Here is a 56,806-nt window from a genome sequence, read left to right as displayed (position 1 = left end):
CACCCGGGCGGAGCGGATCCGGCGCGACGAGGACGGCTTCACCGTCACCGATCAGCACGGTCACGAACACCGTGCGCGTCGGCTGATCGTGGCCACCGGACTGACCCGGCCCAACACCCCCGGCATCCCCGGCATCGAGACGGCCGAGGACTACTCCGTAGTCTCTGTGGACCCCGAGGACTTCACCGACCGGCGCGTCCTGATCATCGGCAAGGGCAACTCCGCCCTGGAGACCGCTGACAACCTTGTCGAGACGGCCGCGGTCATCCATGTCGCCGGCCCGCACTCCATCCGCATGGCCTGGAACAGCCACTACGTCGGCCATCTCCGCGCGGTCAACAACAACTTCCTCGACACCTACCAACTCAAGTCCCAGAACGCCCTGTTGGACGGAGACGTGCTGTCCGTCGAGAAGGACCCCGACGGCATGTACCGCGTCCGCTTCAGCTTCTCCCGGGCCGACGAGGTCGTGAAGGAACTGCGCTACGACCGGGTGATCGCCTGCACCGGATTCCGCTTCGACGCCTCGGTGTTCGACCCGGCGTGCAGCCCCACCCTGGTCATCGACGACCGGTTCGCCGCCCTCTCCCCGGCTTACGAGTCGGTGAACGTGCCCGGCCTCTACTTCGCCGGAACGCTCATGCAGCAGCGCGACTTCAAGAAGTCCACCGGCGGCTTCATCCACGGCTTCCGGTACGCCGTACGCGCCCTGAGCCGCATCCTCGACGAACGCCATCACGAACAGCCCTGGCCGCACCGGCAGTTGGAGAGCGACCCGGCCGCGCTGGCGGACGCCGTGGTGGCCCGGGTCAACCGCAGTTCGGCACTGTGGCAGCAGTTCGGCGTCATCGGGGACCTGATCGTCACACCACCCGGCGAACCGGCCGGGTACCACGAGGAGGTGCCGGTCGCGTACGCCCACGAACGCCAACTCCCCGACAACGGCGACTACTTCACCGTCACCCTGGAGTACGGCCCCGACCACGACAAGGTCGACCCCTTCGACATCACCGTGCGCCGCACCGCCCAGAACTCGGTCGACGACGCCTTCGACGCGGCGTACCTCCACCCGGTGATCCGCCACCACGGCGGCGGTGAACTCCTCGGCACGCATCACATGGCCGAGAACCTGGAGAACCACTGGGACGACCCGGAGGTCCACCACGCCCCGCTGGCCGCGTTCTTCGCCCGCGAGCTGGACCGTCGGCCGACTCCGGCGGGGCGGTGAGCGGCGTGCAGTACACCGTCCGCGACTTCGAGACCGCGGCGCGCGCCGAACTGGACCCCGTGTACGCCGACTTCATCGCCGGCGGGGCACGTGACGAGATCACCGTACGGGCCAACGAGGCGGCGTTCGGGCGGCTGCAGCTGCTGCCCCGGGTGCTGCGGGGAAGTGCAGAACGGGAGTTGGGCATCAGCCTGCTCGGCAGCCGGGCCAGCCTGCCGGTTCTGATCTCCCCGACCGCCTTCCACAAACTGGTCGACCCTGAAGGGGAGTTGGCGACCGCTCGGGCCGCGGCTGCCGCCGGCGCGATCATGATCGTGGCCATGGCCTCCACGGTGGCGGTGGGCGAGATCGCCGACGCGGCCCGCGCGGCCGGCGACGACGTATCCCTGTGGTTTCAGCTCTACATCCAGCCCGACCTGGACATCACCGAGACGCTGGTGCGGCGGGCCACCGACGCGGGGTGCACCGCGCTCGTGGTCACCGTGGACTCCCCGGTGCTGGGCGCGGGCGAACGCAACCGGCGCAACGGCTTCCACGACCTGCCGCCGGGCCTGCGCTGCGAGAACCTGGTGGACCTGCGCGACGGCGAGCGCGGCCACGTACGCCAGATCGCCATGTCCCCGGAGCTGAACTGGGAGCACGTCGACTGGCTGCGCGGCATCACTTCCCTGCCCATCCTGCTCAAGGGTGTCCTGCACCCCGAGGACGCCCGGCTCGCGGTCCGGCACGGCGTCGACGGGCTGTTGCTGTCCAACCACGGCGGACGCCAACTCGACACCGTCCCCGCCACGTTGGAGCTGTTGCCCGAGATCCTCGCCGCCGTCGAGGGCCGCATCCCCGTCGTGCTCGACGGAGGCGTACGGCGCGGCACCGACGCGGTCAAGGCGCTGGCACTCGGTGCGTCCGCCGTGGGCATCGGCCGGCCCGTGATGTGGGCGCTCGCCGAGGGCGGCGAGAAAGGCGTACGGCGTCTCCTCGAACTGCTGAGGGACGAACTCGACGACACCCTGGCCCTGTGCGGGGCCTCCGGACTCGCCGACCTGACTCCCGATCTGGTCCGGGTGCCCGCGTGGGGGCCCGTCCCCGGTCCCGCCGTGACGCCGGGGGCGGACCGACGATTCGGCGGGGTGGTCGCGTGAGCCCCACCGGCTGGCTCGTCCTGGGTCTGGCCGTGATCCTGGTGGCCGGTCTGCCGTACTGGCTGCCCAGGGCCGTGATCGCGCTGCGGGTGCGGATCTTCGCCTGGGTGGGCGGCGAGGAAGGGGTCCGGGCTCCGGGCAAGGAGGTGCCCGCCGAGGAGTTCAAGAGGGTGTACGGGCATCCGGCGGCCAACGGCCGCAGCCGGGGCGCCGCACTCTCCGACCTGTTCTGGTACTGGCTCTCGCCGGGCCCGGAGGTGCACCAGGAGCACCTGGAGCCAGGACCGCGCTACGACGACGTGGCCCGGACCACCCGGCAGATCCTGGCCGGGCTGTCCAGGGAGCAGTGGACGGAGTTGGTCGGCCGCTGCACCCGCCGGGTGCTCGACGAACTCGACGGCCACGCGCGCGTGCACCGGGTCAGACTGCGCGACCTGATGATGCCCGTCTGGGCCGAGGTCTACTACGAAGTGGTCTTCCGCGCCCCCTGCCCGCGCCACGTCCGGGACCTGATCACCGGCAACGCGGACGACGTGGTCAGCGCCCTGAAGTGCACCGGTCTGCGCCACATGGACCGCCGGGCCCGGCTCACCGCCCTTCTGCGGGACCGGCTCGCGCACGACCCGCCGCCCGTGCCGCTACCGGCCACGCTCACCCCGCGGGAGCAGGCGTACTACCTCCAGGGCACGTTCTTCAACACCGCGGTCGTGCAGATGTCGGAGGCGATGGCCCATCTGCTGCTGGCCCTCGCCACCCACCGGCCGGTCCAGGACCGTCTGGCGTCCGGAGAGGAGGACCCGGACCTCCTGGACCGGGTGATCAACGAGACGCTGCAGCACTTCCCGCTCTTCGGAGTGGCCCACCGGATCACCTCGGGGGAGATCCCCCGGGACGGGCGCGACCCCATCCCGGCCGGTTCGGTCCTGCTGTTCAACTACCCCGAGTACCAGGGGTCCGGAGGCGACCCGTTCGACCCGGACCGGTGGCTGGACCCGGACACCAGGCCCTCGGCCTTCATCCCGTTCGGGGTGACCGCCAACCGTCCCTGCCCGGCACGCGGTTTCGCCGTCCTCACCATGCGGGTCGCGGCGGAGGAGGTCCTGCGCCGCTTCCGGCTCGACTCCTCGGTGGAACACACCCGTTCGCTGCCCAGCCGCGGTCCCTGCCTGCTGATCCCGCGCACCGGGGCCGCGGTCCGCAGCCGGACCCGGCTCGCGGTGATGCGTCTCGCCGACAGCTGGGAGGGCGTCTGGCGCAGCCTCGTCCAACTCGTCCTCGGCAGCTACATGGTGTGGGACGCCCGGCGCCAGGGACTGTGCCGGAACTATTTCGCCGCCTCGTCCGGCGGCTCCGCCACCTCCGTCCCAGCCGGCCGTTGAGAGGACCGAGACCGTGACTCCCGTGGAGCTCGCTCCCGTCTTCTTCCTGGCCGTCGTCGTGATTCTGCTGACCTGCCGGCTGGTCGTCCTGCTGGCGGGCCGCTTCGGGCAGCCGCCCGTGGTCGGCGAGATGATCGCCGGGGTACTGCTCGGCCCCTCCCTGTTCGGGCTGGTCGCCCCGGGGGCCTCCGCCCACGTCTTCCCGCCCGAGCTGAAGCCGGTGCTGTACGTGGCCGGCCAGATCGGTCTGGTGGCCCTGATGTTCGGTGCCGGTTACGAGTTCCGGGCGCACGCGGGACGCGGCCTGGCCGGCACCGCCGTCGCCGTCTCCTCGGCCGGGGTGGGGATCCCGCTGGTGCTGGGCGTGGGACTGACCCTCGTGGCCCACGGCCATGTCGGCATCTTCGTCGACGGGGTCTCGGTCTGGGTGACGGCGGCGTTCGTCGGCGTCGCGCTGGCGATCACCGCCTTCCCGATGCTGGCCCGGATCATCACCGAACGCGGGCTGGCCGGATCGCGGTTCGGCTCACTCGCCCTGGCCTCCGGGGCAACGGACGACGCCGTCGCCTGGATCATGCTGGCGGGCGTGCTGAGCGTGGCCTCGGGCAAGGTGAGGCCCATCCTGGAGGCCGTCGGCGGCACCGTGCTGTTCGTCGCCGTACTGCTCCTGCTGGGGCGCCGCCTGCTGGCCTGGATCGTGAACCGCCCGGGCCTCGGCGACGACACCCGCCTCCTCTTCACGGTCGCCCTGCTGTTCTGCGCGGCCTGGTTCACCGACATCAGCGGCCTGTACTCCGTGTTCGGGGCGTTCTGCGTGGGGATGACCATGCCACGCGGCGAGGCGTCCGAACGGCTGGTGCGGACCACCCAGTCCGTGACCCAGGTGGTGTTCGTGCCGATGTTCTTCACCTACTCCGGACTGAACACCCGCTTCGACGTCTTCTCCGACCCGCCCGTGCTGCTGTTCGGGGCGGCCGCGGTCGTCGTGGCGGTGGCCGGAAAGTTCGGCGGCTGCTGGGCCGCCGCCCGGCTGCGCGGCGAGCCCGGCCCGGTGGCCGTCCGGGTCGGCGCACTGATGAACGCCCGTGGCCTCATGCAGCTGATCGCGCTCAACATCGGGCTGACGGCCGGCATCGTCAGCGAGGAACTGTTCACCGCGCTCGTCCTCGTCGCCCTGGTCACCACGGTCATGACGGTTCCGGTGCTGAACCTGCTGGACCGCCGCGACGCCAGGTCCCGGGCGGCGGAGGAGGCACCCGAGGGCGAGGAGGTGGCGGCGGCGTCGAGCTGAGCGGGCGCCCGCGGGGTGACGGACGGCGTGGCGCATCGCGTACGTGTTCGGCGCCGAGAGCGTCACGACGCGCGCGGCGCCGAAGTGTTGAACGACCGCGCGGCGCCGAGGAGTTCGATGATCGCGCGGCCCCGAAGGGGCGCCGGCCGACCGGCCGTCGCCCCGGCCGGGCAGGTCGCCGGCACGGCCGTACGCCTTCCGCGACGAACGGGTCTGCGGGGGTGCCTCGGTTGCGCCGGCTCAGCCTCGTCGCCGCAGCGCCGGATGCTCCGCTACGACGGTCGCCGAGCCCGGCGCGATCTCCGTGAAGCCCGCGTCCCTGACCAACGGCAGCCCGCTGCTGGTGAGTTCGGCCCACCGGGCCGGGTCGGCGGTGCGGACGGAGAGCGGGAAACCCGCCTGGCGCCAGGCGGTCCGGTCCTCGTCCGACAGTTCCCACCAGGCGAGTTGGGCGCCGTGGCCGGTCTGGGCCATGGTCTTGCCGGCGGACATGCCGAGGTCCGGGTTCAGCCAGAGCACCGGTGCCGTGGAGTCCGCGTCGGCCGGCGGTTCGGGGTCGTCGAGGTCGGTGCCGGACACCTGGAGCCGGGCCAGGTCCTTGGGCCAGCCGTCGAGCGGGACGGGCGGGAAGACTCGTACCTCCGCGGACTTGCCGGTCACCGTGATGCCCGGCAGCGCCTCGGCCCGCCGCCACTCGGCCCCGCGCGCCCGCCGGACCACCTTCCGGATGCGCGCGTCCTGCCAGTCCCGCATGACCTGCGCCCACTCCCCGTCATCGACGGCCCGCTCATCACTCAGGATCGTCAGCACAGCCCGGGCGGCCGTCTCCAACGCGTCGGTTCGGGCCGGCGGAGCATCCCGCTCGATCCGCACAACCAGGGGCAACACGAACTGCGGAGCCTCATCACGAGAGGTGGGCTCGTTGACGAAGGGGTCGACGTTGTCGCCGGAAACGGTGGAATCACTGGTCACGTCCTCCAGTCTGCCAGGCGGAAGATCGACCCTTAAAGGCACCACTGAGAGGATCCCCCTAGGGGCGCGGGGCTGTATCGATGTGCGGCTCCGCCGCGTGAGCGCGACCAGCCCAAACGCACAGGCACCCGCCAAACGACCCACTCCCCACGGCGCTCCCGCGAGACGACTCCCCAATGCGACGCGATCTACAGCTGCACAACGTCGGCCGCCAACGCCCTCACCCCCCCCGCCGTTCACCCCGAGCAGGCGGTGCGCTGCGCCTCCTGCCACTCGCAGACGGGGCACAGCGTGATCCCCTTGTACGACTCCGGGTACTCGGTAGGTTCCTGGCACAGCACACACTCCGCGTACGCCGGCGCCGGCTCTTCGTCGCTCATGCGACCAGCGTACGAGGGGTGCGCGATCCTCAGTCCACCTCAGCGGTGCCGGTCCGTGGCCCCGATCAGCTCGGAGACCTTCACGAACCGGTACCCCTTCTTCCGCAGCTCGGGCACGATCATGCGGACGGCCCGCTCGGTCGCCGGGGCGGCGCTGCGCGTGCAGTGCATGACGACGACAGAGCCGGGCTTCACGCCCTCCAGCACCTGCTGGGCCACGGCGTCCGAGTCCGTCGCGAACGCGTCGCCGCTCACCACGTCCCACTGCACCGCCGTGACACCGACCGCGCTCAGCGTCTTCAGCGCCTGCCGGTCGTAACACCCGCCGGGGAAGCGGAAGTACGGCATCGCGTTCGGCACGCCCGCCTTCTTGAACGCCGTGTACGCCCGCTCCACATCCGCCTTCATCCTGTCCGGGGAGACGGTCGGCAGGCCGTAGCAGTCATTGGTGAAGGCGTAGTGGCTGTAGGAGTGGTTGGCGATCTCGAACTGCGGGTCCCGGCCGATGGCGCGGGCCTCGGCCGGGTACTCGTCGGCCCACCGCCCTGTCATGAACACGGTCGTCGGCACCTTCAGCGTGCGGAGCGTGGAGATGAGCTGCGGATTGTCGAAGTGCTCGCCCTTCGCCGCACGCGGCCCCTCGTCGGCGGTCATGTCGGCGTCGAAGGTCAGCGCGACGGTCTTGCCGTCCGCCCGCGGACCGTTTTTGAAGACCGGGGTCAGACCGGCGGGGCCGGGCGCGAGCGTGGGCGGCCGCGAGATGGCGGCGGAAGGCGCGCTGGGCGCCGGACGGCTGGCGTGGGGCGCCGAGGGGGCCCCGCAGGCGGTGAGCGCGGCGCCGAGTGCACAGGCGGCGGCGACTTGGCGTACTCGAATGGTCACCGTAGGAACATAAGAGGATAAGCGGAACTATTCGGTCATCGACACGAGGGTGAGGTCAGTCCGAACCCAGCAGCCGCTCCCGGCACGCCTCCACGTCGAAGTCCGCTTTCGGGTACTGCGGATCCAGTGCCGTCAGGTGTTCCAGGAGGAGGCGGCTGATCGCCCAGTTGCGGTACCACTTGCGGTCGGCCGGGATCAGGTGCCAGGGGGCGTCCGGGGTGGAGCAGCGGTCGAGGGCGATCTCGTACGCGTGCTGGTACGCGGGCCACAGGGCGCGTTCCGCGATGTCGCCGGGGTTGAACTTCCAGTGCTTGTCCGGGTTGTCGAGGCGTTCCAGCAGGCGGCGCTTCTGCTGGCCGTAGGAGATGTGGAGGAAGCACTTGACGACGGTCACGCCGTCGTCGGTGAGGGATTTCTCGAAGCGGTTGATCTGGGTGTAGCGGTCGTTGATCTCGCGGTGCGGGGCGAGTTCGCGGACGCGGGCGATGAGGACGTCCTCGTAGTGGGAGCGGTCGAAGATGCCGATCTCGCCGGGGTGGGGGAGGGCGCGCTTGATGCGCCAGAGGAAGTCGTGTTTCTGTTCCTCCGGCGTGGGTGCCTTGAAGGCGCGGATCCGGCAGCCGGAGGGGTTGAACGGGCCGATGACGTGCTTGACGGTGCCGCCCTTGCCGCTGGTGTCCATGCCCTGGAGCACCAGGAGCAGGCGTCGGCCGTCGCCGGCCGTGCTCGCCGCCCACAGGCGTTCTTGCAGGTCGGCCAGGTGCTCGCCCATCCGGGCGGTGTCCTTGAGGCCGGCGGCCTTGTCGGCGGGGCCGCCGGGGGTGGCTGCGGCGTCGTAGGAGGAGAGGTCGACCGGGCGGCCGGCGGTGACGCGCAGCAGTTCGGCGAGGGGGACCGCCTCGCCCTTCTTCCCGCTCTTGCGCTTCGCGCCCTTCTCGGCCATGGGGCACCCCTTCCGGTCGGCTCCCTCGATCCTGCGGCGCGGGGGCCGTGCCCGCCAGTCAGCGGGCGGGACTACGGGTCCACGGCGGGCGGTGGCGGCGCGGGAGGCTGCTGTTGCGGCTGCGCCCGCTCCAAGAAGCGCAGCAGCTCCACCGGGAAGGGGAGTACGAGCGTCGAGTTCTTCTCGGCAGCGACCGCCACCACCGTTTGCAGCAGGCGGAGTTGGAGTGCGGCGGGCTGTTCGGACATCTGCTCGGCGGCCTCGGCGAGTTTCTTGGAGGCCTGCAACTCGGCGTCCGCGTTGATGATCCGGGCCCGGCGTTCGCGGTCGGCCTCGGCCTGGCGGGCCATCGAGCGTTTCATTGTTTCGGGGAGCGATACGTCCTTGATCTCGACGCGGTCGATCTGCACGCCCCAGCCGATGGACGGGCTGTCGATCATCAACTCCAGGCCCTGGTTGAGCTTTTCGCGGTTGGAGAGCAGATCGTCGAGGTCGCTCTTGCCGATGATGGAACGCAGGGACGTCTGGGCCATCTGCGAGACGGCGAAGCGGTAGTCCTCGACCTTGACGATCGCGTCGGCCGCGTCGACGACCTTGAAATAGACGACCGCGTCCACGCGCACGGTGACGTTGTCGCGGGTGATGCCCTCCTGCGCGGGCACGGGCATCGTCACGATCTGCATGTTGACCTTGCGGAGCTTGTCCACGAACGGGACGACCGTGGTGAAGCCGGGCCCCCGCACCTCACCGACCACCCGCCCGAGGCGGAAGACCACCCCGCGCTCGTACTGCTTGACGACCCTGGCCGCCGCAGCGACGTAGACCACGCACGCGGAACCGGCCGCCGCGCCCGCCACCAGCAGTTCCTGGAGCATCCTGACCCCCTCGTCGAGAGGCCGTTCTGTCTGCTCCTGCAAGGGTATGCCCGGTGCCTGCTCCGGGGCCACGATCGCCCCGGAGCGGGCACCGGCGCCGCTACTTCACGGCCGTGGCCCCGACCGCCGTGACCTTCACCGGCTCGGTGCCGGCCGCGCTGTGCCGCTCGGCCCAGTTCTCCAGGGCCGTACGGCAGGCGTGGTCGAGGTGGTGCAGGCCGGAGAGGTGCAGTTCGACCGGGCGGTCCTGGGGGAGCGCCTCCAGGCTGTCGAGGATCTTCGGCAGCCGCAGGAAGGTCGCGTTGCCCGACAGGTACGCCTGGACCGGGCCCGCGCCCTTGTCGACGACCTCCAGCTTGATGTGCGAGGCCTCCCACGCCGTCTTCGCGACGGCCAGCGCGAGGCCGATGAGGACGCCCTCGAACATGCTGACCGCGACGATCGACAGCGCCGTGACGACCAGGATCAGCGCCTCGCCCCGGTGCTCGCGCCACAGCGACACGATCTCCCGGACGGGGATGAGCTTGGCGCCGGCGTGCACCAGGATGCCCGCCAGGGCCGGGATCGGGATGTACGCGAGGACGTCCGGCAGCAGCGCCGCGAACAGCAGCAGCCATACGCCGTGCATGACCCGGGACGCCTTCGTCCGCGCGCCCGCCTGCACGTTCGCCGCGCTGCGCACGATCACCGCGGTCATCGGCAGCGCGCCGAGCATCCCGCACAGCGCGTTGCCCGCGCCCTGCGCCACCAACTCCTTGTCGTACTCGGTGCGTCGACCGGAGTGCAGCCGGTCGACTGCCGCCGCGCTGAACAGCGACTCCGCGGACGCGATCAACGTGAACGCGACGATCGTGCCCAGCACCCCGACCTGCGCCAGCTCACCGAACGCACTCAGCGGCGGCGGCTGCAACGAGCCGAGCAGCCCCTGCACCTCGACGGTCGCCACCGGCAGCCCGAACGCGAGCGCCGCGAGCGTCGCCAGCCCTACGGCGGCCAACGGACCCGGCACCGTACGGACCTTGGCGGGCATCCGCTTCCACAGCACCAGCACGGCGATGGTGGCGGCACCCAGCGCGAGCGAGGCCAGTGCCTCCGTGTTCCCGACGGCGTCGATGAGCGCGCCGGGCAGCTGGGCTATCTTGTCCACCCCCGAGGCGGGGGCCTTCGCCCCCGCCACCGAGTACAACTGCCCGGCGATCAGCACCAGTCCGATGCCGGCCAGCATGCCCTCGACGACCGAGACCGAGATGGCCCGGAAGTAGCGCCCCAACTTCAGGACGCCCATGGCGATTTGAAGCACACCGGTGGTGAGCACGATGACTCCGAGGGCGGGCAGCCCGTACTCCCGCACCGCCTCGAAGACCAGCACGGTCAGCCCGGCGGCGGGCCCGGACACCTGGAGGCTGCTGCCCCGCATGAATCCGGTGACGATCCCGCCCACGATGCCGGTGACCAGGCCGAGTTCGGCCGACACACCGGAGGCTACGGCCACGCCCACGCAGAGCGGGAGCGCGACCAGGAACACCACGAGCGAGGCCGCGAAGTCCTGCCGTAGATAAGGGAACTTGGCCTTTTCGTTGTTCTTCTTCAGGTCCATGGCGCTACTCACAGGGCCTCGAACTGGTCGGTGTCCGCGCTGTGTTCGAGCACGGCACCGGTGTGCACCTCGTAGTACCAGCCGTGCACCCGCAGCCGTCCGTCCGCCAACCGCCGCTCCACACAAGGGTAGGAGCGCAGTCGCAGCAACTGGGCGAGTACGTGGTTCTGCACGGCTCCGGCGACCGTCGGGTCGGCGGTGTCGCTCGGGGCGGGTTCGTCGGCGGCGTGCGCGAGCCAGTCGCGTACGGCCGGGACGGCGGCGAGGTCGTCGCCGCGCACCAGGGCGCCGACGGCACCGCAGTGGGAGTGGCCGCAGACGACGACGTCCTGGACGCCGAGCACCTCCACGGCGTACTCGATGGTGGCCTCCTCGCTGGTGGGGTTGCCGGAGGCGTACGGCGGGACGATGTTGCCGGCGGTGCGCAGCTCGAAGAGCTGGCCGGGGCGGGCGCCCGTGATCAGGGCCGGGACGACCCTGGAGTCGGAGCAGGTGATGAACAGCACCTGTGGGGACTGGCCTTCAGCGAGTTTGGCGAACTCCTCAGGGCGTTGTCCGAACGTACGGGCGTTGTCGATGAGGGGCTGCATGGCGTGTTGGTTCCTCCTGGCGCGCCCTCTGGGCGCGTCGGGCTTGCATGACAGTGTGCGTGGGGGATGTGACTGCCTTCAGCTCTCAGCAGCGGAAGACCTGAAGTGCCGCCGGAGTGTGTGCTGTCGAGGATCTCGATGTGCGGTGCAGCGGCGTGCCGGGCGCCACCGATGTGCGTACGGCCGCCGGGTCCTCGGTGAGGAGCGGGCGCTCGGGTGTCTCGGGTCCGCAGTCCGCGGAGCGGTAACGGTCGCGCAGGCGCAGCGGGACGGTGGGAGTGCCGGCGGCGCCGCAGTCGCGGAAGGTGATGGTCTCGGCGCGCAGGGCCTTGCCGCTGAGCTTGAACCCGGGCTGTGCCTTGGCCTCCGCATGACGCGCTGTGTGCGCGGGTGCGAAGGATTCCATGGATGCGAAGAACTGGAGGGCGAACAGGACGGCAGTGAGGAGCGTCACGACGGTCCGAGCCGTCTTACCTCGGAACATGCGCCCCCCTTCAGCCCGTTCGTGTTCCTAGTACAGACCAAGGCCAGGTCAACGGCTGGTCAAGTAACACGGTAACCCGGTGAAGTTGTTTGCAGGGTTAACGCGGCGTTTCCGATGCAAGAGAGCGTGAAAAGCGCGCTTGGGCTGGCGTGAACTAAGCGGTTTTGACGAGGTCCTCGGCGTCCCGGGCCAGCGCGGTGAGGCGGGAGATCGCGCGGAAGTACTTCTTGCGGTAGCCGCCGTTCAGCATCTCCTCGCTGAACAGCTGGTCGAATGGCAACCCCGAGGCCAGGACGGGCACTTCACGGTCGTAGAGCCGGTCCGCGAGGACGACGAGCCGCAGCGCGGTCGACTGGTCGGGTATCGGCCGGACGTCGGTGAGGCAGACGGCCTTGAGGTCGTCGGTGAGGGCGCCGTAGCGGCTGGGGTGGACCTTGGCGAGGTGGGCGAGGAGGTGCGGGAAGTCGTCGAGGGAGGCGCCCGGGGTGGCGTACGCCGCCTTCGTCACCTGCTCGTCGGAGAACGGGGCCGGGGCCTGTGGCAGGCCGCGGTGGCGGTAGTCGTCGCCGTCGATGCGCAGCGAGCGGAAGTGCGCGGACAGGCCCTGGATCTCGCGCAGGAAGTCGACGGACGCGAACCGGCCCTCGCCGAGCTTGCCCGGCAGGGTGTTGGAGGTGGCGGCCAGCGCCACGCCCGCGTCGACCAGCTTGCCGAGCAGGGTCGACACGAGGACGGTGTCGCCCGGGTCGTCCAGCTCGAACTCGTCGATGCACAGCAGGCGGTGGCCGGAGAGCGTCTGCACCGTCTTCTGGAAGCCGAGCGCGCCCACCAGGTTCGTCAGCTCGACGAAGGTGCCGAAGGCCTTGAGCGCGGGCTCGGCCGGGGTCGCGTGCCAGAGGGAGGCCAGGAGGTGGGTCTTGCCGACGCCGTAGCCGCCGTCGAGGTAGACGCCACGGGGGCCGGCCGGGGCCTTGGCCGCCTTGCCCTTGCCGAAGCCGAGGAAGCCGCGCTTGGCGGTGCCTGCGGAGTGCGCCCCGCCGAGCCCGGCGGCGAAGGCCTCCAGGACGCCGACCGCCTCGGTCTGGCTGGGCTGGTTCGGGTCCGGGATGTACGTGGCGAAGCGCACCGAGTCGAAGCGCGGCGGCGGCACCATCTCGGCGACCAGCCGGTCCGCGGGGACGTACGGCTCACGGGCGCACAGGGACAGCGGGGCCGCGTCTGCTATCGGGCTGATCCCGGAGGCGGCGGAAGAGGATGACACGGTTCATCAGTCTAGGGCCTGTCTGATAATTCCCTTCGTCGCCCGGAAGGCGGCCTGGCGTCGTGAGGACGGGGGCACCACCCACGCCCTTGAGGCGGTGGGGGAGGGGATTATCAGACAGGCCCTGGGGGGCGTGCCACACTGCACGACATGCGACGCCTGTTCCCTGTGACCGACGAAACAGCAGCCCAGGCCTCGAACGGGGCCCCCGATGCGCGTGGGGCGGACCGGGAGTGGGGGCTCGCGGAGCTGGCGGAGGCGTACGCCTACCCCGCCGGGAGCGCTCCCTGGCTGCGCGCCAACATGGTGTCCACGCTCGACGGGGCCGGTCAGCACGAGGGCCGCTCGCAGCCCATCTCCGGTGACGCCGACATGCGGATCTTCGGCACGCTGAGGGCGCTGGCCGATGTCGTGGTCGTCGGTGCGGAAACGGTACGCCAGGAGGGCTATCGGCCTGCGCGCGCGCGTGAGGAGTTCGCGGCGGCACGCACGCGTGCCGGGCAGACGCCCGCCCCCGTGATCGCGGTCGTCACCGCGAGCCTCGATCTCGACTTCTCGCTTCCGCTTTTCACCTCACCCCTGGTGCCGACGCTGATCCTGACGGGCGCCCAGGCGCCGCAGGACCGGGTCGCGGCCGCCGAGAAGGCGGGCGCCCGGGTGGTGGTCGCCGGTGACGGCGCGGGGGTGGACCCCGAGCGGGCCGTAGAGGCGCTGGCGGCCCTGGGGCACACCCGGTTGCTGACCGAGGGCGGGCCGCGGCTGCTGGGGCAGTTCGTGGCCGCCGGGGTGCTCGACGAGCTGTGTCTGACCCTCTCGCCGATGCTCGTGGCGGGGGACGCGCAGCGGATCTCCGACGGGCCGTCGGCTACGGTTCCCCAGCGCTTCGAACTGGTGTCCCTGCTGGAAGAGGCCGGGTTCCTGTTCGGTCGCTACCGTCGGTCCTGAGTGCGGTCGGAATGATCCGTTCCGTTTGTCTTTCGACGGGCACACTAAATCCGGCAGTACCCGTGCGATCGCGGGGCAGGATGGTTTCCGCAGGGCCTGGACGGCCTACGGAGGAGAGAGGGCCCGAGGGTCCTCGAAGGAGAAGGGGCGCCTGGTGTTCACAAGCGTACTGATGATCGAGAAGGCCCTTACGTCCGCCGACGTGGAGTTCGTCACCACCTTGCACGGTGACGAGACCGTCTCCTTCCACGTGTTGCTCCAGCCCCGCGGCGACCAGGCGGACCGCCTGCTGCGGGCCATCGACGACGTCGCCCTCGGCGAACTCGACGAAGCGGCACACGAGCGGGAGACCCCCGAGGGCAAGGACGCGGCGGCACTCGGCACGCAGGCTCTGGAGGTGTCCCTGACGGCCCTGCACGCGGCCGGCAGCGAGGCGCAGGGGCGGCTCATCGAGGACCACCCGCTGGACGCGCTGAAGACCCTCGTGGACGAGATCGGCGCGGACGAGGTGATCGTGCTGACCGATCCCCACTACGTGGAGGAGTTCTTCCACCGGGACTGGGCCTCGCGCGCCCGTCACAAGGTCGGCGTACCGGTGCTGAAGCTGTTCTCGCACAGCAAGGAGTAGCGGTCGGCGGACGGCCGGCGGGTGTCCGTGATTGTCAGTGGCACCGCATAGGCTTGCCGCTGAACGTCCGCCGCATCAGCCGTGATCAGTCGGTCGTCGTCAGTCGTACGAACACGCACGCACAGGGAGACACGCATGGCACCCGGCCTTCCCACCGCCATGGACCGACCGCACTTCATCGGCATCGGCGGGGCCGGGATGTCGGGGATCGCCAAGATCCTCGCGCAGCGCGGGGCGAAGGTCGCGGGCAGCGACGCCAAGGACTCCCCGACCGCCGACGCCCTTCGCTCCCTGGGCGCGACCGTGCACATCGGGCACGCCGCGGAGCACCTCGCCGACGACGCCACCTGCGTGGTCGTGTCGTCGGCGATCCGCAAGGACAACCCCGAGCTGGCCCGCGCGGCCGAGCTGGACATCCCGGTCGTCCACCGCTCGGACGCGCTGGCCCGCCTGATGGACGGCCTGCGCCCGATCGCCGTAGCGGGCACGCACGGCAAGACCACCACGACGTCGATGCTCGCGGTGTCGCTGACCGAGCTGGGCCTCGACCCGTCGTACGCGATCGGCGGCGACCTGGACGCCCCGGGTTCGAACGCGCTGCACGGCGACGGCGAGATCTTCGTCGCCGAGGCCGACGAATCGGACCGCAGCTTCCACAAGTACGCCCCCGAGGTCGCGATCGTCCTCAACGTGGAACTCGACCACCACGCCAACTACGCGTCCATGGAAGAGATCTACGAGTCCTTCCAGACCTTCGCGGACCGGATCGTGCCGGACGGCACCCTGGTGATCTCGGCGGACCACGAGGGCGCGCGGGAGCTGACGCGGCGAATCTCCGACTCCGTGAAGACGGTGACGTACGGAGAGGCGGAGGACGCCGACGTCCGCATCCTCTCCGTCGTCGCGGAGGGACTGAAGAGCGAGGTGACCGTCCTCCTGGGCGGTGAGGAACTCACCTTCACCGTCTCGGTCCCCGGCCGCCACTACGCGAGCAACGCGGTCGCGGCCCTCGCCGCGGGCGTCGCGCTCGGCATCCCCGCCGCGGAACTGGCGCCCGCGCTCGCCGCGTACACGGGCGTGAAGCGGCGCCTCCAGCTCAAGGGCGAGGCGGCCGGCGTCCAGGTGATCGACTCCTACGCCCACCACCCCACGGAGATGACGGCCGACCTGGAGGCGATGCGCGCGGCGGCCTCCTCCGCGCGGCTGCTGGTCGTCTTCCAGCCCCACCTCTTCTCCCGCACCCAGGAACTCGGCAAGGAGATGGGCCAGGCCCTCGCCCTTGCGGACGCGTCGCTGGTCCTGGACATCTACCCGGCCCGCGAGGACCCGATCCCCGGCATCACCAGCGACCTGATCATCGAGGCCGCGCGCGCCGCGGGCGCCGACGTGACCCCGGTGCACGACAAGGCGGACGTACCCGAGGCCGTCGCGGGAATGGCGAAGCCCGGTGATCTGGTTCTCACCATGGGAGCGGGCGATGTGACAGACCTCGGCCCGCGGATCCTGGACCGTCTCGCGAAGTAAGGGGCTGAGCTGCATGTCGTACGACGTCGAAAAGCCGGACGAGGAATGGCGCACGGAGCTGAACCCGGCCGAGTACGCGGTGCTGCGGCAGGCCGGCACGGAGCCCGCCTTCGTCGGTGAGTACACCGACACCAAGACGAAGGGCGTCTACTCCTGCCGGGCCTGTGGCGCCGAACTCTTCACCTCCACCGAGAAGTTCGAGTCCCACTGCGGCTGGCCGAGCTTCTACGACCCGAAGGACACCGACGCGGTCGAGCTGATCCAGGATCGCTCGCACGGGATGGTGCGCACCGAGGTGCGGTGTGCGCGGTGCGGGTCGCACCTCGGTCACGTCTTCGAGGGCGAGGGGTACGCGACGCCTACCGATCAGCGGTACTGCATCAACTCCATCTCGCTGCGGCTGACGCCTGAAGAGGGCTGACGCGGGCAAGTCGCCTGGTAGCGGGATGGGTTTGTACTTACCGGATTGCCAGAGCGCTCTAGGTCAGTGAGCCGGGCCCCCCCCCCGGCGCGGGGGCCGCGCGTGGGGGTAGTACGGCGGGGCCGTGGCCCCCGGGCGGGGCCATACCCCGGGCGGGCCCCCCCCCCCCCGGGGCCCGGGGGGGGCCCCCCCTTCCGGGGGGCGCCCGGGGCCCTGGCCGGTGGGCGGGTGTGGGTTTTTCAATCCCGTTTGCCCCCGCCCCCTAGCGCACTCGCCCCCCCCCCCCCCGCCGGGCCCGCCCCCGGCTCTTGGCGTTAGTACGGCGTTCCGTTGCCCGCTGGTCGATCACTTCGCCTGGGCGAGCCAGACCGCGTCGGGGCCGGCCGGGAAGCGCAGCTGGCCGGTCGTGTCGTGCGCGGCGCGCCACACCGTCTCGGCGACGTCGCTCTCCTTGGTGAACAGGTCCTGGCTGGTGAAGGAGTCCATGGTCTTCGTCGCCCACTGTGCGTAGGGCGCCGGGACCAGCTCGTCCACCGAGGAGCCGTTCGTCGCGGTGGCGGCGAAGTTGGTCGTCAGGCAGGCACCCGGCTCGACCGTCTTCGCCCGCACACCGAAGGGCGCGAGTTCGAGCGAGAGGGATGCGGTGAACCCCTCGATCGCCATCTTGCTCGCCTTGTAGACGGCCGAGAGGGGCATGTGGCCCAGCACCACGCTGGAGGTCACGTTGATCACGACGCCGGAGCCCCGCTCGCGGAACTGGGGGAGAACGGCCTGTGTCGTCGCCATCACGCCGAACGTGTTGGTCTCGAAGACATCCCGCACCCGGTCCATGGGGGTGCCCTCGAACACGCCGATCGACGGGACGCCCGCGTTGTTGACCAGGACGTCGATGGGCCCCGCCGCCTCGAACGCGGCGGTGATGGTCTCGGGCTTCGTCACGTCGAGCTCGACGACGCGCAGCCGGTCCGACTCGGGCAGGACACCCGAACGCGGGGTGCGCATCGTGGCGATGACGTTCCACCCCTGCGAGTGGAAGTGGAGGGCGGTCGCCCGCCCGTATCCGGATGAGGCACCAGTGATCAGAACTGTCTTCATTGCTGTGTTCCTCGCGATGTGATGGGATCCGCGACGAGCAGGCATTTTCCTACTCGGCGGAAGAACTTCTGATCCCAGTACATCGCTCTTACCTGCGGAGATAGTAGAAGCATTCTCCCCATTGCTTGCACGATCCTCTTCCGTGCTTCGGTTCCGCTCAGGGCAGGATGCCTGCGGGGGTGCGCGCGATGTCCCGCAGGCGGGCCGCGTCCCGGCTCGGGGGTTCGCCGAACTGGCGGCGGTACTCGCGGCTGAACTGCGACGGGTTGTCGTAGCCGACGCGCTGCCCGACCCCCGTGACGTCCCCGGGGTGGGTGGCCAGCAGCAGCCGGGCCTCCTGGAGGCGGATCTGTTTCTGGAACTGGATGGGGCTCATCGCGGTCACCGCCTGGAAGTTGCGGTAGAAGGCGGAGACGCTCATGCCGGACAGCCGTGCCACGTCCTCGACCCGGAACGGCTGCGCGTAGTGCTCGCGGATCCAGCGCACGGCCCGGGAGACATGGCTGAGGCCGCTGTCGGCCAGGCCGAGTTGGCGTACCGTCGCGCCCTGCTCGCCGGTGATCAGCCGCCACAGGATCTCGCGCTTGGCCAGCGGCGCAAGGACGGCCCGGTCGCGGGGCTGGTCGAGCAGGCGCAGCAGCCGGACCACCGTGTCGAGCAGGGCGGCCGGTGCGTCGCTGACGGCGATCCCCGACGGTGTGCCTCCACCGGTGCGGGGGAGGTCACCGGGACCGGCCTGCAGCAGGAGCTCGGCGACGGCGGACGGTTCCAGGGTGAGGCCGAAACCGAGGGCCGGCCGTTCGGGGTCGGCCTGGGTGAACTGCCCGGTGACAGGCAGGTCGACGGATGCGACCAAGTACTGCCCGGGACCGTACTCGTAGACCCGCTCGCCCAGCGCGAGGCGTTTGGCGCCCTGGGCGATGACGGCGACCACCGTGCCGGACATGGAGGGCGCCGGCGGATCCGGCCGGTCGACCTTCGAGATCAGGACGCCGTCGATGGCGGTGGTCCAGTCGGGCCGGGCGTGCCGGTCCAGCAGGGTGCGGAACTCTTCCAGGGACATGAGTCCATTGCAGCACCCCGCCGCCACTCTGTTCCCGGAGCGGCGAGGATCGTGCAAGTGTCTGCGAGCATCGTTCTAACGTTTTCGCAGGTCAGTGGCCTTGAATGGAATCAGTTCACTCCATTCAGTCCATCACTGCGAAGGGGAAACTCATGCTTGCCGACTACGGATTCAACGCCACCCTGACCGCCAAGCCCGGGATGGGCAGTCGGCTGGTCGACCTGCTGCTGACCGGCCTGGACGAGGGCAGCCCCGGTGCGAGCGAGCACTGCGTCGTCTACCTCGTCTCCCGTTCCGCGTCCGACCCAGACGTCGTCCATGTCACCGAGGGCTGGACCAGTGAGGAGGACCACCACCGGATCTTCGCCGGCGAGGCCGCCCAGGCCATCGTGGCGCGGATCGCCGGGCTGCTGGCCAAGGAGTCCGAGTACACCGACTACGTCCCCGTCCTCGGCAAGGCCGCTTTCTGAGCCCCGGAGCGATCTGCCGATCCGTCACCTGGCTGCCTGGCCACCTGAACGCCTGGCCGCCTGCCCCAGACACCTCCATCTTCGTTCGTCCGGCACCATCCCACGAAAGGCCCATGCCATGACCCCGGCACGTCCCGCTCTGGATTCCGAACTGCAAGAGCTGTTGGCCGACATGCCCCTCATGTCCCAGCTCACCCCGGAACTTCTCGCGCAACTACGACAGCTCCCCTCGGCGCCCGTCGACTCGCTCCTGGCACACCGGCAGGTCGACCGGCGCGAGGCCAGCGTGCCGGCCGAGGACGGTGCCCGGATCCGCCTGTCCGTCTTCAGCCCCGCGAACGCCGATCGCACCGCCGCCGCCCCTTGCGTCTACTGGATCCACGGTGGCGGGATGGTCATGGGCGATCGCTTCTCGCAGATCGACATCCCGCTGGAATGGCTCGACGAGTTCGGCGCGGTCGTGGTCTCCGTGGACTACCGGCTCGCACCGGAAGTCACCGGCACCACCCTCGTCGACGACTGCTACCAAGGTCTGCTCTGGACCGTCGAACACTCCGAGGAACTGGGCATCGACCCCACCCGGATCATCGTCGCGGGCGCCAGCGCCGGTGGCGGCCTCGCTGCCGGTCTCACCCTGCTGGCACGCGACCTCGGCGCCCCGGCGATCGCCGCGCAGATGCTGATCTGCCCCATGCTCGACCACCGCAACACCACCACCTCCAGCCGCCAGTACTCCGGCGTGCCCGGTGTCTGGACCGGCGAGATGAACGAGTTCGGCTGGCGAGCCGTACTCGGCGACCTCACCGGCGACGAGGTGTCCGCGTACGTCTCACCCGCCCGGGCCGAGGACCTCTCCGGCCTGCCGACCACCTACATCGACGCCGGCTCCGCCGAAGTCTTCCGCGACGAGGACACCGACTACGCCACCCGCATCTGGGCGGCCAGCGGCTAGGCCGAACTCCACGTCTGGGCAGGCGGGTTCCACGGCTTCGACGCGCTGTATCCGCAGGCGGACGTCTCGGCCACGGCCCGCCGAACCCGCACCGACTGGCTCAGCCGCCTCCTGCGCGCGAACGGCTCCGCCTGACGGGCAAGCACAGTTGGCCGCTGCTCGCCGAGGGAACTGCCGGCCACGGGCGACGGCCACGGCTGCCCGCTACGGATGCGTGATCTCCGCGATCACTGTCGCCGCCGGGGGAAGCTTGGCGATATCGGCCGCGATTTCCTGGACGGGAGCTGACACTCCGTCGAGGGCGCCGCGTCAGGCCTTGGCTCCGGACATGCCGCTGGTCACCACGATCGCCGCCACCGCGCCGGCCCCGGTGCGGCCCAGCCAGACCACGCCGCCCGACTCCGCGGTGAAGGTGACCAGGTCGGCGTGTCGTGTCTCGTCGCTCAACCGCTCGCAGTTGTCGGGCAGTTGCTCGGACTCGCGCTCCACCGGGCTGCCGTCCACGAACGTGCGGAACGGCGCGACCAGGGTCGTCCACGCCTCGGCGTCGGCGAAGCAGCCGACGTTGGCGTCGGAGGAGAACCCGACCTGCTCACCCGGCTGAAGGAGGTCGAGGTCGTCGTGGATCCCCAGGCCCATCTCCCACCCGGTCACGGGGTCGTCGCTCAGGCGTATCCGGGTCGCGGCGCACGCGATGCCGTCGAAGTGTTCACCGAAGAACTCGTACGGCCCCGCCGTCCAGGCGATCTCCACCGGGTAGGTGCCCGGCGGAATCCGTGCGGCCAGCTCGCGCGGGGGCTTCGTCGGCGACCCGTCCTCGTAGTCGCCGATCTCGTCGTCGTGCCACGGCGCGTCCACGATCAGGCGGCCGCTCGGTATGCGGATGGTGGTCATCCGCTCAACACCCGTGACCACGACCGGCGTCGACGGATCGTCGTACACCGTCCCGAGCTGTGCGCCGGGCGTGAACGCCGTCTCCAGATACCAGGCGGCCTCCGGTCCGGCTGCCAGCCGGGCGTCCCCGAACCACTCCATGTCCCGTCCCTCCCCTCCCCTGCCGTCCGCCTGGACGGTCAAAGGAAAAGGTACGTGGGGCCACTGACATCGAGCCGGTGCACCGACATCGCACCGAGTGCACCGACATCGAACCGAGTGCTACGACCCGGTCGTCCCGAAGGTGACCTTGTAGTAGCAGGCCCCCTTGCACGGCATCGTCGCCCCGTCGTCGAAGGCGTACGAATAGGCGTACGGGGCGGCCCGCTTGAAGACCTGGGTGTAGTCGACCGGCCACTTCGAGGGGACGCAGTTGTCGCGGCCCGCCCAGGCGCCGCGGCAGCAGTACGTGTCGCCGCCGAACGCCGCGCAGGGCGGCTTGCAGCCGACGACCTGGCCGCCCGACACCGCCCGCATCGCGGTGGGGCAGTCGACGTCCGACGTGCAGACGCCCTTGTAGCAGCCCGAGGAACTGACCGGGTCGACCGTCGTGGTGTGCGAGATGTTGATGTACATCGGCAGGTTCGAGCCGTCGACCATGCTCACGTCGTAGAAGTCCATCCCGGCGTACGCGTCGAACGTGAACTCCCCCAGTGTGGTGGGCGGGTTGGCGCCCTCGCACACGCTGGTGCAGTCGCCGGTCGCGCAGTGGCCGGCGGCCGTGGAGGTGCAGCCCGTGCGTCCCCAGATACGGCCGCCCCAGTTGTTCGCCACGGTCACCGACAGGCTCTGGCCCGGGGCGAGTTGGCGTCCCGCGGGGTAGACGGACGTGTTGGTGACGATCGCCCAGACCGTCTTCGGGGTGCGGTTGACGACCGTGATCAGGCGTTTGCCGGCGGGGGCCGTCGAGGCGTGATGTGTCGGCTCAACTGCCTTGGTGGTGGGTTTGCTTGTGCTCTTCTTCGAGACGGCGGCCTTGGGGGAGGGGGAAGCCGAGGCGCTGTGGCTCGGGGAAGGCGACGGCGCGGGCGAGGCGCTCGGGGACACGGCCGGACGCGCGGCCGTGTCCTGGTGGGCCGTCGTGCGGGTGCCGCCCGTTCCGGACGGCGTCCACACGCTGTAGGCGATCAGCACGGTGGCGGCCGTGGCGAGGGCGGCCGCCACGACGTACCACCAGCGTCGGCGGTGCCGCCGTGGGCTCGCGCCGAGTCTTCTGCGTCCTCGTGCCATGGTCCTCGCGCCTTCCTGATGCTCTTCGGATGCGGTCCAGTCGCGGTCCAGATGCGGTCCGCCTATCGGTGACCTGTTCGGCGACGGCCCGACAACATAAATTCGGACGCGACCGGCTGATTTCTTTTGTTGTCCTGTTTTCTGTAGTCCTTGCGCGCGTCGGCGGTCTCCGAAGCAGAGAGATGCCACGGCCGGACCACACGCGGAGGAACGAACGCAGATGACCGAGAAGCCCAGGAGTGGACCCGACGCGGGCGTGGTGAGCGCCGCGTGCGCGGGTGACCGGCAGGCCCTGGATCACCTGCTGACGCAGTGCCTGCCGCTGGTCTACAACATCGTCGGCCGGGCCCTGAACGGTCACGCCGATGTCGATGACGTCGTACAGGAGACGCTGTTGCGCATGGTGCGGGGGCTGCCGAAGCTGCGGGATCCCGCCGCGTTCCGGTCGTGGCTGGTGGCCATCACGATCCGACAGGTACGGGACCGTGAGCAGACACGGGCCGCCGATCGCGACCGCAGGGCGCACCTGGAGGACGCGGAGGCGATCACCGACCCCGCGCTCGACTTCGCCGGACTGACCATCCTGCGGCTGGGGTTGACCGAGCAGCGCCGTGAAGTCGTCGAGGCCACGCGCTGGTTGGACCCGGACGACCAGGAACTGCTGTCCCTGTGGTGGCTGGAGGAGACCGGCGAACTCGAACGGGCCGAACTCGCCGGTGCGTTGGGGCTCTCCGACCGGCACGCTTCTGTCCGCGTGCAGCGCATGAAGAAGCAGATGGAGGTCTCGCGGGTGGTGGTGCGGGCACTGGCCGCCGCACCGCGCTGTGCGGAGCTGGACGAGACGGCTTCGACGTGGGACGGCACGCCAAGTGCCTTGTGGCGTAAGCGGTTTGCCCGGCACATCCGTGGGTGCGGGGTGTGCCAGGGGCTCGACGCGGGGCTGCTGCCGATGGACCGGCTGCTGAGCGGGCTTCCGCTGGTGGCCGTGCCGACGGGACTTGACCCGGCGCGGGTGCTCAACGCCGTTATGGGGGCGGGTGGTTCATCCTCGCCGGCGGACCAACCCGGGCAGTCCGCGCAGCGGGGTCCACGCCGGCGGCACGGGCGCCGGTCCGGTCGTATCGGCGGCAAGCAGGTCGTGGGTGGTTCGGCGGCGGTCGCCGTCGTCGTGGTGGCCGCGCTGGTCGCGCCCCGGCTGACCGGGGGCGCCTCTTCTACGACGGCTGCGGCATCGGCGTCGCCCGCTCCGGTGGCCGGCGCCTCCCCGAGCCCCACGCCCTCGGCCTCTCCGAGCGCGTCGCCGAGCGCCTCCCCGACGCCGAAGGCCAAGCCGAGTCCCTCTCCCTCGAAGCACACCGCCGCCGCCCCCGCGCACATCGCCGCCGGCGCCAAGAAGGGAGTCGGGGTGTGGACGTTCGGCGGGGTGAGCCAGGCGCTCGCCGCGAGCGGGGCGAGCTGGTACTACACCTGGTCCACGCAGCACTCGGGTGTCACCACCCCCTCGTCGGCGTCGTTCGTGCCCATGATCTGGGGAGCGAAGTCCGTCACCGACTCCTCGCTGGCGCAGGCCCGGGCGTACGGGCCCTATCTGCTGGGGTTCAACGAACCGGACATGGCGCAGCAGTCGAACATGACGGTCGAGCAGGCGCTGGAGTTGTGGCCCCGGCTCATGGCGGCGGGCAAGATCCTCGGCAGCCCGGCGGTGGCCTTCGGCGGTGACACGGCGGGTGGCTGGCTGGACCGTTTCATGTCGGGGGCGAAGACGAAGGGGTACCGGGTCGACTTCATCACGCTGCACTGGTACGGCGGCGACTTCCGCACCCCGCAGGCCGTCGAGCAGCTGAAGTCGTACCTGGCCGCGGTGTACGCGCGCTACCACAAGCCGATCTGGCTCACCGAGTACGCGCTGATCGACTTCTCCCAGGGGACCCATTTCCCGTCCGCGCAGCAACAGGCCGATTTCGTCACCGCGTCCACCAAAGCGCTGGACGGCCTGCCCTATGTGCGGCGCTACGCGTGGTTCGGGCTGGGCGCGGACCCGTCGAAGCCGAGCAGCGGGCTCTTCACGGACGGTACGACGACCACCGCGGCGGGCCGGGCCTTCCAGTCCGCCGACTGATCCGGCCCGGCCGCCCCCGGAATCAGGGGCTCACGCCCCACGTGATGCGGTAACCGCACTCTCCCGAGCAGGTGAGCACGCTGGTCGCGTCGTCGTTGACGTAGGAGTACGCGAAGGGCTCGGCCTTCTTGAACACGGCCGCCGAGTCGACGGGCCAGAAGGACGGGACGCACTGGGGCCGTGCCGCGTACGCGCCCGTGCAGCAGGTCTGGTCCGTCTTGAACACCAGGCAGGCGCTCAGGCAGGCCACGACACGGCCGTCCCGGACGCGCTGGAGTTCGGTGGGGCAGGTCGTGTTGGCGTCCCGGGTGCAGCCGGCGGCGGAGCAGCCGTTCGCGTCGATCTTGTCGTGGGACGAGCCGCCGTAACTGTTGATCCACATCGGCAGGTTGTTGCCCTCGACCAGGCTGACGTCGTAGAAGTCCATGCCGTTCCAGGCGTTCAGGTTGAACTCGGCCAGCGTGGAGGGGAATTCGCCCCAGGTCGAGCCGCACTGGAAACGGCCGCAGTCGCCGGTCAGGCAGTGGCCGTCGCCGGACGCGTCGAAGGAGCAACCGGTACGCGCCCACACCCGGACGTCCCAGTGGTCGGGGACGGTGAAGCTGAGGCCGGCCCCGGGCTTCAGCACCCAACCCGTCGCCTCCACAGGGTGTTTGGGGTCCGCCGCGATCGCCGGCCAGATCGTCTGGTCGAGGCGGTTGACGAGGGTGACGGTCCGCTTTCCGGCGGGCACGGTCCTCGGTTGACCGGCCGCGCGGGACGGTGAGGCGCTCGCCTCGGACGGCTTCCGTGCGTCAGGGGTGGGCGAGGGGGAGGGTGTGGCGCGCGGCGATGACGTCGTCGTAGGTGAGGGGCCGGGACGGGACGGGGTGGCGGCAGCCGCCGTACCGTGCGCGGACGACGGGCCAGCGACCGTACGGTGTCCCGGAGTTCCTGTCTGCGCGCGGATCAGCAGGACGCCGGTCACCACGGCGAGGCAGGTCAGGAGCACCGCGGCGGCCAGGCCGATCTGTCTGCGTACCGGGCGGGGCGCGCGGCGGTGGCCCGCCGTGGATCGTGCGCGCCCTTGTCGGCGGATGGACAACCGGCAACGAGGCATGTCTCAACACTCCTGTCCGTTCCCACGCTCCGTCGCGCGGCGATCCGGCCGGCGGAGTCTTCCGTGTCTTCCGTAGTGGAGACCGGCGCACGCCCTGCTGGACAACGGAAACGGGGACGGCAATACCCACTTCGCCGGGGCGGTGAGCAGTGCTGGTCATAAGTCGATCAGAAGTTGGCAACCTGGCGACGAGTAATCCCCCGTACATTGCGGCAGCGGGGCCGAAGATCATCTGATCGGCCCGGGAGTCCGGTATTCCCGCGACCCCGATACCCGCGACCCTGTTCAGAAATTGCTCTGGAGACATACCGATGAAGATCGCCAAACGTCTCATCCTCACCGGCGCGGCCGTCACCGCCGTGGCCGCCGGCACGCTCGTGAGCGCGACCGTCGGCCAGGCCGCCACCCCGCAGCCGCCCCTCCGCCTCGGCGTCACCGTGCCCGACGCGCTGAAGGTCCCGGACGGCAACAAACTCACCGGCGTCTTCTCCGCCGCCGGCGTCCAGACCTACACCTGCACCAACAGCGCCTGGACGCTGCTGGAGCCGGCCGCCACCCTGTGGGCCAAGAACGACCACGCCAAGCGTCCCGTCGCCCTGCACTCCCGCGGCCCGGTGTGGGTGTCCACGGTGGACGGCAGCGCCGTCAACGGGTCCGCGATCGCCAACTCGCCCAAGACGGGCACCATCCCCGAGCTGCTGCTGAAGGCCACCGCCACCCGCGGCACCGGGATGTTCGCCGACGTCTCCTACGTCCAGCGCCTGGGCACGAGCGGTGGCGTCGCGCCCACCACCGCCTGCACCGGCACCAGCACGGACCAGGTCAGCGTGCGGTACACCGCCACGTACGCGTTCTACAAGCCCGCCAAGTAACTCGGGGTGGTGAAGGCAGTTGGCCCCCCGGGCGACCCCGAGGGGCCACTGCCGTGCGTCCGCCGGGCGCTCAACTCCCGTGCGGAGGCTCCTGTTCGGCCCTGATCCGGCCATGCACCTCCCAGTCCCACACCGTCTCGCGCACCTCGTCCAGGGCGCGGGCCAGATGCCTGCGGTAGGTGCTGAACGCCAGGTTGAGCTTCCGCGCCACGGCGTCCTGCGTGGACGTCGAGTGGTACGTCAGCGTGAGCACGTCGTGCAGATGCCGGGTGCGGGGATGGGCGTTCAGCCGCTGTACGGCCTTGCCGATCAGGTCGCGGAGCGCGGTCACCGGGTCGCCCTCGCTGAGTTCCTCCACCAGCCGGCTGCGCAGCAGCGGGTTGTCGGCGAGCCCGCCGGGGTCGAGCCAGCCGCGCAGCGCCTCGCGGACGGCGGCGTCGGACTCCTCCCGACTCAGCGGTGTGACACGGGACTTGGGCTTCCCGGCCGCCACGGCCGGTGCTCCGCCGAGCAGGCGCGCGTCGATGCCCTCGGCCCACTCCTCCACCCGCGCCGCCCGCCAGTCGTGGCAGAACAGGCCGTACCCGCGATCGGCGTGGACGGCCCGGCGGGGCGGCTGGAACATGCCCATGTACGTCATCAGCGGTGCCCAGAACTTCGGTTCGGCGCTGACGAAGGAGGACCAGGCGCAGTGCTTGGCGCGCAGCAGCTCGAAGACGATCCGCATCCGCACCAGGTCCCACGACCGCGAGGGGCGGTGGTGGTTCTCCTCGTGCACCATGAACCGTGCCACGCCCAGGTGTTCGCCCTGGCGCGGGGGAGTCATCGCGGAGACCAGATCCCACGCCTCCGCCAGCACGGGGTCCGCCGCCCGGGTCTCGTCGTCGAGCGCGTCGATCGTCAACCAGGCCATGAACCCGAGGAGTTGACCCGTGTCGCAGCGCCGGTGGACGTGGAACGCCTCGGGCTGACGTCTCAACCAGTACGCGACCATACGGGCGTTGTGCTCACCCTCGACCTTGTGGGTCAGTTCGATCAGCGCGGGGGCGTCCTCCGGGCGCATCGGCTGGTCGTGCACGTCGGGTTCGTCGCGCGTGCCCTGGAACTCCCTCAGCCACTGCGACCTGGAGACGATGTGGTTGAACTCGCGGGCGGCGCGCAGGGCTTCCTTCTCCGGTGCGTCGCGGACGCGCTCCACGAGGTGGCGGCGGATCGTGCGGTGCATGGCCTTGTAGCGTTCCGGGTCGCGCCAGCGGAAGTCGCTGTCGAGGGCGTCACGGACGACGTCGTAGGGGCACACCCCGAAGGGACCCGACTTCATGAACGACAACTGCCGCAGCCAGGCGAAGAGTTCGGATGCGTCCTCGTCCGGGAGTGCCACGCGCAGCAACTCCTCGGTGGTGTCCGCGACATGGCCGCACACCTCCAGTGCCCGCCGGTGTGCGGGCGAGGGCGGTCTGCCGACGATGTGGGTGAGCAGGCGGTCGACGACCGTGCGCAGTGGGGCCCAGAAGACCTCGTCCGTCGAGGAGTTGTCGTGGGTCGCGGCTTCCGCGACCAGCCGCAGGGCGAGCGGATGGCCCGCGGCGAACCGGAGGAGGGACGCGTGCAGCGCGGGGTCGGCGCCCTGCGAGGTGAGCAGCGCCGCCGAGTCCGCGGGGCCCAACTCCCGCAGGGGCACGACCTGGAGGACCTCACTCCACGCGAGGTCCGCCTTCCAGAGGGGGTCGGGTGCGTGCCGTCCGGCGACGACCACCAGGGCTCCGGCAGGTAACCGCGGCAGGAAGCGGTCGCGTATCCACTCCTCCATGGCGCGGTAGCGCTCGAAGTCGTCGACCAGCAGGACAGCGTTGTCGCGGGCGAAGACCTCGGCGGTCGCCTCCTCGAAGGCCGCCGGCGAGAGCTCGACCGTACGGGCGTCGACGCCGACGACCGGCCGGCCCGCGGCGCGTGCCTCCGCGGCGAAGCGCTGCAGCAGGGCGCTCTTCCCCATGCCGCCCGGGCCGTGCAGCACGATGACCATCGGGGTGCCGGGTTCACCGGCCAACGCCCGCCGGAACAGGGCGAGTTCCTCTCGCCTGCCGACGAAGTTCTGCAGGCGGGCGGAGGCCAGTCTGTCGGCCAGGAGGCCGGCGGAATCGTCCTTCGCCATGCCGTTCCCTTCCCCGGAGTCGACCGCATCGGACCGCTGCGAAACCTACCCGTTCGGGCCGGGCCATGGACCACGGCCGGACCTTACGCCGGTCTTACGGACAACGGGACCGATCACCGGCCGGGCGCCCTAAACCTGGGAGGGGGCCTTCCGTGGAAACACCGGCCAACCCGCTTCTTTGTCCTATTCGTGCTCGTTGAGGAACGCAGAAGGGTCCGTAGCCCTCCTTCTGTGTGAAGGAAACAGCACAGGCAAGGAAACCGGGGACTGAGTGGCATGGGTTTGACCAGCGAGACTACCGTTTATGTGGTGGCGGCCGTGGCTGCCGTCTGCGTGGCGCTGCTGGTCTGGGTGTGGCCGCGGCTCGCCAGTCCTGGCGTGCGGCAGGTGCTCGGGCGGCTGGCAGCCATTGGAGTGACTCAGGTCACCATCATCGCGGCGTTCGCGTGCTGGCTGAACTCCTCGTACCAGTTCTTCGGATCGTGGGGCGAGCTGTTCGGCGACGTCGACACCGCCCCCGTCGGCGTGACCCAGGCGGCCGACCACAACGGCGACGGCTCGATCGGCGGTGTCTCCGTGAAGGGGGCGCTGGTGCAGCCCGCCGGCGACGAGCAGCTGAGCCGGGTCAGCGGACTGCCCACCGGCAATCCCGCAGTGAACGGCAAGGTGGAGTCCGTCAAGGTCATCGGCCGCCGTACGGGAGTGGTCGACCCGGCGTTCGTCTACCTGCCGCCGCAGTACTTCCAGAAGGCGTACGCGCGCCAGCGCTTCCCCGTCGTCGTCGCGCTCAGCGGCTACCCGGGCAGCATCTTCAACCTCGCGCAGTACCTGCGGGTGTCGCAGACCGCCGGGCAGCTGCAGAAGAGCGGGCAGATGCAGCCGACCATCATGGTGATGATCCGGCCGACGATCGCCCCGCCGCGCGACACCGAGTGCGTGAACGTTCCTGGTGGACCGCAGACCGAGACCTTCCTCGCCAGGGACCTTCCGCAGGCCCTCAAGTCCGTCTACCGGGTGGGTCACGACGCCAGCGCCTGGGGCGTCATGGGGTACTCCTCCGGCGGCACCTGCGCCCTGCAGCTGACGATGCGCAACCCGCACGTGTACACGACGGCCGCCGCGCTCTCCCCCGACTACCGGATCAAGGACGACCCCACCACCGGCAACCTCTTCGGCAGCGGTCTCGGCAGGGTGAACCGGGTCAACGGGCATGACCTGATGTGGCGGTTGAAGCATCTGCCCATTCCTCAGGTCTCCGTCCTGGTCGCCGACAGCAAGCACGGCGAGCGGGGCTATCCGCAGACCCTCGCCTTCATCAAGGCCGTCAAGGCGCCCATGCGCGTCGCGTCGATCCTGCCCGAGTCGGGGAGCCACAACTTCCCCACCTGGGTACGGGAGATGCCCGCGTCCCTGAAGTGGATGAACCAGCAACTCACCTTCCCCCAGGACGTCGTGCCCCGGCACGTCCCCAAGAAGGGCAACAGCACCGTGCGGGCGGAGGGCACCGAGCCCAAGAAGCCGACCGCCGGGGCGCGCAAGTAGCCGCCGGCAGGTCACTGCCCGTTCGTACGCCCCAGCGTCCCGGGCGGTTCCTGACGGGACGTTCCCTACGGCGCCGGGTGCCTCAGGCGTAGTCGGTCGCGGGGACCGTGCCGTAGCGGCTCATCGTCTCGATCGTCGACTCGGTGTTGAACTCCCGGCCGCCGGCGATCATGTCCCGTAGGTCGCGGAAGTACTGCACGAACAGGTCGGGCGTGAAGGTGTTGACCATCACCGCGGGCTCGTCGCCGGGGTTGGCGAAGGTGTGCGGGGCGCCCGGCGGGATCATCGCGAGGGTGCCCGCCGGGGCGATGTGGACGGTCTCGCCGATGGTGAAGTGCACGGTGCCGGAGACGACGTAGAACCCCTCGTCGTGCTGGGCGTGGCGGTGCTGCGGCGGGCCCTGGGTGTGCGGGGCGAGGGTGATCTCGCCGATGCCGAGACGGTGGCCGGTGGTGCTGCCGTCCTCCAGGATGCGCATCGTGACCGGCCCCAGGCGGATCGACTCGCCGTCGTCCGGACCGACCACGGAAACCTCGTTCATCGCCGACTCCCTTGTGTGTGGCGCGAGTTGCGCGCTCGTCGCGCTGTGGCGCGCCCTGAGAACAGTAGGCCTGCATCTCTCGTTATGCAAGCAGACTCTCATGATGAGAGCTTGTCGTGATAACGTAAGGGAGACGGACGGCAACGACGAGCGAATACGGGGAAGTGACGCACCGATGGCGACAGCACAGACGGACACGGGCCGCAGCAACCAGAAGAAGCGCACCCGTACGGCGATCGTCGAGGCGGCGCGCGGGCTGATCGGCACGGGCAGCGAGGTGACGATGCCCGAGGTCGCGCGCGTCGCCCTGGTCTCCGAGGCCACCGCCTACCGTTACTTCCCCGACCTGCCGTCCCTGATCGGCGAGGCCCTGGCCGGTGTCTGGCCCGACCCCGTCGACGCGCTCGGCCCGGTCGCCGACTCCCGCGATCCGGTCGAACGGATCGCGTTCGCCTGCGAGTTCCTGCTCCGCGGCACCCTGGCCCGGCAGGGCGGGGTGCGCGCGATGATGGCCGCGACCATCGTCCGCCCCGACACGGCGAACATGCGCCCCGGCATCCGCTTCGGCCTCATCGACCACGCCCTCGCCCCCCTGGCGGCCACCCTCGGGGAGTCCGACCCGGACGCGTTCACCCAGCTCAAGCGGGGCCTCGCGGTGGTCATGGCCGCGGACGCCCTGTTCACCCTCACCGACCAGTGCGGCCTCACCCCCGACGACGCGATCGCCAGCGCCGTAGGCACGGCGAAGACCCTGACGGAGGCGGCGGTACGCGCGGCGGCGGAGGGTTAGGAGCGAGGGTTCGCGGCGGCCTGTGTGCGGACCTCTCAACTGCCCTTTGTCTCTAGGGCGGTTGGGTCCATCGCCAGCCAGTGGCCGTCCGTGGTCCAGCCGAGGAGTCGGCGGGCGCGGCCCCCGTCCGCCGTGCCGTCGGGGGCGAAGCCGCCGCCGTCCGCGACCAGGCGAAGCCCGGCCAGCACGGGCGCGAGGCGGGCGGCGACATGGTCGGCGTGACGGGCCGCCTCCGCGTCCAGGTCGTCGAGCACCCGCCGCTGCTCGGCGGGCGCGCAGAGGGACAGGTGGAACACCAATTGCCGCCAGGCGTAAGCCGTGTCCTTGATCGTGGGGTACGGCCACGGGTTGCGATGCACCCGGGCGGTCAGCCGGCACACGGTGCCGAAGCAGCGGCGTGCCAGGTCGGCCCAGTCCGGCTCGGGGGCGATGCCGACCCGGTGGACCAGCGTGGCCAGGTTGTGCGTGGTCAGGATCTGGGACTGCTCGATCACCTTGCCGTTGGCCGCCACCCAGGACCCGGACGAGGAACCGGACTTCGACCCTGCCGGAGCCGAGGACGCCGCCGCGGCCCGCTCCGCGCACAGCCGCGCGAACCCCGGGGACGTCCGGGGTCCGGCCCCGTCCGCCCGGCCCGAGGCCTCGTTCGCTTCGGCGGTCGCCAGGTCGCGGATCGCCGCGTAGTCGATGCCGTAGTACCGCTCGTACAGCGAACCGCCGAGCAACTCGCCCGCGATCCCGGCCGCCACAAGGAACTTGGGGCCGAAGGCGTCCATGAAGATGTCCGCGGCCAGCTCCTCCACCAGCGGGGCGCCCAGCTCCGACTGGCGGGCGAGTACGCCGAGTTCGCGCACGAGCGGGTTGGGCAGGATCGTGCCCGGGAACCCGCGCACGGCCAGTTCGCCCAACTGCCGTAGCAGCAGGGCCGCTTCGGCCGCGCCGTCGCCGCGCTGCGCGGCCACCGCCCGTACCCAGGGCAGTTCCTCGATCCGGACCTGCCGCTCCAGGTTGAGGAGAAGCAGCGAACGGCGGTTGCGGAACGCGCGGTAGTTGGCGGCCATCAGCGTCCGCAATGCCGGGTCGTCGTAGCTCCGCGCGGTGGTGACGGCGACCAACCGCGGTATCAGTTCGGCCAGTACCTCGGCCGAGGGGACGACCCCCCGTTCCGCGAGGGTGGCTACGGGTGCGCTGAGCGCGCCTTCGACCACCCGGCTTACGGCGGGCGGGAGTTGGGCTCCGGCGGGCAGGCCGGTCTCCCGCTCCTCCGGCCCGGTCACGGGGGCGAGTACGGGTGCGAGGTCGGCGATGCCCGACTCCTGGGGCAGCACGGCGAGGCGGCCCACCACCACTTGCGCCAGGGCGTAGTGGGAGGGGAGCGCGGCCTGGTCCCGCTGTACGCGGCGCAGTTCCGTGTGCGGTGCCGAGCCCGGCATCCCGCGCCGCCGCACCATCGACGCGACGGCGTGCCGCAGCAGCCCGAGCCGCCGCGCGTCCAACGGCCGTCCGGCGACGGTCTCTTCCAGGGCGCCGCGCAGAATGCCCAGGTTCTCCTTGGGGTCGCGGTGCTTCCCGCAGCGCGTGTGCTCCTCGGCCAGTTGCCGGTACCGGTTCAACAGACCGGCACCGCGAGCCAACCAGTCGGCATCCGGGGCGAGTTCGAGCACCCGCCCGTCCTCCCCGCCCGCCGTCTCCAGCCAGTGGACGAGCAACTCGTCCCCGAACGGCTGCCATACGGCGAGTGCCTCGCGCTGTGTCTCCACGGCCGCGTTGGGCCGCCGCCGGACCAGCCGGTCCACGGTGTCGGAGACACTACGGCGGTGCAGCGCGTCGGTGACGTCCGGCGCGGACCGGCCGGTCGACGGGCGGGGCAGGAACCGGAGTTGATCCGCGAACGGCTCCAGCTCCGTGACCAGGTCCAGCGCGGCGGCCGTCTCCCCGTGCCGCACCAGCCAGGCCATGATGAGCAGCGCGCCCTCCTCGGGCACGGTCACCTCGTACCGCCCGCTGTTCAACTGCCCCCACAGCCAGGCGAGTCCGCTGTCGGTGAGACAGTGCGCGAACAGCGCCCGCCGGTCAGCGGGCACGCCGAACCGCTCCGCGAGCCGCGTCTCGTACGGCTGGAGCGGGCCGCCCGCGCTCGGGGTGCCCGTGGCGAAGCCGCCGTGCACCACCTCGGGGGTGACCCAGGCCGGGAGCCCGGCCACCGGGGTGCGCGAACCGATCGACAGCAGGCCGCCGGCCATCCCCGCGAGCACGGCACGCCAGCGCGTCACGCGGCCCTCCGCGCGACGGCGGGTGTCGGCGTCCTCGTGGGTCAGGGCGGTCGTGAAGGCCTTGGCCAACTGGCCCCGGGCATAGCCGGGGGCCGCGGCGAGGTGCTGCTGGTCAGCGTCGTCGTCCATAAGCCGACGTGGCAGGTCCTGCCCCTGCGCCCTCCGGGATAAGAGCCCGGTGCTCTGCTGCTGAGCTACACGCCGATGAGCAGCGACGCTAGACGCGGAACGGGCCGTCGTACAAGGGGATTTCGACGGACAAGGGGATGGCGATGTGCGGGGGGACGTCGGTCATAGCACCTTCCGGTGGACCAGCGCCGAGAGCATCAACGCGCCCGGCAGCAATGGCACCCACACCGTCAGGACGCGGTAGCCGATGACGCTCGCCGTGGCCAGGTCCATGGGGGCGCCGAACGCGACCATCGTGAACACCGTCGCCGCGTCCACGGGACCGATCCCGCCGGGTGCGGGAACGGCGCCGACCGCGGTGCTGGCGGCGAGGAACGCGAGGACGACCTGCGCCCAGGACAGCGGCATGCCGAGCGAGGCCCCGACCGAGAAGATCACGGTCGCCTGCAGCACCGGCGCGGCGGCCGCACCGCCCCACAGGGCGAGGATCCGGCTGGGCATGGTGTGCAGCTGCCGTACGTCGGTCAGGGCGGTGCGGAAGCAGCGGAGGACCGGGCGGCGCAGCGGAGGTACTACCGCCAGGAGCAGGGCGGCCGTGCCGAGTGCGAAGCCCAGCCCGCCGAAGGCGAGGACCAACGACCAGCCCTGCGGGACGAGTTGGCCGAACCTCAGCATCTCGGGGAAGGCGATGAGGAAGGCGACGAGCACGATGGTCTTCGCGATCGGCCTGACGAGCGAGTACAGGGCGAGCGAGGCGGTGGCGCGGGCGAGGGGGATGCCGCGGCCCTGGAGGAAGCGCAGCGTCACGGCGTGGGCGCCGATGCTGGCCGGCAGCGCGTGGTTGGCGGCGCCGGCGGCGAACTGCGAGGCGATCAGCAGTCCGGTCGGCAGCCGCTCGGGCACGGCACCCTGGCGGACGAGGGCGGCGGTGCCCCAGCCGAGGCAGGTGAAGAAGAACGCGGCGAGCAGCCACCAGGGGTCGGCGGAGGCGAGCCGGGCCGTGCCGTCGTACATGGCACGCCAGTCGACCGCCGCCCACACCGCGATCAGCAGCAGGGGCAGCAGGGTCAGGACCTTGGTCGCGAGGCGTGCGGCGGAGGGGAGGCGGAAGGGGACGGGGGCGGGGCCGGCGGTGGGGACGGGGAGCGGCCCGGGGATCTCTTCGAGCGGAAGCAGGGACACGTGGCGAAACGTTCCCGTCCGGTATGACGTCGTGGTGTCCGTAAGCGGAAGGGGCGCGGGCGGCTGGGCGACGCGGACGGCATGAATGGCTTGAAGGGCCCGGGTGAACGCCCCGGGCGCATCATCGGCATCATCCGGGACACCGCCCACTCCACCACCCACGCCACCACCCCAGATCATTGCCTGAATCAACAATCCATCGGTTTGTTGACTTTAGGTTGAGCGAGCCATTTGAATTCCAGTATGACCCACGCCGAGCGTACGTCCGCCGCCGTCACCGCCCTGCCCGCCGACCTCGACGAGGCGGCCCACCGCTGTCTGGTCGCCGGGTTCGACGGCGCGACGGCCGTGCCGGACGCGCTCAAGCGGCTGATCGACCGCGGCCTCGGCGGGGTCATCCTGTTCACCCGCAACGTCCGCGACGCCGAGCAGGTGCGCCGGCTCACCGACCAACTCCGCTCCATCCGCCCCGACTTGCTCGTGGCCATCGACAACGAAGGCGGCGGAATCGGCCACTTGGTGAGCGCGGGCGCCCCGGACGTCCCCGGCTCCTACGCCCTCGGAGTCGTCGACGACCCGGCCCTGACCGCCCGTTGCGCCGACGCGCTCGCAGGTCACCTCGCCACACTGGGCATCACCGCCTCGTACGCACCCGTCGCCGACCTTCAGCACCAACCGCGCAACCCGATCGTGCGCACCCGCTCCTTCGGCGCCGATCCCGTCCTGGCCGCCCGCCATCTGCGCGCCTGGATCACCGCCACCGACGTCCGCGGTATCGCTTCCTGTGCCAAGCATTTCCCGGGCCACGGCGGCACAATCACCGACAGCCATCACGGTGTCGCCACAGATCCGCGCCCGTACGACGAACTCCTCGTCGACCTCGCGCCGTTCCGCGCCGCCATCGCCGCGGGTGTGCCGATGCTCATGAGCGCCCACGTCGTCTTCCCGGCCCTGGACGCCAACCGCCCCGCCACCCTCAGCCGCCGCATCCTCGGCGATCTGCTCCGCCTCGAACTCGGCTTCGACGGCGTCCTCGTCAGCGACGCCCTGGAGATGAAGGCGATAGCCGACGCGTACGGCGAGGCCGCCGGGGCCCGGATCGCCCTCGCCGCCGGAGCGGACCAAGTCATCGTCGCCGTACCGGACTTGGACGTCACCCTGGCCTGCCGGGACGCCGTGCTCGACGCGCTCCACTCGCACGTGCTGCCCGAGGAGCGGGTGCAGGAGGCGGCCGGGCGGGTCCGGCGGCTGGCCGAGCGGTACGCGACCCCGCGCCGGACCGTCGCCGCCTGGGACGCGGACGCCGGCCTGGAGGCGGCCCGCCGCGCCGTACGCACCCGGACCCTGCCCCCGCCGATACGCGGCGCCCACGTCGTCGACCTGTTCCCGGCCCCGCACCCCGCCCTGAACTGGGGCGGCGAGGACCTCCTCACCGAACTCCGCGCGATCGACCCGACGGCCACGGGTACGGCGCTCAACACGGAACCGGCCGACCCCGCCGCCCTCGTCGACGGAATCCTGCGCGAGGGTGCCCCGCTGGTCGTCGCCACCTCCGACGCCGGCCTGCACCCCTGGCAGGCCCGGCTGCGCGACACGCTCGCGGCCCGGCGGCCCGACGCCGTCCTGGTCGACACCGGACTGCCGGAGGGCGGCACCCTCTGCTCCTACGGGCGGGGGCGGGTCAACCTGCGGGCGGTCGCGGAGGTACTCACGGGCGCCTGACCGTCACGTCGGCCGTACGACTTCCTTGATGCCCCGTGCCGCCAAGTACCCTTCGTCCTCCGCCCGTTCGGCCAGCACCACCGCAGGGCGGACGCCCTCCGTGCGCAACCGCATCCACTCCTCGAAGTACGCCCCGCCCGGCCCCGACACCGAGCGGCTGCCCGGGGTGCAGTCCAACACCAGCGCGGTGTCCCGGAGTCGGACGGTGTGCGGCTCGGCGACCGCTTCGGCGAAGGCCTCGGCGATCGGCTTGGCGCGGCCCGAGGAGTCGAACAGGCCCAGCGTGTATTCGAGTTCGGGGTAGTCGGCGAGCGAGCGGTCCACGTCGTGCGAGCACCACCAGGTCACGCCCCACAGCCCCGCACACTCGGCCGCCTTGCGCACGGTCGCGCGCGCGAACTCCGGGGCGTCGGCCGCCGGGATGTGCGGTTCGGGCGCGCCGGTCTCCTGGACCCAGACCGGCCGGGCCGGGTCGGTGGCGTACGCCTTGGCCAACTCCGTTCCGTACTCGGCGAGATGGAGCACCTGCGAGGAGCGCGGCCCGTAACGGCGCGCGCAGTCGCCCGAGAACACCCACGGGTGGACGGTGGTCAGATCGCCCTTGCGGGCCGAGGCCTCCGGCGTGAACGGGTGGTCGTCGCCGTACCAGGCGGCGTCGTACGCGGAGTGCGTGACCAGGCGGCCCGGCGGCAGATGCTCGCGGGCGGCGGCGAGCAGCGTGTCGAGATAGTGGTCCACCTCGTCGGCCGTCACCGGGTTGTGCTCCACCAAGTTGTTGAGCTCGTTGCCGAGTTGGAGCCCGATCAGGTTCGGCCGGTCGGCGAGGGCGCGGCCCAGCGTGCGCATCAGCTCCGCCTGGGCGGCGATGGCCTCCGGGTCGGTGAAGACGTTGCGGTGGTGCCAGCCGCGGGTCCACTCCGGGTAGAAGTCGAAGCTCGACAGATGGCCCTGGACACCGTCCACGAGGACGTCGAGCCCGGCCTCGCCCGCCAGGTCGACGAGGTGCACCAGCTGGTCCACGGCGGTCCGGCGGATCAGCGTGCGGTTGGGCTGGAGCAGCGGCCAGAGGTGGAAGATCCGGACGTGGTCCAGGCCGAGCCCGGCTATCTGGGCCAGATCCTCGCGGGCGTGCGCCGGGTCGAAGTCGTGCCAGGAGTGGAACCAACCGCGGCGCGGCGTGTAGTTGACGCCGAAGCGGAGCGTAGGAATGGGATCCTCCCCAGGTCCGGTCTTGCCCTGTCCGTGTCTTTGGCTCTTGTTCTGCGGTCTTCGGCTCTTGTTCTGCGCGAATGTATCAACCACCATAGTCAGTGATGAGCAATGATTTGAACCAAGAATTCGTCGGTGACCTCGTCGTCGGCCTCGACGCCGGCGGCACCCGTACCCGCGCCGTCCTCGCCGCGGCCGAGGACGGCCGCCCCCTCGGCGAGGGCGCGGCCGGGCCCGGCAACGCCCTGACCGTCCCGGTACCGCGCCTCACCGACCACCTGGCCGAGGCGATCGGACAGGCCGTCCCGGAGCAGGCGCGCGCCCGCGTGGCGGCCGCGTCCGGCGGTTTCGCGGGCGCCACGGCCGCCTCCGCCGAGGAGCCGGGACACGTCAACGCCCGCACCGCCCTCACCGCCGCGCTGCGACGCCTCGGCATCCCCGCCGACCGGATCCGCGTCTGCAGCGACATCGAGGCGGCCTTCGCCTCCGCCCCCGGCACCCCCGCCGACGGCCTCGCCCTGGTCGCCGGCACCGGCGCGGTCGCCCTGCGCATCACCGACCGCCGCACCACGACCAGCGTGGACGGCGACGGCTGGCTCCTCGGCGACGACGGCAGCGGCTTCTGGATCGGCCGGAGCGCGGTACGGGCGGCCCTGCGCATGGCCGACGGACGCGGCCCTACGACCGCGCTGGCCAAGTCCGTCGGACAGGCCCTCGGGGTGCCGGACGAGGAACTGCCCGGCGACGGCGACTGGTCCCGCGCCCACCGCGAGGCCTACCGCATGCACGTACTCCCCGCCGTGATGGCCGAACTCCCCATCCGCCTCGCCCGGTTCGCCCCGCTGGTGGTCGAGGCGGCGGGGGAGAAGGACGCCGTGGCGGACGGAATTCTCGACGAGGCGGCAGACCAACTTGCCGACACGGTAAGGGCGTTGCAGCCAGGCCCCGGCGAGAGAATCGTCGCCACCGGAGGCCTGCTCGGCCCCGAGGGCCCGCTGACGGCCCCCCTCACCGCCCGCCTCCGCACCCTCGGCCTCACCCTCGACTGGGTACCGGACGGCTGCCGGGGCGCGGTCGCCCTGGCCCGACTCGCGTACGACGGTGACACCCGATGACCGACACCACCACCCCCGTCTACCGCGACCCCAACGCCCCTGTCGACACCCGGGTTTGCGACCTCCTCGCCCGGATGACCCTGCGCGAGAAGGTCGGCCAGCTCAACCAGCGGATGTACGGCTGGAATGCGTACCGCCGCACTCCCGACAGCCCCGACGGGTTCGAACTCACCGACGGACTCCGCGCCGAGACCGACCGCTTCGCCGGACTCGGCGCGCTCTACGGCCTGTTCCGCGCAGACGCCTGGTCCGGCGTCGACCACACCAACGGCCCCGGCGCCGAAGACAGTGCCGCCCTCGCCGAGTTGGTGCAACGCCATGTCATCGCGAGCAGCCGACTCGGCATCCCGGCCCTGTTCGTCGAGGAGGTGCCGCACGGCCACATGGCCCTGGACGGCACAGTCCTCCCGGTCAACCTGGCCATCGGCGCCACCTGGGACCCCGACCTGTACGAGCGGGCCGCCGCCCACGCCGCCGCCGAACTCCGCGCCCGTGGCGGCCACATGGCCCTCGTCTCCGCCCTGGACATCGCCCGAGACCCGCGCTGGGGCCGTACGGAGGAGTGCTTCGGCGAGGACCCGCACCTCGCCGCCCGCTTCACCGAGGCGCTCGTGAGGGGTATGCAGGGCGACATGACAGCGGGGTCCGCTCCCGGCCAAGTCCCCGTCGCAGGAGCCCGCTTCGCTCCCGACAAGGCCTCCGTTGTCCTCAAGCACTTCGCCGGCCAGGGCGCCACGGTCGGCGGCCGCAACTCCGCCGAGTCCGAACTCGGTCTCCGCGAACTCCACGAGATCCACCTCCCCGCCGCCCGCGCCGGAGTCCGCGCAGGTGCCGCCGCCCTCATGTCGGCGTACAACGAGGTCGACGGCCTGCCCTGCTCCGGCAACCGCGCCCTGCTGACCCAACTCCTCCGTGAGGAATGGGGTTTCGAGGGCCTGGTCATGACCGACGGCCTCGCGGTGGACCGGCTGGCCCGCATCACCGGCGACAAGGTCTCGGCAGGCGCCCTCGCGCTCAACGCCGGTGTCGACCTGAGCCTGTGGGACGAGGGCTTCACACATCTGGAGGAGGCGGTCGAGCGGGGATTGGCGAGCGAGGAGACCCTCGACACGGCCGTGGCCCGCGTGCTCAGCCTCAAGTTCCGCCTGGGCCTCTTCGAACAGCCCTACGCCACAACCGAGTTGCCGTCCCCGAAGCAAGGCCGGGAGCTGAGCACTGCCCTCGCCCGAGCCACCGTCACCCTCCTCCACAACGACGGCGGAGTCCTGCCCATCCCGGCAACCGCCTCCCGGATCGCGGTCATCGGACCTCAATCGGCCACCACCGCACACCAGTTGGGCGACTACACCGCGCCCCAACGCCCCGGCACGGGGACCAGCGTCCTCGACGGCCTACGCCAACTCGCCACGCCCGGCACCGACATCCGCCACACCCCCGGCTGCGCCCTCACCGGCGACGACCTCTCCGGCATCCCCGAGGCGGTCGCCGCAGCCGCCGCCTCCGACCTGGCCGTGCTGGTGCTGGGCGGCAGCAGCGCCCGTACCCCCGACACGGACTTCGACCCCAACGGGGCCGCGCGGAACGCCGTTTCGGAGATGACGTGCGGCGAGGGCGTCGACCTCGCGGGCCTGAGCCTCGGCCGGGCCCAACTCGCCCTCCTGGGCGCGGTCACGGCCACCGGCACACCCACGGCGGTGGTCCTGATCCAGGGCCGCCCGCACGTCGTCCCCGAACGCGCCGGCGCCCTGCTCACCGCCTGGTACCCCGGCCCGTGGGGCGGCGAGGCCATCGCCGAGGTACTGCTGGGCCGGGCCGAACCGACCGGCCGCCTGCCCGTCTCCGTGCCCCGCTCGGTGGCCCAACTCCCCGTCTACTACAACCACAAGGACACCGAGTACGGCGGTTACGTGGACGCGGACGCCGAGCCGCTCTACTCCTTCGGGCACGGGCTGTCGTACACGAGCTTCGAGTACGGTCCGCCGCGCGTCGTGGGGAACGTGATCGAGGTGGACGTCACCAACACCGGGAAGCGGAAGGGGCGTTCGGTCGTCCAGGTGTACATCCGGCGGCTGCTCACGCGGGTGTGGCCGCGCATGCTCGAACTGCACGCCTTCCAGGGCGTCGAGTTGGCCCCGGGGGAGCGCCGTAGGGTCGAAATCCCCTTCGGCACCGACCAGTTGGAGCAGGTCGGCGCCGTGGAGGTTCGGGTCGCTCAGTCCGCTCGGGCCGCGCTCGCCGTCGAGCCCGTCGTCGTAGGGCTCAAAGCTTGACGGCTCAGAGCTTGACGGCCCCGGCCGACACGCCTTTGTAGAACCAGCGTTGGGTGATGACGAACAGCACGAGCACCGGGATCACGGAGATCACCGAACCGGCCATCACCACCCGCTGGTCGTAGCCGAACGACGAACTCTGCAACCGCGAAAGGCCCAGCGTCAGGGTCATGTGGTCCTCGGAGCGGAGGACGATCAGGGGCCAGAGGAAGTCGTCCCAGGCGCTGATGAAGGTGTTGATGGTGACGACCATGATCGCGCCCCACGCGGACGGGAGATAGAGGTAGCGGAAGCGCTGCCACTCGCTCGCGCCGTCCAGCATCCCCGAGTCCTCGATCTCGCGCGGTACCGCGAGGAACGCGCCGCGCATCAAAAGGACGTTGATCGCGCCGACGAAGCCGGGCAGCCACACGCCCACCACGTTGTCGACCAGGCCGAGGTCGCGGATGCTCAGGAAGAGCGACACCATGATCGACTCGAAGGGGAACATCATGGAGGCGACGAGCAGGATCCACACCGCCCTGCGGCCCTTCCAGGCGGGCTTGGAGAGCATGTAGCCGGCCGTGGTGGAGAACAGCAACTGGCTGCCGACCGACAGGAGTACGACGATCAGGCTGTTCCTGATGTACGTCACCACCGGGACCTGGCTGAAGACCTCGCGGTAGGCGTGCAGGGTCGGGTGGTGGGGCAGCAGGGAGGCGTTCGCGCCGAAGACGTCCTCGCCGGTGCCCTTGAGGGAGGCCAGGAGCTGCCAGATCAGTGGGCCGACGGTGAGGCCCAGGACGAGGAGCAACAGCAGGTAGCGGACCAGGAGTTCGCGGGGGCGGCCGTAGTCACGCCAACGGGGCGTCAGACGGCGGGACTTGGGCCCTACTGCGGTCGTCGTCATGACTCGTCCTCCTTCGTGAGGCGCTGCGCCAGCAGGGTCAGGCCCAGGGTCAGGACGAACAGCGCGACGCTCACCGCCGAGCCGTAGCCCGCGTTTCCGGTGATGGGGTCCAGGCCGACGTCCCGGATGTAGAAGGGCAGCGTGCGGTCGGCGCCGCCGGGGCCGCCGGTGGAGCTGCCGAGCATGTAGATCTCGGTGAACACGCGCAGCGAACCGATGCCGGTGAGGGTGCCGACCAGCATCATCGCCTGCCGTACGCCGGGCACGGTGATGTGCCAGAAGCGGCGGGCGGCGCCGGCGCCGTCCATGGACGCGGCCTCGTGCAGTTCCTTGGGCACGTTCCCGAGGGCGGCCAGGTAGAAGACCATGTACCAGCCGAGGCCCTTCCACAGGGTGAGACCCATCGCCGACAGCAGGATCAGCCACGAGTCGGAGAGGAAGGGGATCGCCGACCGGATCAAGTGGGCTTTCTCCAGCCAGGTGTTGACCAGTCCGTCGTCCGCGAGCAGCCACTGCCAGCTCAGGCCGACGACCACGCTGGAGGCGAGCACCGGCGTGTAGAAGGCGGAGCGGAAGAAGCCGATGCCGGGCAGGTTCTTCTCCACCAGGACGGCCAGCAGGAGCGGCAGCAGCACCATGAGCGGGACGACGATCACGGCGTACAGGACGCTGTTGCGGGTCGCCAACCAGAAGTCCGAATCACCCATCATCCGGGTGTAGTTGGCAAGCCCGACGAAGCCCGCGGCACCGCCCAGCGGCTTGGCGTTCGTGAACGACAGCAGCAGTGTGTTGAGGAACGGGAACACTCCGAACACCGCCGCGCAGACGACCGCGGGCGCGGTCCACAGCCAGGGCAGCCACCAACGGCGGTACAGCGCCGCCCCGTTGGCGCCCGGGGCGGGGCCGGGGAGGACGGCCCGGGCGAACTTACGTATGCGGGACGTGCCCGGTGCGGAGGCGACGGCCTCCGCACCGGGCACGGACACCGGCTTCGCGGTCTGCGTCGCCACCATCAACCAGCCTGCTTCAGCAGCTCGTTGGCCTTCGCCTGGGCGTCCTTCACGGCCTGCGCCGCGCTCTTCTTGCCCTGCATGGCCAACTGCACCTGGGACACGATCGCGTTCTGCACGGCCGGCGAGAGGTTGGTCTGATAGGCCGTGGTCGTCTTGAGCTGGTCGGCGACGAGCTTGCGGGCCTGCGCGAACTGGTCGCTGCCGCTGACCTTCTGGAAGAACGGGTCGTTGAGCGAGGTGGTCGTGGTCGGGAAGATCACCACATCCGGGTCCTTGGCCCAGGCCGTCTGGTTCTCGGCGTTGGTGAGGTACTCCGCGAACGCCAGTGCCACGGGGGCGTGTTTGCTGGTCGCGGCGACCGAGATGTACTGCGGGGCGCCGGTGGTGTGGCCCAGCGCGTCGAAGGGCTGCTGCCCGACGCCCGTCTTGGCGTAGATCGAGGGGCTGTTCTGCTTCACGAACCGCACATAGCTCGGGTTCGTCGAGCCGTAGGCGACCTTGCCCTGCGTGTACGGCGTGGACGGGTCGTTGCTGGAGGACAGCGAGTCCTTCGGCATCGCGCCCTCCTTGTACAGCTTCGCCATCCAGGCGACCCACTGGGTGGTGCGCGGATCGTCGGCGAACACGGCCGACTTGCCGTCGCTGGAGAGGGTCTTGATGTTCATCTGGTCGAAGTCCGCCGGGATGCGCCAGATCGGGTTGGCCATCGTCGCGTAGTACTTGCCGTTGGCCGACTTGGCGATCTTCTCGTAGTCGGCGAACAGCCCGAAGATCGTCGTCGGCGGCTTCGCGGGGTCGATCCCGGCCTTCTTCAACAGGTCGGTGTTGTACGTCAGGACGATGCCGCCGGTGTACCAGGGGAGCACGGTGTGCAGCGCGGCGCCCGAGGCGTCCTTGAAGGTGCTCGACTTCCAGAACGCGGGGACGAACGGCTTGCCGACCGAGGGATCCTTGACGCCCAGGTTGAGGAGATAGCCCGCCTTCGTCAGTGCCGTCGCCGTCTCCGCGTTGAGGTTGAGGACGTCCGGCAGCGTGCAGGCCTGGGCGTCGGCCACGGTGCGCTGGGTGAAGGTGTTGTCGCCCGGATCGTCGATCCACTTCACCGACGTACCGGGATGCGCCTTCTCGAAGGATTTGATCACCCCGTTGAAGAACGTCCCGAAGTCCTTCTTCAGATTGGTGGTCTGGAAGGTGATGCTGCCCTTCACCTCGCCGGTGAGCTTCCCGGACCCCACGTTGCCCTTGTCCACATTGCAGCCGCCCGCGGTGGAGTCGCTGTCGCCCGAGCTGCCGGACAGCCCGCAGCCGGCGGCCGTCAGGGTCAGGGCGATGATCCCCACCATCGATCCGGTCAGTCTTCCTGTGCGCATCGCTGCCCTCCTGAGCATCAGCCAACAGCTGGTTCAATTAACCAACTTCGACTCCGATTGATGAAAAGGTGGACCAGAATTCATCGGAGGTCAATGGGTTCCTGTGTTGCTTTTAGGTTCCGGGAGTGATCAGTGCCGGTGCTCGTGGTCCGGGTGCGCCGGATCGCCGGGGTGCTCATGCCCCACGGCGTACACGACTCCGGCCTTGGCCTGGTCCAACCAGCCGAAGAAGGCCCGGCGCCCCGCGGCTCGCCGCAACTCCCGCGCGACACCCGCACGGGCCTCCCCGTACGACAGGAAGTCCTCCGATGTCGCCCCGCCGAACGGGTCGACACCGCGCCGCAGTGCCTCCGTGGTGAGGAAGCGGTCCCGGTTCCGGTCGTAGTAGTCCCGTACGTCCGCCTCCGCGACCTCCTGCTCGCGCTCCAGCTCGGCCAGCAGCAGCCGGGCGGCCGGGGAGTGCGCGAGGGCCGCCGCGACGATACTGCCCAGATCCGCCACGTCCGTGTCGGCGACGGCGAGCACCCGGTCCGGCGACACCTCTGCCGGAGGCTTCAACCCCCGCTCCGCACAAGCCCGTTGGGCCAGCTCGTCGATGACCACCACCTGCGTCGCCCACCGCCGGCGCTGCCGCTCGGCCCGCGCGAGCGCCTCGGGCCGGGTGCTCTCCCGGTCCCGGGCCGGCACAGCGGCCAACAGCGCGTCCACCCGCCTCTTGGGAACGGGCCGGCCGCTCACCACGGCCGCGTGCTCCGTCACGGCGTCACCTCCAGCGCGACGGCCTCCGTGTAGGCGACACACCCGTGCCAGGCGACCTTCGCGAGCAGCCAGTACGACCCCGGTGGCACCGCCGAGCCGTCCACCTCGACGACGCACTCCTGCTCCGCGCCCCCGGCCACCGTGAACCCCTGACAGCCGGGCTCGACACCGGCCCAGGTGCCCCACGAGGAGACGGCCCAGAGGGTGCCGTTGATGGGCCCGAGGGTGGTGTTGCGGACGGTCACCGGAACCTGGACGCGCTCGCCGGTTCGCACACTGATCCGCCCAACTCCCAGTCCGGACACGAGCGTTGGCCCGTGCTGTCCGCCCGCCACGTCCAGCGCCACGACGTCCTCGTACGTCTGCCCGCCGTACGACAGTCGAGCCGCGAGCCAGTGCCGGCCGGGCTCCGGTTCCGGCGGCGGGGTCACGGTCACCTCGGCCAGCGTGAAGCCGCCGGGGCCCAGCGCGTATGGCAGTTCGGCGGGTTCGGCGGTCCAGCCGGGCGGGACCTCGACACTCACCGTGCCCGACACCGGCGCGTCCGTGAGCTCCGAGCCGACCCGGACGGTCGCGGTGACGGGGCCGGAGACGGTGAGCGTGCCGGGGGAGAGATACACCGACACCGGCATGTTCCCCCGGGGCGCGGGGCCGGAGTTGTGGAGCCAGTAGCGGGTGTGGACGGGCTGCGCGGGCTCATCTGCCGCTACTCCGGGACCAGTTGAGGTCTCGACGTCGGCAGTCGCCAACACCGTCGCGACCTCGAAACCGCTCAGGTCGACGGTGAGCCCGCCGTCGCGCTCAGGCGCCAACTCCTCGCCGGGCGCCTCCAGTACGTCAGCCCGTGCACCCTCGGCCCAGTCGCGCGGCCCGCGTATCCGCGCCCGCACGGGCCGACCGTTCACCTCGTGCATCCGTACGACGACACCGCGCCCCGGGTCGACCGGCATCGCGCTGCCCCGAGCCAGCGGGGAGCCGAGCGGCTTGAGGGCGTCGAGCACGACCTCGTCCGCCGGTTCCAGGGCGAGCAGGGTCAACTTCCTTGGCAGGACTCCCTGTTGGGCTGAGGTGGAGGCTGAGGTCCGCAGGCGAGCTGTGAGCGGGTGGTTGAACTCATGTCCGGCCTGAGGCAAGCGCGCCTCCCGCCAGTCACCCGCGCCCGCGACCACCGCGTACTCGAACTCATGGGTCCAGCGCTGGAGTTGGAAGGCGGAACCGTCCGGTGCCGTGCGGCGCGGCGGGTCGACCCAGATGCCGGAGGGCCAGCCGGTGCAGGAGCGCATGAGGGACATGTAGAGATCGCCGGAGGAGGTGACGACACAGCCGGGCGTGCCCCGGTTGAGCACGGCGAAGCTCCGGCCGTCCCACGCGTCGCCCGGCGGCAACGCCTCGCAGCCGCCCGCCGCCGTGGCCGTGAGGGCCGCGTCGTCGAGGTCGGCGATCAGCGCGTCCACCGCCTTCGCGTTGTCCTCGGGGCGGGCGCCCGCGACCACGAGCAGCGGCAGCCGTTCGAGGTCGCGCAGGTCGGCCCCGGGGACCCATTCCTCGCGCAGCCCGGCGCGCGGCGCGACCCACACCGTCGCCATGCCCCGCTCGGCCAGCTGGCGGCGCACCTCGCGCCCTGCTGCCGGGTCCCAGCCGAGAGCCTCGGCGACCACGGAATTCCGCTCGGGCGCGCCCACGGCGATCCGGAAGTCCGGGAGATTGGAGTCGACTTCGAGGTCGCCGTAGCGCGGGCCGCCGGCGATCGTCGAGGTCGCGGTGACCCCGACGCGGACCAGGGCAGCCGCCAGCGGCGTACCGAGTTCACCAGCGTCGTCCCAGTCGGCGTAGACGAGTTCGGCGACCCCGATCGACCGGTGACCGAGCAACCGACCCGACTCGTCCCGCACCGCGACCCGCGCGGTGGACCCCAGCCCGAACCACGTGTTCGCCGGGTTGTCTAGCGTCCACGGGAACTGCTCGCTGTCCACCTCGACGAACCCGAACCCGCGCCCGATCACCGCGTCCGCCACCTCGTGCACGGGCAGGCCGCCGGTCACGTCGGACGGCCAGCGCACCCGGATCAGCCGGTCGGCGCCGTCGTACCCGTCGATGGTGGTCGTCACATCGAGGCGGGGGACCCCGGACCACAGGGTCAACCGCTGGGTGTACCGGAACAGTCCGAGGTCGGCGGTGACGGTGATCCGTGAACCGGCGGGGGAGTGCTGGACATCGATGTCGGCGACGACATCCCGGCTGCGTGCGGCGGTGATTCCGGTCGGCGTGAGGTGCCACGGCCCCTCGCCGAAGCGCGGGTGCCTGGCGTACTCCTCCTGTACGACGAGTTCGTTGCCGATGTCTCCGGCGCGCAGCAACTCCCGGCCGCCCTCGGCCAGTTCGCGCAGGCTGCTGACCCCACCGCCGCGCGCGGGGTCGACCGTCACCTCGTAGAACTCGTTGCGGATGGTGAGGCCCTCGCCGGGCGTCCACTCGGGTACCGAACCCTCGGCGAGCGGGAGGGCCTTGAGGCCCATGCCGGGTACGTCCGGTACGACGACGCGGAGTTGGTCGCCTTCGCGTACGGCGGGGAGGGGAAGCCCGGTGTCGTCGAGAGGCACGAGTCCCGGGTCCCCGACGGTCAGCACATCCCGGCGGTCCCAGGTCGCCGCGTTGAACACGACCAAGTCGTCGGTCGCGCCCGGCAGTTGGGCCACCTTCGCGGCCAGGGAGTCCGTCGCATCCGCGTGCACCGTCTCGGCCAGGTCGTACAGCTCGCGCCAGCCGGTCATCAGGTCGATGTACACCTGGTCCGACTCGGAGCCGGTGATGGCGTCGTGGTGGGCGCCGTAGATGAGCTGGCGCCAGGCCTTGTCCAACGCGGCGTCCGCATAAGGGTGTTGGGCGAGGAGCGAGGCCAGGGTCGCCCAGGCCTCGGCGTCGGCGAGGAGGGTCTCGCCGTAGCGCTGGGCCTGCTTGGTGTCGATGTAGGAGACGTCCTTGCCGGTGTAGACCGGGTTCATGTCCCGGGTCTGCGGGGACGCCTTGCGACCCTCCCCGTCCAACTGGGCGCGGACGGCGGCGAAGAAGTCGCGGGGGATCGCGCTGACGAAGCGCGGCCAGACGTAACGGGCGTTCCAGTCACGGTGGATGTCCATCACCCAGCGGCACGGGGGCGCGTAGTCACCGCCGACCGGGAGCAGGACGTTGCGGGTGAGCGCGACCTTCTTCAGCCCCTTGAAGAGCTTGAGCGCGGCCGCCTCGGCCTCGGGGAGCGTGGGCGCGTTGTCGATCGCCCAGCCGGCGCCGTAGTGGTTGACCATGTAGGCCGTGAGAAGCCCGCGCCCGGAAGGGGCTATCCAGCTGAACTCGGCCGGGAACTGCATGCGTTGGGGGTCGCGCGGTTCCTCGCCGAACACGGACAGGGTCGGCCCCCACTGGTGGAACGGCCCGCGTGCCCACGAGCTGGAGGACACTCCCGCGTCCGCCATGAGTCCGGGGAACTGCGGGTCGTGCCCGAACGCGTCCAACTGCCAGGCGGTTTCAGGGGACGCGCCCAGGATGCCGCGCTGGAAGCCGTCCCCGTACAGGGCGTTGCGTACGGTCGCCTCGGCGCCGGTGAGGTTGGTGTTGGGCTCGTTGTAGGTACCGCCCATGATCTCGACCCGGCCGGTGCGGATCAACTCCCTTAGGAAGGCGCGCTCTTCGGGGAAGGCGTCCCAGTACGGCTTGAGGTAGTCGACCTCCGCCAGCACGAAGGTGTACGCGGGGTCGCGGCGGGCCAGGTCGCAGTGGGCGCGGACGAGGGTCATGCCGGACTGGCCGCGGGAGTCGAAGGTGCGGGCGGGGAGACCCGTGGAGGCCGGGTCGTCGGCCACGTCCCAGGTCTCGGTGTAGGCGCCCTGGGTGTTCCACCAGACGGGGTCGTAGTGGAAGTGGCTGACCATGAACATGGTCCAGCCGGGTTCTGCGGCCGTGAACTCGGCGGTGAGTGTGGCCAGTTGGCCGTCGTCGGCCGCCGTCACCTCGATCGCGCACCGCTCGCCGGGCGCGAGGTCCGTGGTCACGGGTATCTCGACGTGCGCGGTGCCGTCCTCGCCCACGGTGGTCTCCGCGGTGCCGCGCAGGCCGGGGCCCTCGACCGTGAGGCGGACCGGCCGGCCGGGGACATGGGCGAGTTCGGCGGCCACCACCTGGAGCGGATGCTCGGCGGTGCCGACGAACAGCTCGGTCGACAGGGCAGCGGTGACGCGCATGGGTCTCCTACCAGAGGCTCGGCGGAGCGCCCATCCTGACACCGCGAAGATGATTCAAACAACCATCCCCGCGTAACTTCGGTGGTTCATCCATGCAGACTCGGCCGAGATCACGGCCGGGTCTCGGCTGGGATCACCGACCCCGGCGGGACTTCACCGTGTGCTCCCCGGCGATGTGGTCGGTGAGGGCCAGGGAGGCGCTCGCGCGCTGGTAGGAGAGCTGCGCGATGCGGACGTAGAGGCAGTCGATGAGGACCAGGACGGAGTGGCGGGCGCCGATGATGCCGGTGGGGAAACTCGTCGCGGAGGACGAGGAGATGAGCCGGATGTCGGCGGCGCGGGCGAGCGGGGAGCGCGGGTCGGAGGTGAGGGCGATGGTGGTCGCGCCGCGCTCCTTGGCGAGTTCGAAGGGCTCGATGGTCTCGCGGGTCGAGCCGGAGTGGGAGATGCCGACGGCGACGTCCGCCGGGGTGAGCAGGGCGGCGGAGGTGGCGGCCGCGTGCACCTCGGTCCAGCCGCGCACCGCGCAGCCGATGCGGAACAGTCGCGTTTCGGTCTCCTGCGCGATCGCGCCGCTGCCGCCGGTGCCGTAGACGTCGATGCGCCGGGCGCGGGCGGCGGCGGTGGCAGCGCGCTCCACCGCGTCGAGGTCGATCCGGTCGATGGTCTGCTGCACCGCGCGGAGGTCCGCGCTGCCCACGACCTGCACGACCCGTTCGAGATCGTCGTCCGGGGAGATGTCCGGGCCGATCTCGGCGGTGCCCCAGTCGGAGACCTCGCCGCGGCCGCGCTCCTGGGCCAGCTCGATCAGCAGATGCTGGTACGAGTCGAGGCCGACCGCCCGGCAGAACCGGGTCACCGTCGCCTGCGACGTGCCGGTGCGGCGGCCCAGCTCGGCGGCCGAGCAGTGGGTGACGGCGGCCGGATCCTCCAGGATCAGCTCGCCGACCTTCCTCAGTGAGCCCGCCAGTCGGGGCAGCTCGGTGCGGATGAGGGTGGTGACGTCTGTCGGGGGCATGTGCAGAAGGTATCAGCCACCCCAGAGGCCATCGATTGAATACCAGGACCGCATGTGATTTATTGATTCATTGATCTAGAAATAATAGGTGGTTTGATCCACCGGTGGGGAGAATCGCGTGTCCGCCGAGTCCGTAAGCGCCGAGACCTTCGCGCGCGAGAGCCTGGCCGTCCTCCAGCACATCACCGAGTCCAGCCGCGACACCGTGTCCCGCGCCGCCGAACTGATCGCGGACTGCGTCCGCACGGACGGCGTCATCCAGGCCTTCGGCACCGGCCACTCCCAGGCCATGGTCCTCGAACTCGCGGGCCGCGCCGGGGGTTTGGTGCCCACCAACCGCCTCAGCATCGCCGACCTCGTCCTCTACGGCGGCGATCCGCCCAGCGTCCTCGACGACCCGCTGCTGGAGCGCCGGACCGGGGTCGCCGAACGCCTCTACGACCTCGCCGCGCCCCGCCCCGAGGACCTCTTCGTCATCATCTCCAACTCCGGTGTGAACAAGGTGATCGTGGAGATGGCCCTGCGGGTGAAGGAGCGCGGCCACCGGCTTCTGGCCATCACCTCGCTCGCCCACACCCGCGCCGTCCCGGCCGGTCACCCGAGCGGCAAGAAGCTCGCCGACCTCGCCGACGTCGTTCTCGACAACGAGGCCCCACGCGGCGACGCCCTCCTCGAACTCCCCACGGGCGGCGCCGTCTGCGCCCTGTCCACGCTCACCGGCGCGATGCTCGTCCAGCTGTCGGTCGCGGAGGCGGCGGCCCAGCTGCTCGCCTCGGGGGAGCGCCCTCCGGTGTACGTCTCGGCCAATGTGCCCGGCGGCTTCGAGGGCAATCTGGAGCTGGAGAAGCGCTACGAGGGGCGAATTCGCCGTACCGCGAGCTGAGTTGACGTAGTGGTGGAGTGGGACGAGCGGCCGGAGCCCCCGGAACCGGGCCGCGGCCGCCCGTCGTCGTCACGTCTCCCGACAGGACGTCTCCCGTCAACGCGCGGGAGTCAGACGGGAATTGCTGGAATCACCGAGTGATGCTAGACGCGGTGAATGCATCATTCAATGGGGGGCAGCCGGTACTCGGCCACCGGGGGGCGGGTACTCAGCCCGTGCGGAGCACCGCCGGGCCCTCCTCCGCGATGCGGTCGGCCACGGCCGACGGCAGGCCCTCTTCGGTCACGACCGTGTCGAGGCGGTCCAGCTTCGTCACGTTGGACCGCTCCACCGTGCCCCACTTCGTGCTGTCGGCGAGCAGCGCGACCGAGCCGGTCGCCTCCATCACCGCGTGCTTGAGCAGCACTTTGTCCATCGAGAAGCTCGTGATGCGGTGGGCCAGGTCCCGGGAGCCGGCGCTCAGGACGGCGAGGTCGAGGTTGATCGCGCCGACCGCCCTGGCCGCGAGGGGTCCGCTGCTCGAACCGCTCGACACATCGACCTCGCCGCCGGTGTGGACCGTGTCACGGACGGCAGTTCGCACAGTGCCAGTACGGCGTGAAAGCCGTTGGTGACGCCCGCTCGCGGGGCGGCACATGGCCGGTCCGGTCTGCGGGCGGAGAGTCTGTCCTGACCGTCCGCGTCATGGCTCAGTCCCGCCGTGCCACCAGCCGGTACGCGTTCGACACTCCCAGCCGATGCGACAGCCGCTTCACGACGAACCGGTCCAGGAGCGTGCCCAGGATCAGCGCCGGTATCCCCGCGATCAGCACCGCCGCGCGGCCCGTACGGGCCAGTCCTGACGGGGGCTTCGGCAGCCACGGCAGGTTGTCGCGGGGCGCGGCCGTGTCCAGGGCCAGCCAGGTCCCGGCGAGGAGATCGACCGGGTCGTGTGGCTCCGCGTGCTGTTCCGCCACGACCGTGAAGCCCAGGTCGGTGAGGCGGCGGCGCAGGTTCTCGACCGGGATGAAGTGCAGGTGCTGCGGCTGGAGCCACGGCAGCCACCAGCGGCCCAGGAGGCGGGAGTAGCGGCTGTCGGGGTCCGGGACCTCGATCAGGAGGTGGCCGCCGGGGCGCACGGCCTGGTGCGCGGCGGCCAGTTCGCGCTCGGGCTCGGTGCTGTGCTCCAGGTAGTGGAACATGCTGACGACGTCGTAGTGGCCCGAGAGGCCCGGGGCCAGGTCGGGGAAGCTGCCCCGGTAGCCGCGCTCCACCCGCCCCGCCTGCTCGGCGAGTTCGGCGCCGTCCGTGAAGTCGAGGCCGTCGAAGGTGGTGTCGGGATACACCGTGCGGGCCGACTCGCAGAAGTGGCCGTGCCCTGTACCGACGTCCAGCCAGTTCTTGGGAGTTGGCGAGTGCGCGAGCAGTGACTCCGCGCGCTGCTCGTACATCTTCGTACGGGCCGCGAACGTGTTGCCCAACTGCTTCTCGCCCAGGCCGTCGTAGAAGTCCCGGTAGTAGAACTCCAGCCCGGCCGGGCTCAGTCGGGGATTCTGGAACGTGTGCCGGCAGTCCTCGCACTGGTCCAGGACGAACGCGCCCGGCTTGTGCTGGATCAGGTCCTTCGTGCGCAGCCGGGTCCGGAGCCGGGACGAGTCGCACCAGGGGCAGGTCTCGCACCGGGGTTCGAAGAAGCGGTCCAGGCCCTCGGCCAAGTCGGCCTGATAGGTGGGCCGTAGGGCTGCCACCTGGTCGTTGCGGCTCGGGGGCTTGGGGTCGTCCTCGTTGCTCACGGGGTCTCCTTGAGGGACGCGCCGGTGGCCAGCAGCTCCAGATGGGTCGCCGCCGCGCGGGTGCCTCCGGCCGCGCGGAACGCCGTACGGATGCGGCCGGCCGCGGCGCGGTGGTCGGGTTCGTGGAGTACGGCGTCGATCGCCGCGCCCAGCTTGGGGGCGGTGACCCGGCCGAAGCGGACGCGGATGCCCGCACCCGCGCCGGTGACCTGCCCGGCGATCACCGGCTGGTCGTCGCGGATGGGCGCCACGACGAGGGGGACGCCGTGCCACAGCGCCTCGCACACCGTGTTGTGCCCGGCGTGCGAGACGACCGCGTCCGCCCTTTCCAGCAGCGGGAGTTGGGGGATCGACGGCAGGATCAGCAGGTCCTTGTCCTGTTCGTCGGACGTGCCCAGTGCGTTGCCGGGGTCCGCGATCACCGCCTGCACGCGGTCCGTTCGTGCCCGCAGCGCCGTCACGCACTCGGTGAGGAAACGGGCGCCCACATCGGTGTTGGCGGTACCGAGGCTGACCAGGACCAGGGACCGGGCCGGGTCCAGCCAGTCCCAGGGGAAGTCCGGCGCCGCCGGGCGGGGCGCGATCGACGGGCCGACCCAGCGGATCTGCTCGCCCTGCCGCGCCTCGGGGCCGACGAGTTCCGGGGTGCTGAACGCGAGGACGAGGTGCGGGGAGAAGCGGGGGTCGGCGGTGCCCGTCGGGTCGCCGATCCCGGCGCGGAGTCCGGCCAGCAACTCGTCCAGCCACAGGGCGACTTTGGGCATGCCCGCCAGTACGTCCGTGAACTCGGCCGAGGTGGTCGCCGAGGTCGCCCACGGTACGCCGAGGCGTTCCGCCACCAGGCCGCCGGCCAGGGCCTGTTGATCGGCGACGACCGCGTCCGGCCCGAACTCCTCGACGGCGGCCGCGACTCCGGGCGCCATCTGCTCGGCGAGCGGCGCGAGGAAGGCCTCCCACAGGAACTTCAGCGCCTCGGGGCCACGGATGTCGGGTGGGCGTACGCCCTCGCCCTCACCCGGTACGGGTCCGGCGCAGGGGAACACGCGCGCCGACTCGCCCGCGAGCCGCCGTACGAGAGCGGGATCGGCGCAGACCCACGCCAACTCGTGTCCCCGTGACGCCAGTTCGGCCGCCACGCCCGCCGCCGGGTTGATGTGGCCGACCAGCGGCGGGACGACGAACAGGAACCGGCTCACCGGGCCGCCACCTCGGCTGCCTCGGTCGCGCTCGCCTCCTGGATCAGGGAGAGGATGTGCCCGCCGACCGTGCCCGCCGCCTCGACCAGTACGGAGTGCTCGTGGCCGGGGACGACGACGGTCCGGCAGTCGGGGAGCACGGACTCCAGCCACGGTGCGAGCAGGGCGAGGTCCGAGTCGCCGCCGTAGACGCCGAGCACCGGGCAGTGGACTGCGCGGATCTGATCCTCCGTCAACACGCCGCTGGCCGGAATGTCTTGGGAGAGGGAGGTCTCCCGGGCCAGGCGGGCGGCGCCCTTCGCGAGGCGGGCGGTGTTGTGGCCGCGGTTCGCGCTGATCCAGGCGATCGCGTCGTCCTCGTTGTGCGCCAGCTCGTGCAGCACACGGTCCAGGATGCCGCCGAGTTTCGGTGCCCAGGCCGTGGTCGCCGGTTCCGACTCGATGAGGGAGACGCTGGCGGCCCGCTCCGGATGGCGGGCCGCGTAGCCGAACGCCACTGTCCCGCCATAGGAGTTGCCGACCAGATGGACCGGGCCGGTCACCTCCAGGCGGTCGAGCAGCGCCTCCAGGTCGTCGATGTTGTCGTCGAGCGTGTAGCCGGTGGCCGGGCGCCCGCTGCGGCCGTGGCCGCGCAGGTCGTACATGACGACGTCGATGCCGGCCAGCGCGAACGGCGGCGCGATGGTGAAGTAGTAGCTGGCCAGGCTGTCGGTGAGCAGACCGTGCACGAGCACCGCCGTGGCGGTGACCGGGCGGCCGTCGGGCGGGCTCATTCTCTGTACGTGCAACCGGAGTTGACCGGTGTCGACCATCACCATGGCTCAGCCCGTCTCGGCTGCCTTGAGGCTCTGCACGACGTACTCCACGAGTCGGCCGACGGTGAGTTCGATGATCTCGTCGAACTCCATCCCGGCCAGGAACTCGGCGAAGTTGACCTTCGTCCCGTAGTGCTCCTGGAGCAGACCTGCCAGGGTCACCAGGTCGATGCTCTCCAGCTCCAGGTCGCGGTTGAAGGTCGTCGTCATGGTGATCTCGACGTCGTCGACGCCGTACTCGTCCTCCAGCAGCGTGGTGAGCATGCCGGTGAGGTCGGTGAGGACGGTGTCCTCGGTGGTGAGGGTCATCGGTCGTACTCCTCTTCGTGCGCGGGTCCCGTCGTCCAGGCCACGACGTAGGTCCTGTCCGGCAGACTGGGGGGATTGCCGGCCGGCTCGTAGTGCACGGTGTAGGCGCGTTCCAGGCGCCCCGACACCAACAGCCTTGAGCCGGGGGCCACTTGGAAGACGGCGAAGTCGCGCGGCCGTCCCCGGAAGCCGGTGCCCTCCGCCTTGGCGACCGCCTCCTTCGCCGCCCAGAAGCGGGCGAACCACAGCGCCTCGGACTCGCCGCCGGCCGTCAACTGGGCGCGCATGAGTGCCAGTTCCTCCTCGCCGAGGGCGGTGGTGAGGGTGGCCGGGGGGCGTTCCACGACCTCCTCGATGTCGATCCCGGGGCCCGGACCAGGGGCATGCGGCCGTACGATCGCGACCGCCGCCTCGGCGCGGTGGGCCAGCGAGACGTCCAGCGGGGGCAGGGTCCGGCCGTGCAGACCGGTGACGTACGGGCGGCCCGACTCGTCGTTGTGGACCCGGATCTCCGCCGGAAAGACAGGCCCCTCGCCATGGCCCCACAGCCACTGCCGTACCGCGTCCTTCACCGCGATCCGGCCCAGCAGCCACTGCCGGCGCCCGCGCGGCGGATGCTCGGCGTACTGCGAACGCTCCACGCTGCTCAGTGAGTTGCGCATGATCAGGTCGCGCGAGGCGAGGTCGGGCCAGCGCTCGTTGAGCAGGGTCCGGCCGCCGGGGCGGGCCTCGGAGAGGGTGTTGCGCTCCGGGAAACGCTCGACGGGCTTGGTCTGCGGGTCGTTGTCGAAGCGCCGGTCCTGCCAGCCGGTCAGCTCCGCCCACACCTCGCCGTCGACCGTGAGCTGTACGTCGGCTTCGAGCGCGGTGTCGGTCAGCGAGGTGATCCGCACCAGGCACTCGACCTCCGTACCGGGGCGCGGATGAGGGCCGTAGAAACGCATCTCGCGCATGCCGACCGGGAAGACGACGGTACGTTCGGTGCGGGTCGCCATGATCCAGTAGCCGAGGATCTGGCCGACGTTGTCGAGCAGGGCGCCCGGGGCCGGCGGCGTGGTGATCACGCCGCGTACGTGGCGGTCGCCGATCGCGGTGAGTTCGGTGACCCCTTGGAACGCCGGGCCGTGGAACATCCAGCGCTCGTCGTAGAGATGGGCCGCGGTGTGGTCGGGGACGCGTTCGGTGGTCGGGTCCGGACGGGGGTGCGGTGGGGGTGACATGGGGTGGGCGGGGGCCAGTTCGACCACACC

At 70.9% G+C, this 56,806-nt stretch carries 48 protein-coding genes, 1 tRNA gene and 1 pseudogene (2 of these 50 cut by a window edge); 18 read left to right on the top strand and 32 right to left on the bottom strand.

The annotated features are described in order from the left end of the window. The 4 genes in view from ACGFY9_RS15255 to ACGFY9_RS15240 are tightly spaced (at most 13 nt apart) and all read left to right on the top strand, a layout consistent with a single transcriptional unit that may run on beyond the window. On the top strand, positions 1-1,228 hold the 3' portion of the coding sequence (locus ACGFY9_RS15255; protein ID WP_393754258.1) for an NAD(P)-binding domain-containing protein. 362 nt of this gene lie to the left of the window's left edge; the window shows 1,228 of its 1,590 coding nt (coding positions 363-1,590); the start codon falls outside the window, past its left edge; its stop codon occupies positions 1,226-1,228. Between the two features lie 5 nt (positions 1,229-1,233). Next, positions 1,234-2,367 (top strand): alpha-hydroxy acid oxidase, encoded by a 1,134-nt coding sequence (locus ACGFY9_RS15250; RefSeq protein WP_393754256.1) that lies wholly within the window; start codon positions 1,234-1,236, stop codon positions 2,365-2,367. Next, a complete protein-coding gene (locus ACGFY9_RS15245; protein ID WP_393754254.1) occupies positions 2,364-3,746 on the top strand; it encodes a cytochrome P450 in 1,383 nt (460 codons plus the stop codon). The genes ACGFY9_RS15250 and ACGFY9_RS15245 overlap by 4 nt, the downstream gene beginning before the upstream one ends. A 13-nt stretch (positions 3,747-3,759) precedes the next feature. Continuing rightward, positions 3,760-5,037 carry a cation:proton antiporter gene (locus ACGFY9_RS15240; protein WP_393754252.1) on the top strand — a complete coding sequence of 426 codons (1,278 nt, stop codon included), beginning with the start codon at positions 3,760-3,762 and terminating at the stop codon, positions 5,035-5,037. A gap of 240 nt (positions 5,038-5,277) precedes the next feature. Here the strand turns inward: ACGFY9_RS15240 and ACGFY9_RS15235 are convergent, their stop codons facing one another. The 9 genes from ACGFY9_RS15235 to zapE all read right to left on the bottom strand — a co-directional run bounded on the left by ACGFY9_RS15235 (position 5,278) and on the right by zapE (position 13,021). After that, the gene (locus ACGFY9_RS15235; protein ID WP_393754250.1) at positions 5,278-6,009 is read right to left on the bottom strand and encodes an aminoacyl-tRNA hydrolase; all 732 of its coding nucleotides are present in this window, start codon (positions 6,007-6,009) and stop codon (positions 5,278-5,280) included. Positions 6,010-6,245: 236 nt separating this feature from the next. Beyond that, entirely contained in the window at positions 6,246-6,389 is a 144-nt protein-coding gene (locus ACGFY9_RS15230) for a hypothetical protein (protein ID WP_317888587.1), read from the bottom strand. A gap of 39 nt (positions 6,390-6,428) precedes the next feature. Next, the gene (locus ACGFY9_RS15225; RefSeq protein ID WP_393754248.1) at positions 6,429-7,271 is read right to left on the bottom strand and encodes a polysaccharide deacetylase family protein; all 843 of its coding nucleotides are present in this window, start codon (positions 7,269-7,271) and stop codon (positions 6,429-6,431) included. A 55-nt stretch (positions 7,272-7,326) separates the two neighbouring features. Beyond that, positions 7,327-8,214, bottom strand: coding sequence for a PPK2 family polyphosphate kinase (locus ACGFY9_RS15220; RefSeq protein ID WP_393754246.1), 888 nt, complete (start codon positions 8,212-8,214; stop codon positions 7,327-7,329). A 71-nt stretch (positions 8,215-8,285) separates the two neighbouring features. Beyond that, entirely contained in the window at positions 8,286-9,089 is an 804-nt protein-coding gene (locus ACGFY9_RS15215; RefSeq protein ID WP_393754244.1) for a slipin family protein, read from the bottom strand. A gap of 100 nt (positions 9,090-9,189) precedes the next feature. Next, positions 9,190-10,686 carry a SulP family inorganic anion transporter gene (locus tag ACGFY9_RS15210; RefSeq protein ID WP_393754242.1) on the bottom strand — a complete coding sequence of 499 codons (1,497 nt, stop codon included), beginning with the start codon at positions 10,684-10,686 and terminating at the stop codon, positions 9,190-9,192. Positions 10,687-10,694: 8 nt separating this feature from the next. Further along, positions 10,695-11,276, bottom strand: a complete 582-nt coding sequence (locus tag ACGFY9_RS15205) for a carbonic anhydrase (RefSeq protein ID WP_393754240.1) — start codon at positions 11,274-11,276, stop codon at positions 10,695-10,697. A gap of 85 nt (positions 11,277-11,361) precedes the next feature. Then, the gene (locus ACGFY9_RS15200) at positions 11,362-11,760 is read right to left on the bottom strand and encodes a hypothetical protein (protein ID WP_393754238.1); all 399 of its coding nucleotides are present in this window, start codon (positions 11,758-11,760) and stop codon (positions 11,362-11,364) included. Positions 11,761-11,914: 154 nt separating this feature from the next. Next, entirely contained in the window at positions 11,915-13,021 is a 1,107-nt protein-coding gene (zapE, locus tag ACGFY9_RS15195; RefSeq protein ID WP_393754236.1) for a cell division protein ZapE, read from the bottom strand. 150 nt (positions 13,022-13,171) lie between these two features. Between zapE and ACGFY9_RS15190 the strand changes: the two genes are divergently transcribed. The 4 genes from ACGFY9_RS15190 (at position 13,172) to msrB (ending at position 16,539) form a co-directional block, all read left to right on the top strand. Next, complete coding sequence (locus ACGFY9_RS15190; RefSeq protein WP_393754235.1) at positions 13,172-13,966, top strand: pyrimidine reductase family protein; 795 nt, start codon at positions 13,172-13,174, stop codon at positions 13,964-13,966. A 154-nt stretch (positions 13,967-14,120) separates the two neighbouring features. Then, positions 14,121-14,594 carry an indole-3-glycerol phosphate synthase gene (locus ACGFY9_RS15185; protein WP_327400594.1) on the top strand — a complete coding sequence of 158 codons (474 nt, stop codon included), beginning with the start codon at positions 14,121-14,123 and terminating at the stop codon, positions 14,592-14,594. 135 nt (positions 14,595-14,729) lie between these two features. Next, on the top strand, positions 14,730-16,118 hold the full coding sequence (gene murC / locus ACGFY9_RS15180) for a UDP-N-acetylmuramate--L-alanine ligase (RefSeq protein ID WP_393754233.1): 1,389 nt from the start codon (positions 14,730-14,732) through the stop codon (positions 16,116-16,118). A gap of 13 nt (positions 16,119-16,131) precedes the next feature. Further along, positions 16,132-16,539, top strand: coding sequence for a peptide-methionine (R)-S-oxide reductase MsrB (msrB, locus tag ACGFY9_RS15175; protein ID WP_393754231.1), 408 nt, complete (start codon positions 16,132-16,134; stop codon positions 16,537-16,539). A gap of 345 nt (positions 16,540-16,884) precedes the next feature. Here msrB and ACGFY9_RS15170 read toward each other — a convergent pair whose 3' ends face one another. Continuing rightward, positions 16,885-17,634 (bottom strand): SDR family oxidoreductase, encoded by a 750-nt coding sequence (locus tag ACGFY9_RS15170; RefSeq protein ID WP_393754230.1) that lies wholly within the window; start codon positions 17,632-17,634, stop codon positions 16,885-16,887. Between the two features lie 157 nt (positions 17,635-17,791). Beyond that, a complete protein-coding gene (locus ACGFY9_RS15165) occupies positions 17,792-18,697 on the bottom strand; it encodes an AraC family transcriptional regulator N-terminal domain-containing protein (RefSeq protein WP_393754228.1) in 906 nt (301 codons plus the stop codon). Between the two features lie 152 nt (positions 18,698-18,849). Here ACGFY9_RS15165 and ACGFY9_RS15160 point away from each other — a divergent pair, with 152 nt between their 5' ends. Then, positions 18,850-19,167 (top strand): putative quinol monooxygenase, encoded by a 318-nt coding sequence (locus ACGFY9_RS15160; RefSeq protein ID WP_393754227.1) that lies wholly within the window; start codon positions 18,850-18,852, stop codon positions 19,165-19,167. Between the two features lie 118 nt (positions 19,168-19,285). After that, a pseudogene (locus ACGFY9_RS15155) lies at positions 19,286-20,254 on the top strand (alpha/beta hydrolase). Positions 20,255-20,428: 174 nt separating this feature from the next. Here the strand turns inward: ACGFY9_RS15155 and ACGFY9_RS15150 are convergent. Continuing rightward, the gene (locus ACGFY9_RS15150) at positions 20,429-21,154 is read right to left on the bottom strand and encodes a DUF4241 domain-containing protein (protein ID WP_393754225.1); all 726 of its coding nucleotides are present in this window, start codon (positions 21,152-21,154) and stop codon (positions 20,429-20,431) included. Between the two features lie 120 nt (positions 21,155-21,274). Then, positions 21,275-22,282 (bottom strand): thaumatin family protein, encoded by a 1,008-nt coding sequence (locus ACGFY9_RS15145; protein WP_393754223.1) that lies wholly within the window; start codon positions 22,280-22,282, stop codon positions 21,275-21,277. A 220-nt stretch (positions 22,283-22,502) separates the two neighbouring features. On the opposite strand from ACGFY9_RS15145, the gene ACGFY9_RS15140 reads away from it, so the two are divergent. Beyond that, complete coding sequence (locus ACGFY9_RS15140) at positions 22,503-24,401, top strand: sigma-70 family RNA polymerase sigma factor (protein ID WP_393754222.1); 1,899 nt, start codon at positions 22,503-22,505, stop codon at positions 24,399-24,401. Positions 24,402-24,423: 22 nt separating this feature from the next. Here the strand turns inward: ACGFY9_RS15140 and ACGFY9_RS15135 are convergent, their stop codons facing one another. Then, the gene (locus tag ACGFY9_RS15135) at positions 24,424-25,500 is read right to left on the bottom strand and encodes a thaumatin family protein (RefSeq protein WP_393754220.1); all 1,077 of its coding nucleotides are present in this window, start codon (positions 25,498-25,500) and stop codon (positions 24,424-24,426) included. Between the two features lie 311 nt (positions 25,501-25,811). On the opposite strand from ACGFY9_RS15135, the gene ACGFY9_RS15130 reads away from it, so the two are divergent. Continuing rightward, a complete protein-coding gene (locus tag ACGFY9_RS15130; RefSeq protein WP_393754218.1) occupies positions 25,812-26,372 on the top strand; it encodes a DUF3455 domain-containing protein in 561 nt (186 codons plus the stop codon). Between the two features lie 70 nt (positions 26,373-26,442). Here ACGFY9_RS15130 and ACGFY9_RS15125 read toward each other — a convergent pair whose 3' ends face one another. Continuing rightward, the gene (locus ACGFY9_RS15125) at positions 26,443-28,524 is read right to left on the bottom strand and encodes an AAA family ATPase (RefSeq protein ID WP_393754216.1); all 2,082 of its coding nucleotides are present in this window, start codon (positions 28,522-28,524) and stop codon (positions 26,443-26,445) included. A 276-nt stretch (positions 28,525-28,800) separates the two neighbouring features. On the opposite strand from ACGFY9_RS15125, the gene ACGFY9_RS15120 reads away from it, so the two are divergent. After that, positions 28,801-30,066 carry an alpha/beta hydrolase gene (locus ACGFY9_RS15120; RefSeq protein WP_393754214.1) on the top strand — a complete coding sequence of 422 codons (1,266 nt, stop codon included), beginning with the start codon at positions 28,801-28,803 and terminating at the stop codon, positions 30,064-30,066. An 82-nt stretch (positions 30,067-30,148) separates the two neighbouring features. Here ACGFY9_RS15120 and ACGFY9_RS15115 read toward each other — a convergent pair whose 3' ends face one another. Beyond that, a complete protein-coding gene (locus ACGFY9_RS15115; protein WP_318019431.1) occupies positions 30,149-30,607 on the bottom strand; it encodes a cupin domain-containing protein in 459 nt (152 codons plus the stop codon). A gap of 175 nt (positions 30,608-30,782) precedes the next feature. On the opposite strand from ACGFY9_RS15115, the gene ACGFY9_RS15110 reads away from it, so the two are divergent. Next, positions 30,783-31,397 (top strand): TetR/AcrR family transcriptional regulator, encoded by a 615-nt coding sequence (locus ACGFY9_RS15110; RefSeq protein WP_393754212.1) that lies wholly within the window; start codon positions 30,783-30,785, stop codon positions 31,395-31,397. Between the two features lie 35 nt (positions 31,398-31,432). On the opposite strand, the gene ACGFY9_RS15105 is transcribed toward ACGFY9_RS15110, so the two are convergent. The 3 genes from ACGFY9_RS15105 to ACGFY9_RS15095 form a co-directional block, all read right to left on the bottom strand. Then, positions 31,433-33,799: a hypothetical protein gene (locus ACGFY9_RS15105; RefSeq protein WP_393754210.1), complete on the bottom strand. Its 2,367-nt coding sequence runs from the start codon at positions 33,797-33,799 to the stop codon at positions 31,433-31,435. A gap of 3 nt (positions 33,800-33,802) precedes the next feature. Continuing rightward, positions 33,803-33,874, bottom strand: a tRNA-Lys gene (locus tag ACGFY9_RS15100). An 87-nt stretch (positions 33,875-33,961) separates the two neighbouring features. Then, entirely contained in the window at positions 33,962-34,981 is a 1,020-nt protein-coding gene (locus tag ACGFY9_RS15095) for a YbhN family protein (RefSeq protein WP_393754208.1), read from the bottom strand. 243 nt (positions 34,982-35,224) lie between these two features. On the opposite strand from ACGFY9_RS15095, the gene ACGFY9_RS15090 reads away from it, so the two are divergent. After that, positions 35,225-36,703 carry a glycoside hydrolase family 3 N-terminal domain-containing protein gene (locus ACGFY9_RS15090; RefSeq protein ID WP_393754206.1) on the top strand — a complete coding sequence of 493 codons (1,479 nt, stop codon included), beginning with the start codon at positions 35,225-35,227 and terminating at the stop codon, positions 36,701-36,703. 3 nt (positions 36,704-36,706) lie between these two features. Here ACGFY9_RS15090 and ACGFY9_RS15085 read toward each other — a convergent pair whose 3' ends face one another. Then, complete coding sequence (locus tag ACGFY9_RS15085) at positions 36,707-38,008, bottom strand: glycosyl hydrolase (protein WP_393754204.1); 1,302 nt, start codon at positions 38,006-38,008, stop codon at positions 36,707-36,709. An 8-nt stretch (positions 38,009-38,016) separates the two neighbouring features. Between ACGFY9_RS15085 and ACGFY9_RS15080 the strand changes: the two genes are divergently transcribed. Both ACGFY9_RS15080 and ACGFY9_RS15075 read left to right on the top strand, forming a co-directional pair. Next, the gene (locus ACGFY9_RS15080; protein WP_393754202.1) at positions 38,017-39,027 is read left to right on the top strand and encodes an N-acetylglucosamine kinase; all 1,011 of its coding nucleotides are present in this window, start codon (positions 38,017-38,019) and stop codon (positions 39,025-39,027) included. Further along, positions 39,024-41,297: a glycoside hydrolase family 3 N-terminal domain-containing protein gene (locus tag ACGFY9_RS15075; protein WP_393754200.1), complete on the top strand. Its 2,274-nt coding sequence runs from the start codon at positions 39,024-39,026 to the stop codon at positions 41,295-41,297. The genes ACGFY9_RS15080 and ACGFY9_RS15075 overlap by 4 nt, the downstream gene beginning before the upstream one ends. A 4-nt stretch (positions 41,298-41,301) precedes the next feature. Here the strand turns inward: ACGFY9_RS15075 and ACGFY9_RS15070 are convergent, their stop codons facing one another. The 6 genes from ACGFY9_RS15070 to ACGFY9_RS15045 all read right to left on the bottom strand — a co-directional run bounded on the left by ACGFY9_RS15070 (position 41,302) and on the right by ACGFY9_RS15045 (position 50,581). Further along, on the bottom strand, positions 41,302-42,186 hold the full coding sequence (locus ACGFY9_RS15070; protein WP_393754198.1) for a carbohydrate ABC transporter permease: 885 nt from the start codon (positions 42,184-42,186) through the stop codon (positions 41,302-41,304). Further along, the gene (locus tag ACGFY9_RS15065) at positions 42,183-43,199 is read right to left on the bottom strand and encodes a carbohydrate ABC transporter permease (RefSeq protein WP_393754196.1); all 1,017 of its coding nucleotides are present in this window, start codon (positions 43,197-43,199) and stop codon (positions 42,183-42,185) included. Before ACGFY9_RS15065 ends, ACGFY9_RS15070 begins: the two co-directional genes overlap by 4 nt. Beyond that, positions 43,199-44,569 (bottom strand): extracellular solute-binding protein, encoded by a 1,371-nt coding sequence (locus tag ACGFY9_RS15060; protein ID WP_393754195.1) that lies wholly within the window; start codon positions 44,567-44,569, stop codon positions 43,199-43,201. The genes ACGFY9_RS15065 and ACGFY9_RS15060 overlap by 1 nt, the downstream gene beginning before the upstream one ends. 129 nt (positions 44,570-44,698) lie before the next feature. Next, positions 44,699-45,328, bottom strand: coding sequence for a peptidyl-prolyl cis-trans isomerase (locus ACGFY9_RS15055; protein ID WP_393754193.1), 630 nt, complete (start codon positions 45,326-45,328; stop codon positions 44,699-44,701). Next, complete coding sequence (locus tag ACGFY9_RS15050; RefSeq protein ID WP_393754191.1) at positions 45,325-49,563, bottom strand: NEW3 domain-containing protein; 4,239 nt, start codon at positions 49,561-49,563, stop codon at positions 45,325-45,327. The genes ACGFY9_RS15055 and ACGFY9_RS15050 overlap by 4 nt, the downstream gene beginning before the upstream one ends. Before the next feature lie 133 nt (positions 49,564-49,696). Then, positions 49,697-50,581 carry a MurR/RpiR family transcriptional regulator gene (locus tag ACGFY9_RS15045; RefSeq protein ID WP_393754189.1) on the bottom strand — a complete coding sequence of 295 codons (885 nt, stop codon included), beginning with the start codon at positions 50,579-50,581 and terminating at the stop codon, positions 49,697-49,699. A 118-nt stretch (positions 50,582-50,699) separates the two neighbouring features. Between ACGFY9_RS15045 and ACGFY9_RS15040 the strand changes: the two genes are divergently transcribed. Beyond that, positions 50,700-51,464 (top strand): sugar isomerase domain-containing protein, encoded by a 765-nt coding sequence (locus ACGFY9_RS15040; protein ID WP_393754187.1) that lies wholly within the window; start codon positions 50,700-50,702, stop codon positions 51,462-51,464. Positions 51,465-51,672: 208 nt separating this feature from the next. Here the strand turns inward: ACGFY9_RS15040 and ACGFY9_RS15035 are convergent, their stop codons facing one another. The 6 genes from ACGFY9_RS15035 to ACGFY9_RS15010 form a co-directional block, all read right to left on the bottom strand. Beyond that, positions 51,673-52,047 carry a hypothetical protein gene (locus tag ACGFY9_RS15035; RefSeq protein ID WP_393754185.1) on the bottom strand — a complete coding sequence of 125 codons (375 nt, stop codon included), beginning with the start codon at positions 52,045-52,047 and terminating at the stop codon, positions 51,673-51,675. A 106-nt stretch (positions 52,048-52,153) separates the two neighbouring features. Further along, a complete protein-coding gene (locus tag ACGFY9_RS15030) occupies positions 52,154-53,236 on the bottom strand; it encodes a class I SAM-dependent methyltransferase (protein ID WP_393754183.1) in 1,083 nt (360 codons plus the stop codon). Beyond that, the gene (locus ACGFY9_RS15025; protein ID WP_393754181.1) at positions 53,233-54,432 is read right to left on the bottom strand and encodes a glycosyltransferase; all 1,200 of its coding nucleotides are present in this window, start codon (positions 54,430-54,432) and stop codon (positions 53,233-53,235) included. The genes ACGFY9_RS15030 and ACGFY9_RS15025 overlap by 4 nt, the downstream gene beginning before the upstream one ends. Continuing rightward, the gene (locus ACGFY9_RS15020; protein WP_393754179.1) at positions 54,429-55,250 is read right to left on the bottom strand and encodes an alpha/beta fold hydrolase; all 822 of its coding nucleotides are present in this window, start codon (positions 55,248-55,250) and stop codon (positions 54,429-54,431) included. Before ACGFY9_RS15020 ends, ACGFY9_RS15025 begins: the two co-directional genes overlap by 4 nt. 3 nt (positions 55,251-55,253) lie before the next feature. Then, positions 55,254-55,556, bottom strand: a complete 303-nt coding sequence (locus tag ACGFY9_RS15015) for an acyl carrier protein (protein WP_393754177.1) — start codon at positions 55,554-55,556, stop codon at positions 55,254-55,256. Continuing rightward, positions 55,553-56,806: the 3' end of a beta-ketoacyl synthase N-terminal-like domain-containing protein gene (locus ACGFY9_RS15010; protein WP_393754175.1), read on the bottom strand. 3,300 nt of this gene lie beyond the right edge of the window; only the last 1,254 of its 4,554 coding nucleotides appear in the window; its start codon lies beyond the right edge, outside the window — the gene reads right to left on this strand; the stop codon is at positions 55,553-55,555. Before ACGFY9_RS15010 ends, ACGFY9_RS15015 begins: the two co-directional genes overlap by 4 nt.

Source organism: Streptomyces sp. NPDC048504, from assembly GCF_043200035.1.
GTDB lineage: Bacteria > Actinomycetota > Actinomycetes > Streptomycetales > Streptomycetaceae > Streptomyces.
The sequence above is the reverse complement of the archived record's forward strand: the minus strand, read 5'-3'. Positions and strand labels throughout refer to the sequence as shown.

What these genes read in the sequence shown, in the direction of transcription:
- ACGFY9_RS15230 (WP_317888587.1), bottom strand. Translation starts at nt 6,389, where the DNA reads ATGAGCGACGAAGAGCCGGCGCCGGCGTACGCGGAGTGTGTGCTGTGC.
- ACGFY9_RS15220 (WP_393754246.1), bottom strand. Translation starts at nt 8,214, where the DNA reads ATGGCCGAGAAGGGCGCGAAGCGCAAGAGCGGGAAGAAGGGCGAGGCG.
- ACGFY9_RS15215 (WP_393754244.1), bottom strand. Translation starts at nt 9,089, where the DNA reads ATGCTCCAGGAACTGCTGGTGGCGGGCGCGGCGGCCGGTTCCGCGTGC.
- ACGFY9_RS15210 (WP_393754242.1), bottom strand. Translation starts at nt 10,686, where the DNA reads ATGGACCTGAAGAAGAACAACGAAAAGGCCAAGTTCCCTTATCTACGG.
- ACGFY9_RS15205 (WP_393754240.1), bottom strand. Translation starts at nt 11,276, where the DNA reads ATGCAGCCCCTCATCGACAACGCCCGTACGTTCGGACAACGCCCTGAG.
- ACGFY9_RS15200 (WP_393754238.1), bottom strand. Translation starts at nt 11,760, where the DNA reads ATGTTCCGAGGTAAGACGGCTCGGACCGTCGTGACGCTCCTCACTGCC.
- ACGFY9_RS15190 (WP_393754235.1), top strand. Translation starts at nt 13,172, where the DNA reads ATGCGACGCCTGTTCCCTGTGACCGACGAAACAGCAGCCCAGGCCTCG.
- murC (WP_393754233.1), top strand. Translation starts at nt 14,730, where the DNA reads ATGGCACCCGGCCTTCCCACCGCCATGGACCGACCGCACTTCATCGGC.
- msrB (WP_393754231.1), top strand. Translation starts at nt 16,132, where the DNA reads ATGTCGTACGACGTCGAAAAGCCGGACGAGGAATGGCGCACGGAGCTG.
- ACGFY9_RS15170 (WP_393754230.1), bottom strand. Translation starts at nt 17,634, where the DNA reads ATGAAGACAGTTCTGATCACTGGTGCCTCATCCGGATACGGGCGGGCG.
- ACGFY9_RS15165 (WP_393754228.1), bottom strand. Translation starts at nt 18,697, where the DNA reads ATGTCCCTGGAAGAGTTCCGCACCCTGCTGGACCGGCACGCCCGGCCC.
- ACGFY9_RS15160 (WP_393754227.1), top strand. Translation starts at nt 18,850, where the DNA reads ATGCTTGCCGACTACGGATTCAACGCCACCCTGACCGCCAAGCCCGGG.
- ACGFY9_RS15150 (WP_393754225.1), bottom strand. Translation starts at nt 21,154, where the DNA reads ATGGAGTGGTTCGGGGACGCCCGGCTGGCAGCCGGACCGGAGGCCGCC.
- ACGFY9_RS15145 (WP_393754223.1), bottom strand. Translation starts at nt 22,282, where the DNA reads ATGGCACGAGGACGCAGAAGACTCGGCGCGAGCCCACGGCGGCACCGC.
- ACGFY9_RS15140 (WP_393754222.1), top strand. Translation starts at nt 22,503, where the DNA reads ATGACCGAGAAGCCCAGGAGTGGACCCGACGCGGGCGTGGTGAGCGCC.
- ACGFY9_RS15135 (WP_393754220.1), bottom strand. Translation starts at nt 25,500, where the DNA reads ATGCCTCGTTGCCGGTTGTCCATCCGCCGACAAGGGCGCGCACGATCC.
- ACGFY9_RS15130 (WP_393754218.1), top strand. Translation starts at nt 25,812, where the DNA reads ATGAAGATCGCCAAACGTCTCATCCTCACCGGCGCGGCCGTCACCGCC.
- ACGFY9_RS15125 (WP_393754216.1), bottom strand. Translation starts at nt 28,524, where the DNA reads ATGGCGAAGGACGATTCCGCCGGCCTCCTGGCCGACAGACTGGCCTCC.
- ACGFY9_RS15120 (WP_393754214.1), top strand. Translation starts at nt 28,801, where the DNA reads ATGGGTTTGACCAGCGAGACTACCGTTTATGTGGTGGCGGCCGTGGCT.
- ACGFY9_RS15115 (WP_318019431.1), bottom strand. Translation starts at nt 30,607, where the DNA reads ATGAACGAGGTTTCCGTGGTCGGTCCGGACGACGGCGAGTCGATCCGC.
- ACGFY9_RS15110 (WP_393754212.1), top strand. Translation starts at nt 30,783, where the DNA reads ATGGCGACAGCACAGACGGACACGGGCCGCAGCAACCAGAAGAAGCGC.
- ACGFY9_RS15105 (WP_393754210.1), bottom strand. Translation starts at nt 33,799, where the DNA reads ATGGACGACGACGCTGACCAGCAGCACCTCGCCGCGGCCCCCGGCTAT.
- ACGFY9_RS15090 (WP_393754206.1), top strand. Translation starts at nt 35,225, where the DNA reads ATGACCCACGCCGAGCGTACGTCCGCCGCCGTCACCGCCCTGCCCGCC.
- ACGFY9_RS15085 (WP_393754204.1), bottom strand. Translation starts at nt 38,008, where the DNA reads ATGGTGGTTGATACATTCGCGCAGAACAAGAGCCGAAGACCGCAGAAC.
- ACGFY9_RS15080 (WP_393754202.1), top strand. Translation starts at nt 38,017, where the DNA reads ATGAGCAATGATTTGAACCAAGAATTCGTCGGTGACCTCGTCGTCGGC.
- ACGFY9_RS15075 (WP_393754200.1), top strand. Translation starts at nt 39,024, where the DNA reads ATGACCGACACCACCACCCCCGTCTACCGCGACCCCAACGCCCCTGTC.
- ACGFY9_RS15070 (WP_393754198.1), bottom strand. Translation starts at nt 42,186, where the DNA reads ATGACGACGACCGCAGTAGGGCCCAAGTCCCGCCGTCTGACGCCCCGT.
- ACGFY9_RS15065 (WP_393754196.1), bottom strand. Translation starts at nt 43,199, where the DNA reads ATGGTGGCGACGCAGACCGCGAAGCCGGTGTCCGTGCCCGGTGCGGAG.
- ACGFY9_RS15060 (WP_393754195.1), bottom strand. Translation starts at nt 44,569, where the DNA reads ATGCGCACAGGAAGACTGACCGGATCGATGGTGGGGATCATCGCCCTG.
- ACGFY9_RS15050 (WP_393754191.1), bottom strand. Translation starts at nt 49,563, where the DNA reads ATGCGCGTCACCGCTGCCCTGTCGACCGAGCTGTTCGTCGGCACCGCC.
- ACGFY9_RS15045 (WP_393754189.1), bottom strand. Translation starts at nt 50,581, where the DNA reads ATGCCCCCGACAGACGTCACCACCCTCATCCGCACCGAGCTGCCCCGA.
- ACGFY9_RS15020 (WP_393754179.1), bottom strand. Translation starts at nt 55,250, where the DNA reads ATGGTGATGGTCGACACCGGTCAACTCCGGTTGCACGTACAGAGAATG.
- ACGFY9_RS15015 (WP_393754177.1), bottom strand. Translation starts at nt 55,556, where the DNA reads ATGACCCTCACCACCGAGGACACCGTCCTCACCGACCTCACCGGCATG.